50 protein-coding genes and 1 pseudogene (1 of these 51 running past the window's edge) are annotated in these 57671 nt (G+C 37.5%); 42 read left to right on the top strand and 9 right to left on the bottom strand.

The genetic code is table 11. The annotated features are described in order from the left end of the window. The 12 genes from JCM9140_RS08860 to JCM9140_RS08805 all read left to right on the top strand — a co-directional run. On the top strand, positions 1-1369 hold the 3' portion of the coding sequence (locus JCM9140_RS08860) for a PAS domain-containing protein (protein WP_034745095.1). It extends 98 nt beyond the left edge of the window; 1369 of the gene's 1467 nt are visible here — the last part of the coding sequence; the start codon falls outside the window, past its left edge; the stop codon is at positions 1367-1369. 231 nt (positions 1370-1600) lie between these two features. Next, positions 1601-2044: a chemotaxis protein CheW gene (locus tag JCM9140_RS08855; RefSeq protein ID WP_034745092.1), complete on the top strand. Its 444-nt coding sequence runs from the start codon at positions 1601-1603 to the stop codon at positions 2042-2044. 13 nt (positions 2045-2057) lie between these two features. Then, complete coding sequence (locus JCM9140_RS08850) at positions 2058-4640, top strand: chemotaxis protein CheW (protein ID WP_034745090.1); 2583 nt, start codon at positions 2058-2060, stop codon at positions 4638-4640. A 30-nt stretch (positions 4641-4670) separates the two neighbouring features. Next, positions 4671-8393: a methyl-accepting chemotaxis protein gene (locus JCM9140_RS08845; protein ID WP_052002157.1), complete on the top strand. Its 3723-nt coding sequence runs from the start codon at positions 4671-4673 to the stop codon at positions 8391-8393. A gap of 59 nt (positions 8394-8452) precedes the next feature. Beyond that, entirely contained in the window at positions 8453-9259 is an 807-nt protein-coding gene (locus JCM9140_RS08840; protein WP_034745088.1) for a CheR family methyltransferase, read from the top strand. A gap of 6 nt (positions 9260-9265) precedes the next feature. Continuing rightward, positions 9266-10309, top strand: coding sequence for a protein-glutamate methylesterase/protein-glutamine glutaminase (locus tag JCM9140_RS08835; RefSeq protein WP_034745086.1), 1044 nt, complete (start codon positions 9266-9268; stop codon positions 10307-10309). A gap of 22 nt (positions 10310-10331) precedes the next feature. Next, on the top strand, positions 10332-10712 hold the full coding sequence (locus JCM9140_RS08830; protein WP_034745084.1) for an ATP-binding protein: 381 nt from the start codon (positions 10332-10334) through the stop codon (positions 10710-10712). 3 nt (positions 10713-10715) lie between these two features. Continuing rightward, positions 10716-11057: an STAS domain-containing protein gene (locus tag JCM9140_RS08825; protein WP_156314839.1), complete on the top strand. Its 342-nt coding sequence runs from the start codon at positions 10716-10718 to the stop codon at positions 11055-11057. Between the two features lie 35 nt (positions 11058-11092). Continuing rightward, positions 11093-12949 carry a bifunctional diguanylate cyclase/phosphodiesterase gene (locus JCM9140_RS08820; RefSeq protein ID WP_052002156.1) on the top strand — a complete coding sequence of 619 codons (1857 nt, stop codon included), beginning with the start codon at positions 11093-11095 and terminating at the stop codon, positions 12947-12949. A gap of 110 nt (positions 12950-13059) precedes the next feature. Further along, positions 13060-15075, top strand: coding sequence for a response regulator transcription factor (locus JCM9140_RS24165; protein ID WP_201769717.1), 2016 nt, complete (start codon positions 13060-13062; stop codon positions 15073-15075). A gap of 105 nt (positions 15076-15180) precedes the next feature. Then, entirely contained in the window at positions 15181-16881 is a 1701-nt protein-coding gene (locus JCM9140_RS08810; RefSeq protein ID WP_235715311.1) for a SulP family inorganic anion transporter, read from the top strand. A 580-nt stretch (positions 16882-17461) separates the two neighbouring features. After that, positions 17462-18874: an LVIVD repeat-containing protein gene (locus JCM9140_RS08805; protein WP_034745082.1), complete on the top strand. Its 1413-nt coding sequence runs from the start codon at positions 17462-17464 to the stop codon at positions 18872-18874. Positions 18875-19012: 138 nt separating this feature from the next. Here JCM9140_RS08805 and JCM9140_RS25180 read toward each other — a convergent pair whose 3' ends face one another. Next, complete coding sequence (locus tag JCM9140_RS25180; RefSeq protein ID WP_369384411.1) at positions 19013-19273, bottom strand: PRC-barrel domain-containing protein; 261 nt, start codon at positions 19271-19273, stop codon at positions 19013-19015. Between the two features lie 527 nt (positions 19274-19800). After that, positions 19801-19983, bottom strand: a complete 183-nt coding sequence (locus JCM9140_RS08800) for a hypothetical protein (protein ID WP_034745080.1) — start codon at positions 19981-19983, stop codon at positions 19801-19803. 156 nt (positions 19984-20139) lie between these two features. Here JCM9140_RS08800 and JCM9140_RS08795 point away from each other — a divergent pair, with 156 nt between their 5' ends. The 13 genes and pseudogenes from JCM9140_RS08795 to JCM9140_RS08735 all read left to right on the top strand — a co-directional run bounded on the left by JCM9140_RS08795 (position 20140) and on the right by JCM9140_RS08735 (position 35460). After that, positions 20140-20634, top strand: coding sequence for a hypothetical protein (locus tag JCM9140_RS08795; protein WP_034745078.1), 495 nt, complete (start codon positions 20140-20142; stop codon positions 20632-20634). 76 nt (positions 20635-20710) lie between these two features. Continuing rightward, positions 20711-22126: a Na+/H+ antiporter NhaC family protein gene (locus tag JCM9140_RS08790; protein ID WP_034745076.1), complete on the top strand. Its 1416-nt coding sequence runs from the start codon at positions 20711-20713 to the stop codon at positions 22124-22126. A 240-nt stretch (positions 22127-22366) separates the two neighbouring features. Further along, the gene (locus JCM9140_RS08785) at positions 22367-23386 is read left to right on the top strand and encodes a LacI family DNA-binding transcriptional regulator (protein WP_034745074.1); all 1020 of its coding nucleotides are present in this window, start codon (positions 22367-22369) and stop codon (positions 23384-23386) included. Positions 23387-23574: 188 nt separating this feature from the next. Further along, positions 23575-24264 (top strand): RraA family protein, encoded by a 690-nt coding sequence (locus JCM9140_RS08780; RefSeq protein WP_034745072.1) that lies wholly within the window; start codon positions 23575-23577, stop codon positions 24262-24264. Next, positions 24248-25338 (top strand): annotated as a pseudogene (locus JCM9140_RS08775) (Ldh family oxidoreductase). Before JCM9140_RS08780 ends, JCM9140_RS08775 begins: the two are co-directional and overlap by 17 nt. Beyond that, positions 25335-26525 carry an iron-containing alcohol dehydrogenase gene (locus tag JCM9140_RS08770; protein ID WP_034745070.1) on the top strand — a complete coding sequence of 397 codons (1191 nt, stop codon included), beginning with the start codon at positions 25335-25337 and terminating at the stop codon, positions 26523-26525. Before JCM9140_RS08775 ends, JCM9140_RS08770 begins: the two are co-directional and overlap by 4 nt. A gap of 16 nt (positions 26526-26541) precedes the next feature. Beyond that, a complete protein-coding gene (locus JCM9140_RS08765) occupies positions 26542-27519 on the top strand; it encodes a 2-hydroxyacid dehydrogenase (protein ID WP_034745068.1) in 978 nt (325 codons plus the stop codon). Between the two features lie 17 nt (positions 27520-27536). Beyond that, on the top strand, positions 27537-29018 hold the full coding sequence (locus tag JCM9140_RS08760; RefSeq protein WP_034745066.1) for an aldehyde dehydrogenase family protein: 1482 nt from the start codon (positions 27537-27539) through the stop codon (positions 29016-29018). A 55-nt stretch (positions 29019-29073) separates the two neighbouring features. Further along, positions 29074-30096 carry a TRAP transporter substrate-binding protein gene (locus JCM9140_RS08755; protein WP_052002153.1) on the top strand — a complete coding sequence of 341 codons (1023 nt, stop codon included), beginning with the start codon at positions 29074-29076 and terminating at the stop codon, positions 30094-30096. Positions 30097-30218: 122 nt separating this feature from the next. Beyond that, entirely contained in the window at positions 30219-30728 is a 510-nt protein-coding gene (locus tag JCM9140_RS08750) for a TRAP transporter small permease (RefSeq protein WP_052002152.1), read from the top strand. Continuing rightward, complete coding sequence (locus JCM9140_RS08745; protein WP_034745064.1) at positions 30706-32007, top strand: TRAP transporter large permease; 1302 nt, start codon at positions 30706-30708, stop codon at positions 32005-32007. The genes JCM9140_RS08750 and JCM9140_RS08745 overlap by 23 nt, the downstream gene beginning before the upstream one ends. 22 nt (positions 32008-32029) lie before the next feature. Continuing rightward, complete coding sequence (locus JCM9140_RS08740) at positions 32030-33163, top strand: glycerate kinase (RefSeq protein ID WP_034745062.1); 1134 nt, start codon at positions 32030-32032, stop codon at positions 33161-33163. Between the two features lie 149 nt (positions 33164-33312). Continuing rightward, the gene (locus tag JCM9140_RS08735) at positions 33313-35460 is read left to right on the top strand and encodes an ATP-binding protein (RefSeq protein ID WP_034745060.1); all 2148 of its coding nucleotides are present in this window, start codon (positions 33313-33315) and stop codon (positions 35458-35460) included. A gap of 74 nt (positions 35461-35534) precedes the next feature. Here the strand turns inward: JCM9140_RS08735 and JCM9140_RS08730 are convergent, their stop codons facing one another. Both JCM9140_RS08730 and JCM9140_RS08725 read right to left on the bottom strand, forming a co-directional pair. Next, positions 35535-35714 (bottom strand): hypothetical protein, encoded by a 180-nt coding sequence (locus tag JCM9140_RS08730; RefSeq protein ID WP_034745057.1) that lies wholly within the window; start codon positions 35712-35714, stop codon positions 35535-35537. A gap of 98 nt (positions 35715-35812) precedes the next feature. Continuing rightward, positions 35813-36538 (bottom strand): EAL domain-containing protein, encoded by a 726-nt coding sequence (locus JCM9140_RS08725; protein WP_034745056.1) that lies wholly within the window; start codon positions 36536-36538, stop codon positions 35813-35815. A 258-nt stretch (positions 36539-36796) separates the two neighbouring features. Between JCM9140_RS08725 and JCM9140_RS22450 the strand changes: the two genes are divergently transcribed. From JCM9140_RS22450 to JCM9140_RS08675, 12 genes are all read left to right on the top strand, one after another. Beyond that, on the top strand, positions 36797-37636 hold the full coding sequence (locus JCM9140_RS22450; protein ID WP_052002151.1) for a diguanylate cyclase domain-containing protein: 840 nt from the start codon (positions 36797-36799) through the stop codon (positions 37634-37636). Next, positions 37624-37773, top strand: a complete 150-nt coding sequence (locus JCM9140_RS24875) for a diguanylate cyclase domain-containing protein (protein ID WP_162232189.1) — start codon at positions 37624-37626, stop codon at positions 37771-37773. The genes JCM9140_RS22450 and JCM9140_RS24875 overlap by 13 nt, the downstream gene beginning before the upstream one ends. Before the next feature lie 168 nt (positions 37774-37941). Further along, on the top strand, positions 37942-39372 hold the full coding sequence (locus JCM9140_RS08715; protein ID WP_034745054.1) for a hypothetical protein: 1431 nt from the start codon (positions 37942-37944) through the stop codon (positions 39370-39372). Positions 39373-39492: 120 nt separating this feature from the next. Next, positions 39493-39624 carry a YjcZ family sporulation protein gene (locus JCM9140_RS23110; protein ID WP_081727633.1) on the top strand — a complete coding sequence of 44 codons (132 nt, stop codon included), beginning with the start codon at positions 39493-39495 and terminating at the stop codon, positions 39622-39624. A gap of 407 nt (positions 39625-40031) precedes the next feature. Beyond that, positions 40032-40853: a pyruvate, water dikinase regulatory protein gene (locus JCM9140_RS08710; RefSeq protein ID WP_034745052.1), complete on the top strand. Its 822-nt coding sequence runs from the start codon at positions 40032-40034 to the stop codon at positions 40851-40853. After that, on the top strand, positions 40846-43524 hold the full coding sequence (ppdK, locus tag JCM9140_RS08705) for a pyruvate, phosphate dikinase (RefSeq protein WP_081727632.1): 2679 nt from the start codon (positions 40846-40848) through the stop codon (positions 43522-43524). The genes JCM9140_RS08710 and ppdK overlap by 8 nt, the downstream gene beginning before the upstream one ends. A 155-nt stretch (positions 43525-43679) precedes the next feature. Next, the gene (locus tag JCM9140_RS08700) at positions 43680-44657 is read left to right on the top strand and encodes an NAD(P)/FAD-dependent oxidoreductase (RefSeq protein WP_034745050.1); all 978 of its coding nucleotides are present in this window, start codon (positions 43680-43682) and stop codon (positions 44655-44657) included. A gap of 14 nt (positions 44658-44671) precedes the next feature. Further along, entirely contained in the window at positions 44672-46105 is a 1434-nt protein-coding gene (locus JCM9140_RS08695; RefSeq protein WP_034745049.1) for a cryptochrome/photolyase family protein, read from the top strand. 83 nt (positions 46106-46188) lie between these two features. Beyond that, positions 46189-46398: a hypothetical protein gene (locus tag JCM9140_RS08690; RefSeq protein WP_034745047.1), complete on the top strand. Its 210-nt coding sequence runs from the start codon at positions 46189-46191 to the stop codon at positions 46396-46398. Between the two features lie 152 nt (positions 46399-46550). Further along, positions 46551-47234 carry a helix-turn-helix domain-containing protein gene (locus JCM9140_RS08685; protein ID WP_034745045.1) on the top strand — a complete coding sequence of 228 codons (684 nt, stop codon included), beginning with the start codon at positions 46551-46553 and terminating at the stop codon, positions 47232-47234. 185 nt (positions 47235-47419) lie between these two features. Next, the gene (locus tag JCM9140_RS08680) at positions 47420-48148 is read left to right on the top strand and encodes an SIR2 family NAD-dependent protein deacylase (RefSeq protein ID WP_034745042.1); all 729 of its coding nucleotides are present in this window, start codon (positions 47420-47422) and stop codon (positions 48146-48148) included. 58 nt (positions 48149-48206) lie between these two features. Next, entirely contained in the window at positions 48207-49139 is a 933-nt protein-coding gene (locus tag JCM9140_RS08675) for a DMT family transporter (protein WP_439644283.1), read from the top strand. Positions 49140-49273: 134 nt separating this feature from the next. Here JCM9140_RS08675 and JCM9140_RS08670 read toward each other — a convergent pair whose 3' ends face one another. The 5 genes from JCM9140_RS08670 to JCM9140_RS22445 all read right to left on the bottom strand — a co-directional run bounded on the left by JCM9140_RS08670 (position 49274) and on the right by JCM9140_RS22445 (position 54180). Continuing rightward, positions 49274-50485, bottom strand: a complete 1212-nt coding sequence (locus JCM9140_RS08670; RefSeq protein WP_034745040.1) for an MFS transporter — start codon at positions 50483-50485, stop codon at positions 49274-49276. Next, positions 50475-50903 carry a MarR family winged helix-turn-helix transcriptional regulator gene (locus JCM9140_RS08665; protein WP_235715310.1) on the bottom strand — a complete coding sequence of 143 codons (429 nt, stop codon included), beginning with the start codon at positions 50901-50903 and terminating at the stop codon, positions 50475-50477. Before JCM9140_RS08665 ends, JCM9140_RS08670 begins: the two co-directional genes overlap by 11 nt. Before the next feature lie 220 nt (positions 50904-51123). After that, complete coding sequence (locus JCM9140_RS08660; protein ID WP_034745038.1) at positions 51124-52257, bottom strand: C4-dicarboxylate TRAP transporter substrate-binding protein; 1134 nt, start codon at positions 52255-52257, stop codon at positions 51124-51126. Between the two features lie 72 nt (positions 52258-52329). Further along, positions 52330-53655, bottom strand: a complete 1326-nt coding sequence (locus JCM9140_RS08655; protein ID WP_034745037.1) for a TRAP transporter large permease — start codon at positions 53653-53655, stop codon at positions 52330-52332. Between the two features lie 3 nt (positions 53656-53658). Then, entirely contained in the window at positions 53659-54180 is a 522-nt protein-coding gene (locus JCM9140_RS22445; protein ID WP_052002150.1) for a TRAP transporter small permease subunit, read from the bottom strand. 188 nt (positions 54181-54368) lie between these two features. On the opposite strand from JCM9140_RS22445, the gene JCM9140_RS08645 reads away from it, so the two are divergent. The 5 genes from JCM9140_RS08645 (at position 54369) to JCM9140_RS08630 (ending at position 57611) form a co-directional block, all read left to right on the top strand. Continuing rightward, positions 54369-54803 carry a DMT family transporter gene (locus JCM9140_RS08645; protein ID WP_034745035.1) on the top strand — a complete coding sequence of 145 codons (435 nt, stop codon included), beginning with the start codon at positions 54369-54371 and terminating at the stop codon, positions 54801-54803. Between the two features lie 92 nt (positions 54804-54895). Next, positions 54896-55777 carry a VOC family protein gene (locus JCM9140_RS08640; RefSeq protein ID WP_034745033.1) on the top strand — a complete coding sequence of 294 codons (882 nt, stop codon included), beginning with the start codon at positions 54896-54898 and terminating at the stop codon, positions 55775-55777. An 82-nt stretch (positions 55778-55859) separates the two neighbouring features. Continuing rightward, complete coding sequence (locus JCM9140_RS08635; protein WP_052002149.1) at positions 55860-56507, top strand: DMT family transporter; 648 nt, start codon at positions 55860-55862, stop codon at positions 56505-56507. Then, complete coding sequence (locus JCM9140_RS22440) at positions 56501-56794, top strand: EamA family transporter (RefSeq protein ID WP_052002148.1); 294 nt, start codon at positions 56501-56503, stop codon at positions 56792-56794. Before JCM9140_RS08635 ends, JCM9140_RS22440 begins: the two co-directional genes overlap by 7 nt. 91 nt (positions 56795-56885) lie before the next feature. Continuing rightward, the gene (locus JCM9140_RS08630) at positions 56886-57611 is read left to right on the top strand and encodes a FadR/GntR family transcriptional regulator (RefSeq protein WP_052002147.1); all 726 of its coding nucleotides are present in this window, start codon (positions 56886-56888) and stop codon (positions 57609-57611) included. Positions 57612-57671: the final 60 nt, after the last annotated feature.

Raw genomic sequence — 57671 nt, 5'->3', positions numbered from 1 at the left:
AACCTTTACAAAGGTTACCGGTCATAAAAAGAAAGTGGTAGTTGGAAAGCACTTATCTGAGGTACCCATTTTCACTAAAACATCAAAGAAGTACGTAGCTGATGTTTTTCCAACTCTTATTTCAGAGTCTATGAACACACCTTTTGAATTAACACTTGTTGATTCAATGAAGAAAAAGAGAGCGTATACAATTGTTCCTAGATTGTACCCTAAAGAGAAGCCTTTCTTGTTACTTGTGTTCAGAGATATGTATCAAGAATATCAGTTTGAAGAAAAAATGGAAACGCTACTTAAAAAGAATAAGCTTTATTTTGAGGCAATAGAAAATTCCCGCGTTGGCATTATCATAACAAATGCTATGAAAGAAGATAACCCTATCGTTTATGTGAACAAAGGATTTCGCGTGTTAACAGGTTATGTACCAATGGAAATTATAGGAAGGAATTGTCGATTTCTACAAGGGGAAAAATCCGATCCTAATACCATTAAGCTTATTCGTGAAGCAATTAAAAATGAGGTTCAGTTACAGACAGAAATTCTTAATTATAAAAAAGATGGAAGCCCATTTTGGAATGAGCTATCGATTAATCCTGTAAGAAATGATGAAGGGGAAGTGACTCACTTTATAGGGATTCAGCAGGATATAACAGATAGAAAAAGAAATGAGATTGAAATGAAACAAGATATCTTCGTGGCAAGACGACTACAGGAAGGTTTGTTTAGTAAACCTGTTACGGACGAGAAGATTTCAATTTGTGGTTATAATCATGCGTGCCGTCATTTAGGAGGAGATTTATATAAATGGACGAAGCTTGATGATCACCTTTATTCTGTATTTATAATGGATGTAATGGGACATGGCATAACAGCTTCCCTTCTGACGCTTGCATTTAATACAAAATATCTTTTTCTTATGGAAAGCAATGTGTATCATCCGAAAGACTTTCTCGATCGGTTGAATGATCACATGTTTACATTTTTAGATGAAACGTTTGAAGAATCAATTATGAAACCGTATTTTAGCTGTACTTACTTGTTAGTTGATACAAAGGCTAAAAAAGTCCACTATGTAAATGCGGGTCACCCGAGTTTTATTGTTAAAAACAAGGAACAAGTTGACTTTCATAGCTCCAACTCGATTCCAGTCGGTTTATTGAAAGATCACGTGTATGAAGAAGAAAGTTTTCACTTTGATAAGGATTCAGAAATCATTTTATATACCGATGGGGTATTAGAGAATTTGGCTGTTACGAAGGAGATGTTGGCTGAAATGGAGATAAATGAAAAGTCCATGAGAAAAGCAGAAACATTCTTTAGGTTAGACAAGCTAGAAGATGATATTACACTCATCCACATGAAATTGCATTGAGCTATTTAAAAGGTCAAATATGACCTTTTAAATAGCTTTTTTATAGGAATGCATTCCTATATTTCGAAGGCTAGGACTCAATGACTATCCTATTTCTAGAATCACAGGATTATCTTTGTCGAAAAGTAAAGTAAAAGCGCAAAAAATAGGAATCTGTTCCAATAGACGTAGGTATAATAACCTACGATAATGTGAGTATAGTAAACAACCCAAGAGTAAGGAGGGTTCAAGTTGACAGAGCATCGAAGAGGAGAACAGTTTGTTGTTTTTTCGGTAAATCAGCAGCTTTATTCATTATCTATTGAAGAAGTTGTAGAGATTTTAAGAGTTCCAACCATTACGAGTGTTCCTGGTATCAATGAAATGATTGAGGGAGTTATCAATCTTAGAGGGAGTATCATTCCAGTTATAAGCTTACATAAACGGTTTGATTTAAAAGTCCCAAAAAAACATAAAAAGAACCGAGTTGTTATCGTTCAGGGAGAAAGTGAAAACATTGGCTTAATCGTAGAAGAAGTACGAATGGTTACAAAGTTTGAAGAGGAGAATGTGGAACCAACTCCGGGACAAACGTTGAAAGAGGAGATCTTTAACGGTTTTGCCAAACTAGATGGACAAGTGATTGGTATTTTAGACCTTAAAAAAGTGTTATACGAATTTGAACAAGTAGGATAGGAGGTGTAGAGAGATGGATTTTGACTTGTCAGCCTATTTGGGGGTCTTTTTAGATGAGGTAGATGAACAATTACAAGTGTTAGATGATGAGATTCTTATTTTAGAAGGAAACCCTCAAAACAGCGAGACGATACAAAATATTTTCAGAGCAGCTCACACATTAAAGGGATCGTCTGCGTCGATGGGTTTTGAACAAATGAAGGAGTTTACTCATCATCTAGAAAATATTTTTGATCAAGTGAGACATGGAAATATAACAGTCACTTCTGAATTGATAAATATCATGTTTGAAAGCATTGATTTTATTAAAGTAATGAAAGGCGCTATTATCGATGGACAACTTGAGTCAGTAAAAATAGATGATCAAATAAATAAATTACAAAAAGTCTATGAAGGTACAAACCCATTGGTTCAGGTGGATGATATAAAAAAACAACGAGAAGAAAAGCCTATTGAGATGACGTATCCGCAGCTTGATGAGTTCCAACAAAATGCTCTGATAAAAGGAATAGAGTTAGGACATCATGTGTTTCTTATTTCTTTAAAGCTTTATGAAGAGTCATTAATGAAAAGTGTTAGGGCGTTTCTTATCTATAATAATTTAAAAGAAGTTGGTGAAATCATTGCAGCAACTCCTTCCATAGAAGAAATGGAAAACGAGGATATCTTAAATGGTAGACTAAGCTTCGTTTTATTAACACTGCATGCAAAGGAAGAAGTCTATGAGGTCATCCATCAAATCTCTGAGATTGCTAGTATCGAACTGAAAGCCATGACAGGTGAAGAGATCCAACAAGTAGGCGAAGAGGTAGGAGTAGAGTCTGATGTTGGACAAGAGCAGGAAATCACTTTAGATGAGCATGAGATGAAATCCCCAACAAAAGCAAAAGCGAAGATTAACCCAACTGTTCGTGTAGATGTAGATAAACTAGAGCATTTAATGAATCTTGTTGGAGAGCTAGTAATTGACCAAACGCGGTTAGTGGACGTTAGAGGTAGATTAAATGATGTGAATTCAAAGCAAGAAGATGACATCGAGATTTTAGACGAAGTGACTAACCATTTAAGTCGTGTTATCACAGAGCTGCAAGAAGGCATGATGAAAACGAGAATGCTGCCAATTGAGCAATTGTTTAATCGTTTTCCAAGAATGGTGAGAGATACCGCACAAAAAGCTAATAAAGAAATTGACTTCCATATGTATGGGAAAGAAACAGAGCTTGATCGTACATTAATTGAAGAAATTAGTGATCCAATTATTCACCTGTTAAGAAACTCGATTGATCATGGAATTGAAAGTCCAGAAGAACGAGCTCGGCTTGGAAAGCCAGAAAAAGGGTCGGTAGAATTACGAGCTACTCATGAAGAAAATCATGTTGTCATCTCAATTAAAGATGATGGCAAAGGAATCGATATTGAGAAAATAAAGCAGTCAGCGATTAAAAAAGGAATGATTTCAGAAGGTGAAGCGTCCAAATTAAATGATAAAGATGCCATGTTTCTTATCTTTAAATCTGGAGTTTCAACAGCAAAAGCAATCACGGACATATCAGGTCGTGGGGTTGGAATGGATATTGTCAGAGCGCATATTGAAAAGCTTAATGGCATTATTGATATTGATTCGACGCTAGGTATGGGAACGACATTTACCATTAAGCTTCCTCTTACACTTGCTATCATTCGGTCTTTGCTCGTTAAGTTTGGAAACAAAACATTTGCGATTCCACTTGTTAACGTATTAGAAATTATTCGACTTAATAATGAAGAGATCCAGATGATTAAAGGGAAAGAAGTTGGACTTGTAAGAGGACGAGTTCTTCCACTTGTCAGAATGAAAGAGAAATTAGGAATTCATGGTGACGACTCTACACAACTGCAGAAAAAACGTGAATTTGTCATTGTAGTAGGAATCGCTGATAAACGTATTGGAATTATTGCAGACCGGACGTTAGGAAATCAAGAAGTTGTAATCAAATCACTTGGTCCATACATAGGATCGCCTCCTTACATTTCGGGTGCAACCATTATGGGGGATGGAAGTGTAGCATTAATTCTCGATGTATCGTCTGTTGTAAGAGAGCAAGGAACACAAGACATAGAGAGTAATGAACATAATGCGAAGAAAGAGTTAGAGGATGAATGTCAGTTTGTTACATTTAAATTAGATACGGAGGAATATGCGATTGAGATACAAAGAGCCAAAGATATCGTCTCCGTTCCTCATATTACGAACGTTGTTCATAGCTCAGATGATTTATTAGGAATTATCAACTTAAGGGGGAATATGCTACCAGTCTATGATTTGCGAAAACGATTCAACCTTAAGTCTCAAGTGAGAACAAAGAAATCAAGAATTATCGTTGTTGAACATAAAGAGCAAGATATTGGGTTTTTAGTAGACGAAGTAACACAAGTGTTAAAAACAAGTATGAGTTCAATTGAAAAACCAAAAGCAGAAAATAGTTACAATCACTCTAACTTAATTAAAGGAATTAGCAAGGTTAATGAAAGAATTATATTGATACTCGAATTCAATGAGATTTTAAGAAAAATAGAATTACCAGAAACAAAAGATCAAATAGTTGTATCACAATAAAACCCTTTTATTTGAACGGAGGAAGAATACATGGGATTTTTTACTAAACCAAAATTACAAACAGATCAATTTTTACGTACGACAATGGAATTAGAACAGGAAATTATGCAATTAACGGAAGCGATGAAACAGATTTCTGAAGGGAAAAGTGTTCAAGCATCTTCATTAGATGACACGGGTTCGATGATGTCGAATTTATCAAATTCAATTTCAGGTGTTGTCAAAAATACAGAGAGTTTACGGGAAACGTCAAGTAAATCATTTCTCTTATTGGATGGAATATTAGATTCAATTAAAGGGGTAGATAGCAATGTTACAAGCAGTGCACATTCTATTGATGAAATAAGTGCTGCTATGGAAGAAATGGCTAGTCAAATTAAAGGGGTATCGGGAAAAGCGGAATTACTAACGTTAGTTGCAAAAGAAGCAACGAGTTCGATCCAAGAAATTGCAGCATCCGTTCAACAAGTATCTGCTAATGCAGTGAGCACCACAAGTTCAGTTGAAGGTATAACCGTCGCTATGGAACAAATGAGTAAATCGATTGTTGGAGTCGCGACAAATGCAGAAAGCTTGGCGGAATCAGCGAAAAGTTCAAGTGATGCTATTACTGAGTTAGCAACATCGATTCAACAAGTTTCAGGTAATTCACAAAAAACGGCCGCGTCAGTGGAACAAATTTCAGCTTCAATAGAAGAAATGGCCGTATCGATCAAAGGGATTTCACAAAATGCAGAAAGTTTAACGTCATCAGCTCAAAATACGAGTGCAGTGATTCAAGAGTTGGCTGCTTCAATTGAACAGGTTGCAGGAAATGCCAAAAGTACATCTGCTTCAGTGGAAGAAGTATCAGCAGCAATTGAAGAAATGGCCGTTTCGGTTGAACAAGTTGGGAAAAATACAGAAAGCCTAACAGACTCAGCGAAACAGACGAATGATGGTATGCAAGAAATGGCCGCATCTGTAGAACAAGTGGCTAAAAATGCAGCTAGTACTACCGGATCGGTAGAAGAAGTATCAGCAGCTATAGAAGAGATGGGTAGCCAAGTGAAAGGAGTAGCAGGAAATGCTGAAGTGTTGTCTGTATCGGTTGAATCAACAAGTGCATCCGTTGAAGAATTGGCAGCTTCAATTCAGCAAGTTGCTGGCAATGCTGGAAGTACAGCAAGCTCTGTCGAACAAATTTCAGCTTCGATTGAACAAATGGGCAGTTCCATTAAAAGAGTAGCGGCCAATGCAGAAAATTTAACAGATGCTGCTAAAAACACAAGTGAGGTTGTTCAGGAAATGGCGTCTTCTATTGAACAAGTAGCAGGAAATGCCAAAAGCACAGCAAGTTCGGTAGAGGAAGTATCAGCTGCCATTGAAGAAATGGGAAGCCAAGTGCGAGGTGTTTCCCAAAATGCCGACACTCTAAACCAATCAACAATAGAAGTATCCGCCTCTATTCAAGAAATGGCGGCATCGGTACAACAAGTAGCCGGTAATGCACAAAGTACAGCGAGCTCAGTTGAACAAGTATCCGCCTCTATTGAACAAATGGGGAAATCGATTAGAGGGGTGTCGGTTAATGCGGCTAGCTTAACTCAATCAGCTACAGACACAAATGATGCTATCCAAGAAATGGCCGCATCGATTCAACAAGTAGCAGGGAATGCGGAAAACGTAAATCAATTGACGATTTCAGTGACACAAGATGCCCAAAATGGTCGTGAAGCCGTACATGAATCAGTTGAAGGGATGAAGGAGATTGGGGAAGTTGTGCAAAGAGCTTCACAAGTGATGCAAAGCCTAGGAAAGAGCTCTGATGAAATTGGAAGCATCATTGAAGTAATTGATGATATTGCAGAACAAACGAATTTACTAGCCTTGAATGCAGCGATTGAAGCGGCTAGAGCAGGAGAACATGGTAAAGGATTTAGTGTCGTCGCTGATGAGGTTAGAAAGCTTGCAGAAAGAACAGCTTCAGCGACGAAGGAAATTGCAGGGTTGATTAAAGGGATTCAAGGAGAAACAACAGATGCCATTAAAGCAATTGAGGTTGGAGAAGAAAAAGTAGAACATGGAAATAAATTATCAACAAGAGCACGAGGTGCAATTGATCAAATTGTTTCCGGTGTAGAGAATATCACAAATGAAGTTTCTCAGATTACAACTGCGACCTCTGAACAAGCAAAGCAGTCTCAAGACATTGTCAAATCGATAGAAAATGTAACGGAGCAGGCCAAACAAGTCACGCAAGCGACAACTGAACAAACAGCTGGAGTAGAAGAAATCATAAAAGGTGCGAACAATGCTAAAGATCAAGTGAAGCAAATAACAGACGCAACACAAGAGCAGGCCATTCAAGCCCAACAAATTGAGCAGTCAGTAAGCAGTATGACTGTTCAAGTCGAACAAGTGACTCAAGCGGTTAAAGAACAGGTTGCAGGTGTAGATGAAATTATTCAAGGAGTAACTAATGCACGTGAACAAGTAAAGCAAATTACAACGGCAACAGAAGTGCAGGCAGAACAGGGGCGGAGTGTGGTCTCGTTAGTTCAAGGTGTAACGAATCAGGCTGAACTTGTTACAACTGCAACGAAAGAACAAACACTAGCAGTTGAAGAAATCATTTCAGGTGTAAGAAACGCAAGAGAACAAGTGAAACAAATTTCTGGTGCAGCTGAAGAACAAGCAAAACAAAGTCAATCGATTAGTACTGAAGTGACAAGCATGGTTAGTCAAACAAATCAAGTTAAGGAAGCTATGAAAGAGCAGGCAGCTGGAGTGGAAGAGATTATTAAAAGTGTTGTGAATGCAAGAGAGCAAGTGGTACAGGTAACATCAGCAACACAAGAGCAGACCAGACAAGCCGGTTTAATTGTTAAATTGATGCAAAATGTAACGAGTCAAGCAGAACAAGTGAAACAAGCAACTGATGAACAGCGTGCAAGCACGAAAGAAATTATTCGTGGGGTTGCCAACGCAAGGGAACAAGTAAAGCAAATTACAGTTGCGACAGAAGAACAAGCTAGACAAGCCCAAGAAGTTGTCAAAGCGGTTGAAAATGTTACCAATCAAGCAAGTCAAGTGACAACAGCTGTTATTGAACAAGCATCAAGTGTTGATGAGATCATTGCTGGGGTTTCAGAAGCTCGTGAGCAAGTGAAGCAAGTATCACAAGCAACAACGGAACAAGCAAAACAAGCAGATAGCATCGTTCAATCGATTCAGAATGTAACAGACCAAGCCGAATTAGTCACAAAGGCAACAGTGGAGCAAGCAGGTGGGGCTGAGGAAGTTGCTTCTGAAGTGAGAAACACGAAGGAGCAAATGTTGCAAATTACTCAAGCGATGGAACAGCAAGCAAGTGAATCAAGTGCAATTGTTTCCATCATTGAAAATATTACGAATCAAGCTGAGTTTGTAACGGATTCGACGAAAGAACAAGCAGTTGGAGTCGAGGAAGTCGTGAAAAGCTTAACAAATATCGGTACTCAAATGAGCAATGTATCCCAAGCTACTAAAGGGTTAACGAGTGATAGTGATAAAGTTGTAAAGATGATAGAAAATGTGAAAGAACAATCGGATGATGTGTTACAAGCAACGAAAGAACAAGAGGATGAAGTGAAAGAAATTACGAGAACGATAAAAGAGGTTAATGGATTATTTTCTAAAAGTGGAAACGACATGGATAATGTTCAAACCTTTGCAAAAAACATGAGAGAAAAGAAAACAGAATTGCATTCGCTCATTCAAGCAGTTAAGTAATTTTTGAGGAGACCGTTGAGTGGCGCTCAACGGTTTTTTCAACAAAAGGGAGAATTAGAATGGAACACTATGCGCTAAATCAGTTAGGGCAAATCGTCTATAACTATTGTGGATTAAACTACCTTGATAACTTGCCATCTCTTCAATCAAAGGTAACAAAGAGATTGCAAGACTTAGGTAATATATCTTTATATAATTATATAAAGTACATCGAGCAACATCCGACAGAATGGGAAGTACTAGTTGAAATCTTAACTGTCAATGAAACCTATTTTTTTAGAGAAGATAAGCAATTATCAGTCTATCAGGAAATTGTTTTACCTAGTTTACAAGAAAAGGATAGCCAACAACCGATTAAGGTATGGAGTGCGGCTTGTTCGACAGGAGAAGAACCATATTCTCTTGCTATGACAACACTTGATTCCCCCCACCAATTATCTCGAACTGTACAAATTGTTGGAACAGACATTAGTAAACGAGTTCTGCATACGGCCGAACAAGGTGTGTATAGTAAACATTCCTTGTCTTTTCGAAGAATGCCTGAACATTGGTTGAAACAATATTTCACTGAGCACCCTGACAAATATGCACTTAATCCTAAAGTAAAGAATATGGTTGAGTTTCAATATTTGAATTTATTAGATGAGACAAATATGGGAAGAAGGCAAGAGTACGATGTGATTTTTTGCCGTAATGTTTTGATCTATTTTAATACTGAGACTGTAAAAAAAGTAGCTAGTTCTTTCTATCATTCGTTAAAAAAGGGTGGTGTCTTGTTTTTAGGGCATGCTGAAACGATTTCAAACATGGGCATTGGATTTGAGACGATAAGTACAAACGGGACTTTCTATTATCGGAAGGAGTAGCAGATAATGACGAAACAATATGGTGTACTTGTCGTAGATGACTCTGCTTTTATGAGAAAAACGATCAGTGGTTTGATTGAAATGAGCCCTTATTTATTTGTAATAGGTAAGGCAAGAAATGGTATAGATGCCATAGAAAAAATAAAGCGTCTTAAACCAGCCATTGTTACACTGGATATTGAAATGCCAGAATTAAATGGATTGAGTGCTCTTGAAAAGATCATGGAAGAATGTCCAGTGCCAGTCGTCATGCTAAGCAATGGAGCTGACTCTACATTAGAAGCTTTTGAATTAGGGGCCGTTGACTTTCTAGTAAAGGAAACATTAATCAAAGACATTACAGAAAAGGCACTAGAAGAGGTTCATAATCGTTTAGTTACAGCAGCTAATGCTAAACTACCCAAAATAGTAGCTGTAAAGACAAAGCCGACAATCTTAAAAGAAGATTTGATATTAAAAGAACAAATGAATAAGAATTTACTGATCATTGGAAGCTCGACGGGAGGTCCTTCTGCTTTGCAGTCTATTTTAACTAGGTTTCCTAGTGATTTCTCGATTCCAATCGTTGTTATTCAACATATGCCCCCTGGATTTACGAAACCACTTGCCGAGAGGTTTGATGGACTGTGCTCTTTACAAGTTAAAGAAGCAGAACACCATGATATTTTAGAAGCAGGAACGATTTATATTGCTCCAGCTGGACTACAAACGACCATACAAAAAACCACTTCGAATCACTATCAAGTGAAATTAAAAATATCTGCTCCAATTGAGACTTTATATAAGCCATCTGTTGATGTTACGTTGCTCTCAGTTGCTGAATTAAGCAAAAATCAACTTCTCACAGTTATTTTAACTGGGATGGGAGATGACGGATTAAGGGGCGGTAGAAAAGTAAAGCAGTTTGGGGGGACTTTATTAGCAGAATCAGAAGAAACTTGTATCGTCTACGGAATGCCAAAAGTAGTTTTTGAAGCGGGGCTAGTGGACAAGCAAGTTCCATTACCTGAAATGTATGATGAGATTATGCACTTTCTTTATCTAGACTAACTTAAGAAAGCGAGAAAACAACATGTTAGAGAAAGAAATTGTAAACAAAGATGATATTTATGATGCCATGAAATATACAGAAAAATTAGCAGAGAAAGCTGGTTTTTCTTATGATGTAGTATTAAAGTTACAATTGGTAACAGAAGAGGCATGTATGAATGCCTTTGAATATTGTCAAAGCAGAAAAATTGCTTCTTTTCATTTGCTATGGAACATTCAAAAGGATTTTTTTGAGATGATTGTAAAGCAAAAAGGAGGATATTTCACGTTAGTAGAAAAAAGTGCCGTGAATAAGGAGTTAAGAGGAAGAGGGCTTACATTGATAATGAACTTATTAGATAGAGTCGAAGTAAAACAAGAATCTGAATATGTAACGTTATATATGAGAAAGGAAAAAAACTAAAAAATGATGCGATTAATTAAGAAAAACTTATTAAGTATTCTTCAGGTTGATAAAGAAATTACAATTAAAAATGCAGATGAATTTAAAGAAAACATGGAAGTTTTTTTAGACGAAGCAGAGAAATTCCTTATTTTAGATTTAACAAAAGTTTCTTATTTGAATAGTGCAGCACTAGGAATCATTGCTCATGCAGCGATGAATGCAAAGAAAAGCAATAAAGAGCTTGTTATTGCAGGAGTTAATCCTCCGATAAGTGAAATCTTTGAAATTGTTAAATTTTCAACATTTATGGAACTTTTTCAAACGGTGGAAGAGGCGGAGGAGTATTATTTAGAAGTGTTGTGAAGTTCAAAACCTACTAAGAGTAAAGGAGAAAACATATGGAGGAGAATAAACGGATATTCCCACTTTCTCCGTTACAAGACAGTAAAGATCTCAAAGAAAGCGCTGTATTACTAAAAGAGGAGCTTGATGCTTTTAAAGCACTAGCAAAAGGGTCATCCATGACGCGTGTTCTTGCAAAATTATGTAGCACGATAGAAAGCCAATTATTAGAGGCGTTTTGTTCAATTGTTTTGATTGATTCAGAAAGTGGCAAAGTAAACCTTGGAGCTAGTCCATCTCTACCTGTAACATTTACAATGAAATTAGTAGAAAAAGGATTACTCTTTGAAGTCATTGAATCAAAAAAATTGGTTGTTCTAAAGGATGTAGAAGAGAAAATAAAGAATAGGGACAAGCGAACGAATATAGAGATTAATACAATATGGTTGCTTCCAGTTGTTTCAGAAGATGAAATGGTTGGCGTGTTGTGTATTTCACAGCAAACTAGTAATCAGTTATCAAAAGCTTTGCTAGAAAGATTATCCTATTTTTCAAAGACTTTTGGATTAATTATTACGAAGTATAGACGTGATCAACAATCTAAAATGCTTGACCGATTAACGGGATTGCCAAATAGAGACTATTTGTATTCGAAAATAAACAGACACATTGAGCAAGTAATGACAGTAAATGAGTCATTTGCTTTTCTTTATATAGATTGTGATCGGTTTACAATGTTAAACGGTTCATTTGGTCAGCAAGTAGGAGACATGATCTTAAAAAAGCTCGCTCAAGAGCTACATCATTTTATAGGAGAAAATGGTATTTTAAGTAGAATTGATTCTGATGAGTTTGTTTTATTTTGCACGTACAAGGAAGCCGCTGATATAAAAAGGAAAGTGGAAGGGATTTTTTCTATTTTTAAAAAACCTTGGCATATCAATGATCATAAGTTTCCACTAACGGTTAGTATTGGCATTTCTGAATACCCGATTGATGGATTGAACGTTCATTCATTACTTGAAAAAGCGGAATTAGCTTTAAAACAAGCAAAAAAAGAAGGGCTAAATCAAGCTGTCTATTATCAAGAAAGTCAGCAACACATCAATTATTCAAGACAAATCGTGTTAGAAAATGATTTGCGTTCTGCGATTGAACGAGATGAATTTGCCTTGTATTATCAGCCGCAAGTCAATGTTCGGACAAAACAAATTGAAGGAGTGGAGGCGTTATTACGATGGGAGCATCCAGAATTTGGTGTGGTCTCGCCAGCTGAATTTATTCCGATACTTGAGGATACCGATTTGATCATTCCTTTAGGGGAAGTCATTTTAATAAAGGCTTGTATGCAACAAATGGAGTGGGTTAAAAAAGGGTTACCACCTGTAACTGTTTCTGTTAATATTTCACCTGTCCAATTTAAACCAGGGATTATTATTAATGCAGTGAAGAAAGCAATACGAAAGTCAGGAATAAAACCCCAATTCTTGAATTTAGAAATAACCGAAGGGATGCTCATTCATAATGTAAAAGAAACCCATTGTATTTTAACGACTTTAAATGAAATGGGGATTCGGGTTGCGATCGATGATTTTGGAACAGGTTATTCATCTTTATCCTATTTAAAGCAATTTCCTATTAAAACAATCAAAATTGACCGCTCGTTTGTAAAAGATATTGTTATGGATAACCAAGATCGTGCTATTGTTAAGGCCATTATTGAAATGGGCAAATCGTTGAACATGGACCTAGTTGCTGAAGGTGTCGAAAATGTCCAGCAAGTAAAGGTATTAAAGGATGAAGGGTGTCATTTTCTTCAAGGTTTTTACTTTAGTAAACCGATGTCAAACAGGGAAGTTGAGCAGCAACTGCAGCGGTGGATTGATTTAAAAGAATCGATTAAATGGGAATGAATTATGTACTTCAGGTTCTTCTTTTTTGAGGGTGGATTTTCCAGTGAACAAATGAGGAATTCACCCGATATATATTTAAGAAGACATATGAAGGGATGGAAAAGTTGCATATGGAAAAGATTCAACAATTTCTTATTAACTATTCCGTCAAAATAGGCTTACCTCTATTTTTGGTCAATACGAATGGGAGATTTATAAATAGAGGAAATGATGATTCTTTTTCAAAATACGAAGAGTTACATAATGAATCATCGTTATTTATTGAAGAAGTGTTAAAAACGGGACAGACAATTAAAAAGCCAACTGTTGTAACAGTTTATGATGGAAGTTGCTTTGAAAATAAGCGTTTTGGTGTTACACCACTGTTTTCTGCTAGCGAAGGTGAGTTTTGTATTGTAGCAGGACCCATTCAAACAAAGGATAACGGCTATGAATTGGCCGATTTACTAGAAAAGTTAGCTATGTTGTTTGAACTAGTTGGATTTGCTGCAGTTGGAGATAAAAAAGCCATGACAGCAAGCAAACTAATTCAGTCTCTAACTAATTTTCAAAAAGACTTATTGGAATATGATGATGTGTATCATATCGTTTCTACTTTTTTTGATCAAGTCATTGAGAATACTCACGTAGAATTTCTTGCTTACGCTTCTAAAAATGAGGATGAAAAATTTGTTATAGAAGTTGTTAGAGGCAAGGATTATCAAGAACTTAAACATAAATCCTTTTTTATTGGAGAAGGAATGTTAGGAAAAGTAGTTGTAACAGGTAAGAGGTTACATTGGAGAGAAAACGGTGATTTGTATCAAGCCAATTATTTTCACCAATTTAACCTCACACCTTCGGAAGTTTTTGTTTTTCCATTAATAGTGAAGGATGAAGTAGTGAGGCTTTATTTTGGTGGTGGGAAGAAGACGGATTTTTGTAGTACTGAAGTGATGAATGTGTTGAACATGGCTGCTAAAATTCTAATAGAAAAAGAACAGGTACGCCAACAAAATGAGAAACTATTAACTGTTCAAGGCACAACTAGTCGGTTAATGGAATTACTCACAATCACTTCGAAACCATATGAATACAAACATGTTGTCTATCTTATCTTAGATTTTTTTCTATCACTAAATTATGGTGAATTAGTATACTTTACATCTATAAATAAAGATCAACTTATTAGAGGACAGAAACAAGACGATCTACTGATGCGTTACGAAAAGGCATTGGAGAAATGGACAGATGTAAAGAAGCATGAGAGTATTGAGACCATTATAGACGGTCCATTGGTCCATCAACCTATTTTTAGAGACAATCAACTTTATGGTGTGTTGTCCGTTTCGTTTGCAGATCGTTCAAGTATTGAGCCAATGCTTGAATTCTTAAGTATTGTTCAAAGTATGATTCAGCAGTCAAGTCTAGTTCATATAAGCGAGGAATCCAAAATATCTTCTAATCTGTTTGATGTTCTACAAGAAAGCATGAAGGAATTTGATGAAACGTCCTATGCTTTAACGGTAAAAGCATTGAAATTCGTCAAAAGAATTGGTCCTGAGTTGGGTTTTGACTCATCTACCATGGAATGTTTAGTGAATGTATGTAAAGTGATGCCGTATCGCTTTGATTTCTTAAAGAAACTTTTACCTCCATCTAGAGAATTTGATCTATTGCATGTATTGCATCAAATGGAACAAAATAAAACCGATAAATGGAGCTATGACACAAAAGAGCAAATTATTTGGTATCTTTATAGCCATTTACTTAAAAAACAAGAGGGTCAAACATTAACAATCTTAGAACCTATTATATTAGAAAAGTGTGAAGCCACTTATTCATTCGTTTTTAGAAACTCACCAAAGAGTCAACGAAATCAAGAAAGCATTCAGTTAAACGTAGATGATATTGAAGCATTATCTAACTTGAAATCAGTTATTAAAAAATTGCCAATCACGCAACGAGAACAGGAAATCCTCAACCTTATATTAGAAGGCTTGAACAATCAGGAAATTGCTGATTTTCTAAGAATTAGTGTGCATACGGTAAAAAACCATGTTACAAGTATTTATAAAAAACTGAATGTTACAGACAGGATACAAGCAATGGCTAAGATTTATAGAATTAAATATGGTCAAGAATAAATGAAGAGCTCCTTATTTATATGGAGCTCTTCTTCTTGCGCTAAGTACTCACTTCGAACAGCTCAAAATATGATATGATAAGAAGGCGAAGAGAGGAGGGTGTGTGTGTTAAATAAACAAAACGTGTTGGCATATAACCGGACCCTTTTTACGAGAGATGTCATTGCTGGGATCACTCTATTTGTCATGCTTATTCCTCAGGGGATGGCTTATGCCATGTTAGCTGGGCTACCACCGGTGATGGGGTTATATGCAGCGACTATACCGTTATTCATTTATGCACTATTTGCTTCATCTAAACATTTATCGATTGGACCTGTTGCCATTACGTCATTGCTTGTGTTTTCAGGAGTATCCATGGTGGCTGAGCCAGGAACAGGAGATTACATTTCAATCGTCATTGTTCTTGCGCTTTTAGTTGGAGCGATTCAGTTTTTATTAGGTGTGACGAAGTTAGGATTTATCGTCAAATTTATTCCTCATTCGGTGATGAATGGTTACACATCGGCAGCAGCAATTGTCATTGGATTGAGTCAATTTAAGCATTTATTAGGAATCCAACTCGGTAATTATTTACAAGTGCAGTACTTATTCTTAGACATGTTTAGGAACGTTCAACAAATCAATTTCATAACGGTGTTCATTGGAATAGCAAGCATTTGTGCCCTTATTATCTTGAAAAAGATGGTTCCAAAGCTACCGGGAGCACTTTTTGTCGTCATTATATCGATCCTTTTTGTTTCTGCTTTTAATTTAGAACGAAACGGCGTACAAATTGTCGGTGATGTTCCACAAGGCTTTCCACAATTTGCGCTTCCCACTATGACGATGCAGACGGTGCAGGTGTTAGTGCCAATGGCCTTTATTATTGCTCTTCTTGGGTTCATGGAGTCGTTAGCGATCGGCAAAGCTGTTGCCAAAGAGGAACAATATAAAATTAACCCCAATCAAGAATTACGAGCATTAGGATTAGCCAATATGCTCGGATCGTTGTTTCAATCGTTTCCTGTTAATGGAAGTTTTTCACGAACAGCTGTTAATCACCAATCAGGTGGAGCGACGCAAATGACTTCTGTGATAACCGGTGTTTTTGTTATTATTACGTTATTCTTTTTTACTTCTTTGTTTTATTATTTACCGAATGCTGTTCTAGCAGCTATTATCATTGTAGCGGTATACAAATTGATTGATATCAAGGAGATGAAGCATCTTTTCACGGTCAATCGATTTGAGGGCTGGATTTGGGTAGCGACTTTTGTTGTAACGTTATTTGTCGGGATTCAATGGGGCATTATTATAGGTGCACTTTTTACATTGATCTTAATCGTGAAGAAAAGCGCTGAACCGTCCATTGTTGAGTTGGGCTATGTCAAACAAGAAAATACATTTCGAAACATTGATGTGTATACAAATGCTGTTACATCTGAAGAAGCAACCATTATTCGAATCGATGCAAACATTCATTTTGCTAACATTTCGGTTATTGAAGAAAAAGTAAAAAATCTTTTGAAAGATCGTGACAAAACCAAATGGCTTATCATTGATATGTCAGGAGTTAATGATGTCGACACGGTTTCGATTGATACTCTTGAGGCTATGATTCATTTTTACAAAAATCAAGGCATCACGATTTTGTTTGCGAGTATGAAGTTCTCGATTCGTGATATGGTCAACAAAGCAGATTGGGATGAGAAATTCCAAGAACAAGAGAACCATTTGCCATTAGATCAACTACTAAAAGAAAAAGGAATTCAAATAGAAAATCCGCAGTCAAATGATTCTGGTATGTGGGATTTTCAAATATAAGGTAATTATAATAACCTACTATGAGAAAGACTCATAGTAGGTTATTTATGTGAACGAAATAATGAATCCAGTGAAATTCGGTCATTCTTTACTGTTCCGGTATTAAATCGCGCTCTCTATATTTTTACCCATTCCAAATGAACGCTATACCCTTCATATTCATAGATTTTACTCTAAAACAATGCTTCTAAGGGTGCTAGTTCTGCATGAAATTAGTTGTGTTCAATAGTTTTTAGAAATAATAAAGGGTGGCTCTATTATTTCTAGTTCTATTTGACCGATTATCTTTTGTTAATATTCTAAAATATGGAACTTGGTGAAATATTCGTGTTTTTAGGTTGGGTGACCTATGAAAAATATAAAATTGCCTACGCAAATACTATTTTAACATGTAGAATTTCCAGTTCTTTCGTGACCCTAACTGATAGAAAAGATAACAAGAGTCAACTTTGATTTAAGACTTTTTACCTATACTAGATATTGCGGACTTTTTTACAGTATAACGACCAAGTAGTCAAGAGCGTCAGATTACGATTATAATTCGATTGTCAGTCTATTAACATAATTTGGAGGGATCTATTTGAAAAAGCGAAATCTACTAATTACAACAGCACTAGTCGGAACAATGACCATTGGAGGTATAGCACCAACGACATTAGCACATGATGCACTTGGTTCAGATGTGAATAAGGGAGAACGTTTCGTATTCGATCAAGATGCCATTGAGCAATTAAGTTTTTCTTTAACTGGTTCCAAGAATGTGTCGAACTTTAAAGAGGCGGCTGCCGTTCAAATTAGTTTGAAAGATGGCGTTCAAAACAATACGGCAGATGTCTATGCTCATAAAGGATTTGCTTATTTAGGAACCCATACGGCTAACGGAGGAAATGGTGGGGTTCGAGTATTTGATTTAAAAAACCCGAGTAACCCTGTTGAGGTAGCCGTTTTTGCGGATGAGATCCCAAATACCTGGCAAGAAAAAGTAATTGTAAAATCAGTAAATACTCCACATTTTAAAGGGGATTTAGCGGCAGTTAGTGTTCAACAAACATCACGTAATAACGTGAACCGACCGAATAGTAAAGGTGGGGTACTTTTATATGATGTAACAGATCCAACAGATCCAAAGAAACTAGGTTTCTATGAGTTAGATAGAAGAATTACAGGAACGCACGAACTTTATTTAACGACACAAGGAAATCGAGCGCTTGTTTTAACTTCAAGCCCATATGCAGACTACTATACTCATGGTGAGCAAGAAGACTTCCAAATTATTGATGTAACAGACCCAACAAACCCGGAAAAAATGTGGGGCTGGGATCCAAGAGAACTTGAGGAAATTCCAGAAGACTTCAATGGTTATCATTGGCATGCTCCAGATGGAAAAACAAGACCTGTCTTTAACCATAGTGTAATTACTGATAACAACGCACAATATGCTTATGTGTCTATGTGGGATTTAGGAACCGTTATCTTTGATATAAAAGATCCTGAAAACCCTGTTTTCCTCGGTAGAACCGATTACCGTGATGATCAAAAAGGAGCGGCGCATTCGGCTGCACTTGCTCGTGGAGGTACCATTTTAATTGAAACTCGTGAGGTATCCAATCCTGTGGGTGTAGGGTATGAAAGTGCTTATGGATACACGCGTATTTTTGATATAAAAGATAAAACAAATCCTATCTTATTAAGTGAGTTTACGACAGATTTAACGTATCAAGAACCATTTATTAATACGTTTGCGAAAACCGTCCACGATCCAAAAGTACATGGTAACACACTCTACTTATCGTACTACTCAGGTGGGGTCGTTATGGTTGATATTACGAACCCAAGCAATCCGGTCCAAATCGGACAGTATACGCCTGAAGATGCAGATGTATGGGGTGTATTTGTTGATCGGAATTATATTCTAGCGTCAGACATGGGACAAGGTTTGAAAGTGTTAACAAGAGGACAAGGTCAAGGCAATGGCAACGGTAATGGACGTTAGACAAGTATAAAGCTAGAGAGTAAACAAGTCTGTTCGGCTAGCAAAACGTTGAATAGCGCAAGTAATACACTCTGCAAGGATCATGACTAAAAGAAGGACCCAAATGAAATGGGTCCTTCTTTTTACTCTATCATCCTATTAAGAAGTTGATTCTGAAGGACTATTTTCGATTTGCTCTTTTGTTGCAAAGAGTGAGATTCGCTTGTTTAATAAGTCAACAGAATCAAACGAGATAGGTGATACAAGTACCTTTAATCCAGGTAACCATTTTAATGTGTCAATGGCTAAATAACGTATAGCCCATTTCTCGCTGTCAAAGTAGATATCTTTTACCTTCCCTAATTCGCCATCTGTAGCTTGTACAACACATGTTTGAACTGTACTAGCTTTGTAAAGAATAATGAATTCCTCCTTTTAAATGATCTACTTTTTAGATAACCGATTTAATAAAATTAAAACATATTCGACGAAATTTTTCTGTTGGAATGAATAGTGGGTTGTTTTTATTGTCAGCTATCACTTTAAAAAAAGGATTGTATGTAAATAAAAACAACCGAGACCTTTTTTAACAAAAAAGAAGACCACATAACAAGTGTTAAAGAAGATTCAATTACAGGTTTAAGCCCTGGATTGCCTTATTTCAACAATTCACCGACAATCGTAACGAACTTTCAAGAGGTAGGGTGAAGCAATGACACGAGGAGGCCGAGGAAACACCCCGTCATACTAAGACGCAAAAAGTACTAGTTCTACAAAAGGAAAAAAAGGAACATATCTTCACTCTTGAGTGGTGTTAAATAAATAAATTTAAGGATAAAAACCCTAGCAGGGGAATGACACCACGCGGAAAGCGGGGTGTCATTCCCCTACGGTCGGTTACCCACTAATATAAGTAAGGGAATTCCTGTTTCATACAGGCTAGTGTGCTATACACCCGTTCGTTTTCGTTGATTGTTTTGTTTTTTGGTTTGCTGGCTTTTCATTGATTTTGTAGATTCAAACGGGTTGTTTGCTGGTTTTTTTGTAGATGCTTGATTTTTCTTATTGGCAAGTTGTTGCTTTATTGCCTCTTGTAGACTAATTTTTTTCCTAGGATCATTAGCTGTCATGTAAGATTATCCCTTTCACGTTTCGTTTAATAAGTAGTATGTACAGTATAGCTTATTGAAATGTGATTAGGAAGCAAATCATTTTGGTATAGGACAGCCCTTAATAAACATACGGTTTCTTATGTAGACTGTTCGTGCGGAAGGGGAAGTTGTCAGTTGGAAAACTTCATTCATCAATTCAATGACAGTTTGATGAAAATTATTGATGTTGATATGAGTCTTTTAATAAACGTAAAAGAAGGAATAAACGGTCCTTATATTACGATCCCAATTAGTGAGCATATTTTAGAAAAGATTGTGAAGACCAAACAAATTAAGGGAGTAACGAATCTAAATGTTCAGTTAGTGGGCAATACAATTGTTGTACGTGGAGCCGTTCGGAAATTTCGAATGAAAATGCATTTCCAAATTCATCTTCAACCACTTGAAGCAAAAAACAGGCAATTGGCTTTTAAAATTGTACGTATGAAGCCAGTCAATCAGGACTGGATTACAAATCTAGTGCTAAGTAAATTCCAATTTCTTCGTTATTATAAGGGAATCATCTATCTAGACATGAACCAATTAGAAAAGGCAAAATCGATACGAGTAGGAAATGTCAAGCATGTGGAAGTGAAAAATGAAAAGCTTTGGGTTGGTGTAGGATTATAAGTTCGTATAAATTTCTCCATCTCCATCAAACTATAAAGAAGGATCTTTAGGAAAATAATCTAGATAGGTGATGGAGATGGAATCAAGCTGGCTTTCAATTATCCCTTTTTTAGTCGTCATACCAGTAGCTATTTATACAAAGCAAGTGCTTCCAGCCCTTTTTCTAGGGTTACTTGTAGGCTCATATTTAATGGATCCAACCATCCTGGGCGGGATCCAAACCATGTTTGTTTATGTTGTACAAGCCCTTATTGATACGAATAACATTAAAATTATTGTCTTTTTATATGCTTTTTCCGGTCTAGTTGGCATGATTAAGATGACAGGTGGAATTCGAGGGTTTGTGGAAAAAGCTGCTGAAAAAATTCAAACAAGAAAACAGGCTCTTATGTTAACCTATGTGTCGACAATCGGTACGTTCGCAGCTCCAACCTTTCGTTTTGTGACAATTGCTCCTATAATGAGAGCATTGTTGAAGAAAGTTAAAATGACAACCGCTGAATTAGGATTTGTTATTGAGACAACCGCAACTCCAGTCATTGTCTTAATTCCTGTTGCGACTGCATTTGTTGGTTACATGGTTTCCATTATTGATATTGCTACAGAAAATCAAGGTCTTGAAGTGGATCCATATGCACTTTTCATACAAAGCATTCCGTTTAACTTTTTTTCCATTGTGACGATCTTGTTAGGGGTGTACTTAAGCTTCTTTCATAAAGCAAAAAAGAAGCCAACTGCTCCAACACAAATTGATGAAGAAACAGTGGAAGAGGAAGATGATTGGCATGATTGTCACCCGGTAGTCTCAAAAGAACTTCCGATTAAACCGATGAATTTGTTATTACCGCTTGTATTCGTCATTGGTTTGACATTGTTTTTAACATGGTGGGATGGTCATGTTCAAGGTTTTGGCTTTTTTGAGGCTTTTATTGAAGCAGATGTACTTGATGCTATGGTTGTTGCGCTACTTATTACGGTGTTAGTGTCAATGGCTTTTTACTTGTTGCAACGTTTTAAGCTAGAACAATTAATTAGTGGTTTCATTGATGGCGGAAATGAACTAATGTCCGTTATTTTGCTTTTATCGGTCGTTTGGGGTCTTTCGTCTATAACAGATGACTTAGGATTTGCCGCATTTGTAACGGCACATACAGGTTGGATTCCCCAAATGTTTATCGCTCCTCTTATATTTATTTTCGGTGCAGCGGTATCCTACTTTATCGGATCTGCTTGGGGGACGTGGGGAATTTTGATGCCACTTGGGATTTCACTTGCACTAGTCGGCGATGTCTCACTGCCATTAGTTATAGGGGCTGTGTTTGCGAGTGGAGCATTTGGTGCATTTGCTTCTCCGTTAAGTGATGACACGAATACTATTGCAAAAATCCTGGGCTTATCTGTTATCGAGTATGCGAAGTACAAATTAAAGCCAGCGCTGATCGCAGCTGGGATTACGGCAGTGTTGTATTTATTGGTGACATTTGTAATGTGAGAGAAGGTAAGCAAAGTCTTACCTTCTTATTGTTGGAATTTACAATAAAGTTGTTTCTAAAGACTTTAAGAATAGAAATAAAAAAGCTAAATAAATAGTAAGCCAATATTCACAAAATTATTGCACGCATATGTTTACTTTGGTAAAATAGGATTATGAAAACGGTTTCCTTAATCGATTTCCTAAAACGATTTCCTGTTTTTTGAAAAGTGTAGATTAATTTAAAAGAGGATTGATAGTATGAAGGTAACCATTAGTGATGTTGCTAAAAAAGCAGGTGTTTCTAAAACGACTGTGTCAAGGATCTTGAATGGCAACTATTCACAAACAACTGATGAAACAAGAAAAAGAGTTCAAGAAGCAATTAAAAGTTTAGATTATAGTCCTAATGCTCTTGCAAAAGGATTAAAATCCACAAGGACAAATGTTCTTGGGATTGTACTAGCTAATTTAAAAAACCCTTTTTGGACAACGGTTTTGGAAGGGGTGGAAGATACTAGTAGAGAAATGGGATATAATCTAATGATCTGTAACTCAAATGAAGATGAAGAATATGAGTTGAAACATATAAAGGAACTCCGAATGAGGCAAGTGGATGGGATTGTGCTTCATCCGACAGTTAAAAATACAGAAATGTATAGAAAGTTATTAGAGGAAAATTATCCAGTAGTTTTTATAAATAGAAGGGTGCCTTATCTAAATGGTCATAGTGTTGTTATGGATAATATCAAAGGCGCAACAATTGCAGTTAACCATTTATTAAAAAATGGTCGAAAAAAAGTCGCTGCAATTCTCTATAAAAACCCTTATGTTAGTACATGGAGTGAAAGGATCGAAGGTTATAAAGGTGCATTAAGAGAAAAAGGGTATACGGATAATGATTTTTGTGTATTAGAGTTGGTAGAAGGAGAAAAAAACTGTGAAGTGATTACTCGTTTTTTTGAACAAAATAAAGATATAGATGCTATTTTTTCAACGAATAATATGCTTACATTAGAAGTTCAAGCTGTTTTGAAAGAGATGAAAATTAAAGTTCCCGAAGATGTTGCAATTGTTAGTTATGACGAAACAAAGTGGGCTAAATTTATCGAACCTCCACTAACGACCATAAGTCAGCCTGGCTATGAGATGGGTGAGTTAGCAACACAAATTCTTATTAAAGAGATTCAATCGGAGAAAAAGCCTATTCCATCTACGATTGTACTTAACCCGGAATTAATTGTTAGGCAATCTGCTGGAGAAGGCCTAAAAAATATCTAAGTTCGATAAGCTACTAATAGTTAGGCAGCTGGTTTGAGAAGAGTCCTGCAAGGGTCTCTTTTTTATAATAAAAAAATAAATCAAAAAAGATTGTTGAAAACGCTATCAACAAGTGTTAAACTTTAGTTAATCGATTTAGGAAACCGGTTTCCAAAACTGATTCTTTGAAAAGAGGAGGATTTTACTAAATGGAAAATTTAGGTTTTAGAATTTTACCAATGGTTAATAGACCAAACGATCAACTAGTGAATGAATATCGCTCTGTTGTAACACCTCATATAAGTGATAATTTAAACCGAATTTACGGTGCATCTGCAAATCTTAGACCTTATCATAAAGGTGGTAAGTTGATAGGAACAGCACTAACAGTGAAAACGAGACCAGGAGATAATTTAATGGTACATAAAGCCATTGATATCGCTGAACCTGGAGATATTATAGTAGTAGACGCAGGTGGTGATTTATCAAATGCAATTGTTGGTGAAATCATGCTTCGCCTAGCAAAGCGGAATAAAATTGCTGGTTTTGTTATTAATGGAGCTATTCGTGACACAGGGGCATTTGCTCAAGACGACTTCCCTGTATATGCTTGTGGTGTGACACATAAAGGTCCTTATAAAGATGGACCTGGTGAAATTAATGTTCCCATTTCACTAGGGGGTATGACCATTAACGCAGGGGATATCATAGTTGGAGATGAAGATGGGTTAGTTGCAGTCCCTCTTGAAAAGGCAGAAGAAATTCTTACATTAGTTAAGAAGCAACAAAAGGCAGAAGAAGAAATAATGAATTCAATTGAAGTTGGAACAGTTGATCGAAGTTGGGTTGATAAAACGTTAGAGAAAAAGGGTGTGTTTCTAAATGTCAATACCAACTAAATACGATTGGAAAAAACTCGAAGACTTCTGTTCTACTGTCTTAGAAAACGCTGGTGTCTCCAAGGAAAATGCTAGGATTGTTGCAACTTCACTTATAGAAGCAGATTTAAGGGGTGTAGACTCTCACGGTGTAGTTAGAACAGCGATTTATCTAGAACGTATTGAAAGAGGTATGATTAATCCAAATGCTACTGTTACAATCACATCTGATAGCGACTCCGCTGTTCTAGTAGATGGAAATAATAATTTTGGATCCGTTGTCGGAACAAAAGCTTTAGAAATTGCGTTAGAGAAAGCGAAGCGTAGCGGTGTGGCTCTAATCGGTGTCAAACATTCTAACCATTTTGGTACAGGAGCTTATTATGCTAAAAAGGCAATTGAAAAAGACATCATCTTACTTGTTCTTTCGAATGCTTCACAAACGATGCCTCCTACAGGTGGTGTTAGGCCGTTTATTGGAACAAACCCGTTAGCGTAGGGGTTCCTTCAGGTGAACAAAGCCCTTTTATTCTTGATATGGCTACAAGTGTTGTAGCTAGAGGGAAAATTATTGTCGAAGCTCAAAAAGGAAATTCGATTCCAATTGGTTGGGCAATTGATAAAAATGGTAACCCAACAACGGATGCTGAGGCAGCGCTTGACGGTTCAGTTTTACCATTGGGAGGACCGAAAGGATACGGAATATCGATGTTTATTGATATTCTTGCTGGAGTTTTAACCGGAGCTGGATTTGGAAAGTACGTTAATAATATGTATAACAACTGGGAAGAACCGCAAAACGTGGGGCACATATTTCTAGCGATTGATATTAATAGGTTTATGCCAATTGAATTTTTTAAAGCTAGAATGGATCAGTACATCACTGAAATTAAGGAAGAGCCCAAAGCCCCAGGTGTAGATGAAATATATATTCCAGGTGAAATTGAAACTCGTAGGTCAGAAGAAAGAAAAGAAAAAGGCATTGATTTGCCATTAAAAGTAGCACAAGAGCTTGATGAAATAGGAAAGCGCTATGGTGTTAGTTTGTCAGAGGCTGCTTTGGATATTAATTCAATAGGGGAGGTACAAAAATGATTTTTGATAAATCTTTCAGATATGAAATTCCAACTGCGATTGAATTTGGAAGCGGATCCATTAAAACCTTACCTCAGCATGTTAGGGGATTTGGAGGTACAAAGGTATTAATAGTTTGTGATCCTGGAGTCTTGCATGCTGGGGTGGTGGCTAAGCTTGAAGAGCCGTTAAAAGCTGCTGGTATACCATATGAAGTTTTTTCAGAAATTGAAGCAGATCCGGCAATTCAATCTGTTGACAAAGGTTTACATCTTGGTAAAGAAAATAATTGTGATGTTGTTGTTGGCGTTGGTGGTGGAAGTTCGTTAGATACTGCTAAGGCCATTGGGCTTATGCTCAACAATCCAGGGCATATTCGGGACTACGTTGGTCTCAACTTAGTACCAAATCCAAGTGTTCCAGTCATTGCGGTGCCAACTACAGCTGGTACTGGAAGTGAAATTACAATTTGGTCAGTACTGTCAGATAAGCAGGCTAAAGTCAAGTTAAGTGTCGGTAGTGTGTACAATTGTCCCAATTTAGCAATTGCTGATCCGGAATTGACAGTTTCGCTCCCGCCGCATATTACAGCTGCAACAGGTATGGATGCGTTAACTCATGCAATGGAGTCTTATGTCAATAAGGCAACTCAACCAATATCAGAAGGGCTGTCAGTCCAATCAATGAAAATGATCTCAGAGAATCTACGTCTAGCCGTTGTACAAGGCGAGAATTTGGAAGCGCGCTCAAATATGCTACTAGCTAGCTTAATTGCTGCAATGGCATTTAACTCAACGCGTCTTGGATTGGCTCATGCATTAGCCATCCCATTAGGAGCCCATTTTAAAATCCCTCATGGAACTGTAAATGCAATCCTATTGCCTGAAGTAATGAAATTTAATGTGATTGGAAACCCAAAAAAGTTTGCTGAAATCGCAGCTATTTTCGGGGTTAACACTTACAATTTAACGGAAAGAGAAGCGGCTGAAAAATCAGTCGAGGCGATTCGTCAATTGAACCATGATGTTGGTATTACCCAAACACTTTCAGATTTCGGTGTAAAAGAAGAGCACCTTGATCAAATTGTTGAAGAAGCTATGTTGTCTGGCAACGTTCCTGTAAATCCTAGAAAACCAACGTTAGAAGATTTAAAGAACATTTGTCGTGCAGTTATGAAAGAAGAGAAAAAGGAGTTCGTTACGTTATAGTATTGGAGGGAATCAAGTGAAACCAAAAGTTCTTGTAACAAGTGAACTACCGGGAGACGCAATTAGCAGGTTAGAAGCAATTGCCGACGTGAAAGTTCACATCGGAGAGCACGACTTGACGAAGTCTCAATTAATTGAGCAAATACAAGATAAGGATGCGGTAATTTCCTTATTAGTAAACGAAATTGATAAAAGTGTCTTACAATCTGCTCCAAACTTAAAAGTAGTCGCTAATTATGCTGTAGGCTTTAATAACATCGATGTTGATGCTGCCACAGAACGAAACGTTGTTGTAACCAACACTCCAGATGTATTAACCGAAGCAACGGCTGACCTTGCATGGGCACTACTTTTAGGTATTGCTCGCCGTGTTCCTGAGAGTGATCAGTTTGTCAGAGATGGTAAGTTTGAAGGGTGGAAGCCTAATCTATTATTAGGTAGAAGTGTACATGGAAAAACACTTGGAGTTATCGGAATGGGACGTATTGGTGAAGCTGTTGCCAAAAGAGCTAAAGGTTTTGATATGGAAGTCCTCTACTATAATCGAAGACAATTATCTGTTAAGAAAGAAAATGAATTAAATGCTAGATATGTAGGTTTTGAGGAACTCCTACGATCATCTGATTTTATTTCATTACATGCTCCGTTAACTGATGAGAGTTATCATATAATCGGGAAAGAAGAATTAACAATGATGAAGTCTAGTGCGTATATCATTAATACTTCACGTGGTCCTCTTATTGATGAAGGTGCGTTAGTAAAAGCATTGGTAGATAATGTTATTGCGGGGGCAGGGTTAGATGTTTTTGAAAGGGAACCAGTATTAGAGCCAGTGCTTGATCAACTACCAAATGTAGTGTTAGCCCCACATGTTGGAAGTGCAACTATTGAAACAAGGGTTGAAATGGCCAATTTGGCTGTGGATAATGTCATAAATGTTTTAAAAGGGTTAAAGGCTATAACTCCGGTAAACCCGGAGATCGTTAAGAAGTAAATGAAGGAGTGAACCAAATGACAACATTGAATGAATGGCTTGAAGGTCATACTGGTCAAACGCATAAAAATTTCATAAATGGTGAATGGGTAAAAAGTTTATCTCAAGAAACATTCGAAATTTATAATCCTGCACAAAAAAATCAAGTTTTAGGGTTTTTCCAGGCATCAGTTGAAGAAGACGTAAACGCAGCTGTAGAATCAGCTCATGAAGCATTTAAAAGTTGGTCGCAAATTCCCGGTCCTGATCGTGGCGCTATATTAATGAGATTTGCAGATTTGTTAGAAAAGCATAGTGATGAGGTGGCTTTCATCTTATCAGCAGAACAAGGAAAAGTGTTAGCCGAGTCTAAAGGCGAAGTAGGTCGTGCTGTAAAAGAAACTCGTTTTATAGCAGGAGAAGCACTTCGCATCGAGGGATCTACGTTACCAAGTGAGAAAAGCAATATTTCCACTTCCGTGTTACATACACCTCTTGGAGTAGTTGCTGCGATTGCACCATGGAACTTTCCTGTAGTTACACCTGTAAGAAAAATCGCTCCAGCACTAGCATACGGTTGCACGGTTGTATATAAACCTGCGTCAGAAACACCTTGGTCTTCGGTTCGTCTAATGGAACTCTTTAAAGAAGCTGGTGTTCCAAATGGCGTTGTAAACCTTGTAACTGGTGGAGGTTCAAAAGTTGGAAATCCACTTATTACACATCCGCTAGTAAAAGGAATTAGTTTCACTGGATCTACTGAAATTGGGTTAGGGATTAATGAGAAGGCTACAAGGCTTCTAAAGAAAACCCAGTTAGAATTAGGTGGTAAAAATCCCGCTGTTGTTGTTGATTATAGCGATGTTGATTACGTAGCGAAGCAGATTGTCAGTGCTGCCTTTGCGTGTAGTGGACAACGTTGTACATCCATCAGTAGAGTTGTTGTCCTCAAGGAGAAAGCAGAGGAAGTAACTCAAGCAATTCGTAAAGAACTAGAACATATTAAAGTAGGGCCAGCATCAGATAACTCAGCAACAATTGGGCCACTTGTTAGTCAAGACCAACTGGATACGACCACTGAATACATTAAGGTTGGAAAAGAAGAGGGAGCTACTCTTGCTTACGGTGGAGATATATTGGCTGAAGGTTATTATGCCGATGGGCATTATATTGTTCCTAGTTTATTTACGGGTGTAAAACCTGAAATGCGCATTGCAACTGAGGAAATTTTTGGACCGGTTTTATCAATCATTGAAGTTGAGAATGTTGATGAGGCTATATCCGTTGCTAATAACGTTAAGTACGGTTTAGCTGCTTCTATCTTTACTAATGATTTATCACTCGCTTATCGATTTGTAAATGAAGTGGAAAGCGGAATGGTTCATGTCAATCACGGAACTGCAAGCCAAGCTCATGCACCGTTTGGGGGAGTAAAGGAATCAGGTTATGGAGCATTTTCTATTGGGAAAACAAACAAAGACTTCTTTACAGAAATGAAAGTTGCTTATTTTCAATATTAAACAACCACTTTACTTGGTTGTTTAATATAAATAAAAATTCAAGGGGGATCCTTCGATGAAAAAATGGCTTCTTAATGTATCGGTTTTACTTGTATCAATGCTCTTTGTAGTTGGATGTTCATCTGATGAAAGTACAGGTGATGGTGGAGAAAATGCTTCAAACGGTTCAACTGAACAACAAGTGTTAAAACTAGGACATGTTTGGCCAAGTTCAGAGATCCATGCACAGGCTGTACAAAAATTTAAAGAAGAGGTTGAAGACTTAACAGATGGAGCATTAAAAATAGAAATATATGAGAACGGTTCCTTAGGTGACGATGGTGAGTTATTAGAAGGATTGAAGATCGGTACTGCAGATATTTGGGTTGGAGGTGCTGGGGTATTGTCAGGTTCTTCAACAACGGCTCAAATCTTCACAGTTCCATTTATGTTTGATAGTCAAGATCATTTTGATAACGTTTACAACGGTGAGGTTGGAGAAGAAATCTCAGAAAGAATTGCAGAGGAATCAGGGAATCGTATTCTTTCTTACTTAGCACGTGGTGCACGAATGTTGACTGTGGATAGAGAAGTAAATACACCTGAAGATTTGTCTGGTTTAAAAATTCGTGTACCTGACAGTCCTGTATTTGTTAGATCATGGGAAACGTTAGGTGCTGCACCGACTCCAATGGCGTTTGGTGAAGTATTCACAGCGTTACAGCAAGGAGTAATTGATGGACAGGAAAATCCACTTTCTTTAATTTATAACTCAAAATTTAATGAAGTTGTAGATTATTTAGTTAAGACTGAACATGTACGTGAACCTATTACGATTGTAATCAGTGATTCAACATTCCAAGCATTAAGTGGAGAACTGCAAGACGCACTAATTCAAGCAGCAAATGGTGAAGCCAAATCTTTCGCTTCTGAAGAAGTGAATTCTGGAGAAGAAGGATACTTAGCAAGTTTAGAAGAAGCCGGAATGACAATAATTGAGCCAGATCTTTCATTATTCCAAGATAAACTTGATGGTTTTGTAGAATCTCAATTCCCTGATGTACTAGACATTCATGAGAAAATAATTAATGCAAATTAAGAAGCTTTTGGGAGGATTATATTCCTCCCAACCCTTTCTATAGGTACTTCATGTATATCAACACAATTTAGGTATACATGAAGTACTTACAGAATTTACAACAAAGCAAAGAGGTGTATGAGGTGAAAAGAATCGTTAGTGCAATAGACCAATTAAACTCTTGGGTTTTTCATTTAATAGCAGTCATTTTTGGTTTGGTCGCACTTCTTACCATTTATCAAGTATTTGCTAGATATGTGTTGAGTAGTCCGCTTATTTGGTCCGAGGCTATTGTTCGGTACTCTATGATATGGATTGTATTATTAGGGACTGCTATAGCTTTAAGAAAAGGATTATTAATTTCAGTGGAAGCAGTTCTATATTTAGTCCCGAAAAAAATAAAGAGAGTAATGGAAATGGTTATTGTTGTAATTAACATAATTTTTTTGGTTTTACTAATTAAATTTGGGTTTGACATTATGGGTAACTTAGCAAATCAAACGACAGGTTCTCTTGATATTCCTGTTACGTGGATTTATGCCGCAATTCCTGCAGGTAGCATATTAGCAATTCTAAATTGTATTGCAGTTTTTTATGAATTACTAACGAAGAAGGAAGCGGGGGAACAAGATGGCACTACTTTTATTCATTAGTCTATTTGTAATGTTTATCATTGGTGTTCCCGTAGCGTTTTCTATGGGATTAGCTTCAATGATTGCAATGTGGCAGGATGGTACATCACTTCAGGTAGCCATTCAACGTATCTTTTCATCCTTAAACTCATTTCCATTAATGGCAATTCCATTCTTTATTTTGGCTGGAAGTTTGATGGAATATAGTGGAATATCACAACGTCTAATAAATCTTGCAAACTCATTAGTTGGTAAAATTACTGGTGGATTAGGAATGGTTACGGTTTTAACGGCGATGTTTTTTGCATCAATTTCCGGATCAAGTGCGGCTACAGTGGCTGCAATTGGAAGTATACTAATTCCAGCAATGGTTAGGAGAGGTTTCCCTAAAAGTTTTTCAACTTCAGTGCAAGCTGTTTCTGGTGAATTAGGTGTAATTATACCTCCATCAATTCCGCTGATCATATTTGCACTAAGTGCTGGAATGTCTATTTCTATTGGTGATCTATTTATGGCTGGGGTTATTCCAGGGCTATTGATTGCCATGTCTTTAATGCTGACCATCTTCATAATTAGTAAAATCAAAGGCTATGGAAAAGACATTGTTTTAACAGATGAAGAAAAAGAGCTTATGACAGCTAAAGGCCGACTAAAGGCCTTTAAGGAAGCACTTCTTCCACTTTTGATGCCGGTTATCATTTTAGGTGGGATTTATGGGGGAGTTTTTACACCGACTGAGGCAGCCGCAGTAGCTGTAGGTTATGCGTTAATATTAGGAATGTTTGTTTATCGAACATTTACTTATTCAAAAATTATGGAAGTACTTAAAAATTCAGTTTTATCAACATCAATCATTATGTTCATTATCGGAAACGCAGGTTTATTTGGCTGGGTCTTAACATCCCAAAGAGTACCTTATATGGTGGCTGATTGGTTTGTTTCCATTTCCGATAGCCCTGTTGTCTTCCTCCTATTAGTAAACTTAATTTTATTAGTAGTAGGAATGTTTTTAGAAACAGGTGCGGCTATAGTTATTATGGCCCCAATATTAGCACCAGTTGCAGTGATGTTTGGAATTGATCCGGTGCATTTCGGGATTATAATGATTGTAAATCTAGCCGTAGGTATGTTAACGCCACCGATTGGAGTAAATTTATTTGTGGCATCGCAAATAGCAGGATTGAGAATTGAACATATATTAAAGCCATTAATTCCTTTTTATATTGTTTTGCTTTTAAATATAGCAATTATCACATATGTTCCACAAATCTCTCTGTGGCTACCTAATCTGCTAAAATAAAAAAGACTCGAGAGGAGAAGTTATGAAAATCTTATTAGCACCGGATTCATTTAAAGGTTCCATCTCGGCTAAATCATTATGCGGAGCGATGAGGGAAGGGATTGAAAGAGTCGTGCATGATGCTGTTATTTTAGAACGACCTTTGGCTGATGGTGGAGAAGGGACAATGGAGAATTTGGTTCATGCGACGAACGGGACGATTATTACTGTCACTGTTCTCGATCCATTAAAAAGAGAAATCACTGCAAGCTACGGGGTGTTAGGTGATCAAAAAACCGTTGTAATTGAAATGGCTCAAGCATCAGGGTTACCTCTGCTAAGTAATGAAGAAAGGGATCCGCTGAATGCAACGAGCTTTGGAACAGGGCAATTAATAAAAGAGGCATTAGAGCAAGGGTATCGAAACTTCATCATTGGCTTAGGTGGAAGCGCAACGAATGATGGTGGAATAGGGATGTTAAAGGCGCTAGGAGTACAATTCTTAGATTCTAGTGGAACCCCTCTAAGAGAAAATATGGAAGCGGTTCAGTATTTATCATCTATAAATACATCAGGTTTAGATGCTAGAATTAAGGATTCAACGTTTACGATTGCAAGTGATGTGCAAAGCCCACTCTGTGGATCAAATGGTGCCTCGGCTGTTTTTGGACCGCAAAAAGGTGCTACAGAGGAAATGATCGTTCAATTAGATAAGGCATTGGCTCAATTTGCAAAGGTAATTTTTGATCAAGGTGGAATGGATGTAGTGAACATTCCAGGTGCTGGAGCAGCTGGTGGAATGGGGGCTGCATTACTAGCTTTTCTATCCGCAAAAGTAGAATCAGGTATTGGTATTTCAATGGATGTGATTCGATTTGACGAGGATATAAAAGAGGCAGATTTAATTATTACTGGTGAAGGGAAGCTTGATAGTCAAACATTATCTGGTAAAGTCATTGCAGGTGTTTGTAAGAGGGCAGCTGCTTACGGTGTTCCTGTTGTAGCCTTATGTGGAAAGAACGAACTAAGCAGCAATGAGTTAAACGAATTAGGTTTACTCGCTGGCCTCTCCGTTGTTCCAGGACCATGTACATTAGAAGAAGCATTTATTCATATTGAGGAATGGTCAAAGGATCGGACTGAGCAAATCTTAAGATTAGTTACCGCTAGAAAGTAATTTTATATGAAAAAGGGATGTGGTAGGATTTTGCCACATCCCTTTTTTAAGAGAAGACAGCAAGTGACAAATTTCGACAGGTGACAGATGGTCGATAAATCTCTATTATTAAAGTATATATGCTTTTTTAGTGATAGGGGTTGTTTGGCTTGAAGACGCTAAAGTCATTCATGTTTTGGAAGATATTCTTAATTAATTTCATTATCATGCTAGCGTTATTAGGATTAATCTTGTATATGTCTAAAATTGTTTTGCCGGAGATCGCGGAGGAAAGTTATAAAGAAATAACGGATGAGACCGTTACACGTCTGCATGAGCAAATCTCTAATATCACTTCAGAGTTGGAAAAAATCGGATATGATGTACAACAAAACTATGTAGAGGGAGATGTTGAAGAGCTAAAAAGGCAACTTGAATCTGTTGTTTCGTATTCTTCCTTTGTTGACAGTGGGACAATTGTAGAGTTAGACGGGGAAATCACAGGTTTTTACCCAGCTGAGTTAAAAGAGGCACTGAGAGGGCAAAATTTTTCGGATCGTGAGTATGTTCAAAAAGCCATTAAGACAAAAAATGTGTATATTAGTAATGTTGTTTCGGCTGTAACTGGGCGTTTTGTTGTTGTTGTGGCAATACCCATTTTAGATCAAGGTGGAGAAGTCACTCGAGTTGTCAATTTTGTTATTCGAATAAGTGAAAACCCTGTCTTTAACTCTATTATCCAAAACATCGAAATTGGCGACGGGTATGCCTATATTGTGGACAGATATGGGCGATTACTTTCTCATCCAGAGCAAGAACGTATTGGTGAAGATGTAAGCTCTAATGAAGTCGTCCAAGCTGTCTTGAACCAGCAATCAGGGTATCAGCAAGTATTAAATTCAAAAGAATTCTCAATGCTGGCTTCGTATGAATATATCCCTGTTCTTGAATGGGGAGTTATTGCCCAAGTACCTGAATCGTATATTCATGTTTATTTTAAGGAATTTCAAGATAAGCTGATTATTTTTTCAATTATCTTATTTTTGTTTTTATCTTTCTTTGTTGCTCTTTATACACGGAAAATTATTAAACCCATTCAACAATTAGAGTTTGCTGTAGGTGAACTGGCTCAAGGAAAGTTCAGTGAACGTATTAGTGATAAATATATTGACCAGTCAGAGATTGGACGATTGGCCAAACGCTTTAATGAAATGACTGAGTACATGGCAGAAGCAAATGAGAACATTGAAACAAAAGAGCAACTTCTTCTTCAACAGAAAGAGTTTTTGCGTAAAGTAATTGACTCAAGTCCGAATTTTATTTATGCCAAAAATAAAGATGGATTTTACACTTTAGCCAATCAGTCATTAGCTGATTTTTATGGTACAACGGTAGAGGAAATGCTTTTTCGAACAGAGCAGGATTTTAATCAAGATGTAGTTCAAGTGCAAAGGCATGAGGAAGAAGAGCAAGAAGTGATCAAGACGCTACAAGAGCGTTATGTAGAAGAAGAGGAGATTATTGATGAAAACAAGCAGATCAAATGGCTGCAAACAACGAAAATTCCTCTTCAACTAACCGGAGAAAAAGACGTTCATGTACTTTGTATTTCCAATGACATAACGGACCGGAAATTAGCTGAGGAGATCATTCGAAAATCGGATAAACTATCAGCAGTAGGGGAGCTAGCTGCAGGGGTCGCGCATGAAATTCGCAATCCACTTACGAGCATTCAAGGCTTCTTGCAATTTATTAAGCCGAATTACAAAGAAGAGCGTTATTTTGATATTATGTTGTCTGAAATTGAACGAATAAAATTAATTATAAGTGAAATGCTCGTGCTATCAAAGCCACAAGTTGAAAAACGTGAAATGAAAGACGTAACTGACATGTGTCAACGAATCATTGATTTGTTTGAATCACAAGCAAATTTAAACAACATTCAAATTCAAACAAACTTCGAACAACAGTTACCTGAAATTTGGTGTGAAGAAAATCAACTGAAACAAGTCTTTGTCAATATTTTAAAAAATGCAATGGAATCGATGACAAATGGAGGAGAGATTTTCGTAGAAATGAAGCGGCAAGATGAAAATATGATTCTTATTCGTTTTATTGACCAAGGGATTGGCATTGAAAAAGAGCGCTTAAAGCGGATTGGTGAGCCATTTTATTCCACAAAAGAAAAAGGAACGGGATTAGGCTTAATGGTTAGTTACCGGATTATTGAAAGCCATCATGGCAAAATTAAGATTGATAGTAAATTGAACAAAGGGACCACAATCGACTTACTTTTACCAATTCAACCAACTATATGAGAATCAGGTCGCTTGCCGTGAGAAAAACTAAAATTTGATCTCACGGCTTTTTTTACGAAATGGAATAAATCTTTTCAATGATAACGATTTTTGGCTTTCTCTATAATGCTTAGCGCCATCGAATAGTAATAATCCACTTCTGCTTTTGTCCGTGCCTCCATCATTTTCTCCTTATATTCAAGAAATTGCTTGTATTCTCCCTCAGATAATCTTACTTTTTTCTTTGGGAAAGGAATAACATTATCTTCTTTCATGGAAGTCCCCTCTTTGTATCGATTTTGATAAGACCAATGTATGCTGTGTATGCTCATGTGTGTGTATGAAACGGAAAGAAAGTCTTTGGACTAAAATCCTAAGTTTGTTCAGTAGGCCTTCCTAAAAGAAACCCTTGCCCTAGTTCAATACCTATGCTTTTCGCTACCTCTAAATCTTTTGCCGTTTCAATGCCTTCTAAAATGATTCGTTTCTCGTCATTAAAAAAGTGGAATAACAAAGAAATCACTTTTTGTTTGTTAACTGATTGAGCTAAGTCTGTAGAAAAGTAACGATCTAATTTTACATAATCGACATCTAATTCAATGATTCGCTGAAGCGAACCACCTCTTGTACCGGTATCATCACTAGCAACAAGAAAGCCTTTCTTTTTGAGTACTGAGATGATTTTCTTTGTTTCAGAAAAGTTGTGAATGTCCTCATTTTCATTAATCTCAAATACGACCTGTTCTGGATTCAAAAAGAGTAGGGGATCATCTAACAACTCATCTAAGGCCTGTTTGAATAATGTTGACAACAACGTGGATGGATAGATGTTAATAAATAGGATAAGAGGTTTACAAAATTGTCCCATCATAGAAAAATGACGGATTGCATTTGAAAATGAATATATATCTAATACTGTCAATTGATCTGTTTGTTTTGCCCGCTTAAATAAAGTAACAGGTGTATCATTTGTTTTACTTCTGAGTAAGGCTTCATACCCTATTATGTTGTTGGATTTCAAAGCGTAGATTGGTTGCAAAACATGGTAGAGCATGTTCTTGTTTATAAGCGTCGTTAAATAAGGATCAATTTGTCCCATATGCAACCTCCTTTTGCTAATTATTTCCATAATGATAAGTAATGTAATTAAAAGAAAAGTGTGTGTACGTTAACCCTAATTCAGTAGACTTACCGTTTTTTTGAGAGAAGGTCGTCAATTTAACCTTTTGTTAAAAGCAACGTTACACACCATTTTTTTAGGGTATTAGTATGATAGCTATAAAGTTAATAAAGAAGGAAGGTTCTCTCAAAACGGATCAAAATGAGTGAATCATAGAATATAAGGAAGGTGATCCATATGAGAGTGTGTTCAAAAGGGGAAGAAAGTCCTTTAATTATTTCACAAGAAGATACAAAGTCTATCTCGACTAGAGACTTTTATTATTATATAGAAAAACTTTGTAAAGAGTATGACAAGCTTAATTACATCATCAAGCAATTTGATGAGGGGATGATCATTGTAGATCCTCATCAGAAGAGCTATCCAATCACCTTCTGCAATCCCGGTTTTACAAGACTTACGCAATATACTGAGGAAGAAGTACTTGGTCAGAACTGTAGAATCTTACAAGGTAATAAAACAGACCGCGATACCGTTGCGGAAATAAGAATGGCTATCAAGGAAAAAAGGCCTATCACGAAGGAAATTTTAAATTACCGGAAAGATGGAACGATTTTTTGGAATGAATTAAAAATCCGTCCGATCTTTGATCATTTAGGTAAACTTCTCTATTTTATTGGTATTCAAACGGATGTGACGATAAGACGAAATGCTCAAGAAATGGCTTATTATGATTCACTTACATCAAGTCCAAACCGTCGCTTTTTCGAGGAAACATTGCGTGAAAAATTAGAACAAGATGAAAGAGTAACACTCCTATTATTTGATATTGATCGTTTTAAACAGATTAATGACACATATGGTCATATAGAAGGAGACAAACTATTAATCGAAATTTCAAAACGATTGAAAAATTTATTTCATGAGTACTTCTTTGCTAGACTAGGCGGCGATGAATTCATTATTTTGCTACCAGAAGCAAAAGATGAAGCCGAGTTAATGGACTGGATACAATGGGCTTTTTCTGTGTTCTCAAAACATTTATCTTTAATGATACAAAAGAAATGGTTGAATTAAGTCTAGGAGTTGCAACTTCAAAGGGAGAAAAAAACACGATCTCATCTCTTGTAGATGCAGCCGATCATGCGATGTATAAAGCGAAAGAGAAATCGGGTAACTCATATGTGATTCAGTCTAATGAGGCTAGTGAATAGCAGTTCGCTGGAAAAAACCTTCTAAGTAGGAGGTTTTTTCATTTTTTTCGGAAAGAGAGTGTGGGTGTTGCAGGCGAACATAGCAACAACCCATAGGCACACTCCCTTCCTGATCACATACAATACCATATGCTCGATCCATTATTAGAACGATGAAAGGAGATATGCATGGAACCCGTAACGATTACTTTTGCTCATTGGGTGTTCCTTCTTGTAATTATCACGATCTTCACGTTCATGATGCTAAGGCGAGATGTGGTACTCCCCTCAATTGTTGGGACGTTTATCCTTGGGCTCGTTTATCATATTGATAAAGGATTTTTAGATGGCTTCATTGCATCTACTCAAGTTGTGTTTAATGCATTTTTGAATGCTGGAATTGCATTGTTTGATATTATGCTTGTCATTGCGTTAATGGTTGCGATGTTAAAAGCGATGCAAGCATCTGGTGCAGATGTGTTAATGATTTCACCGATGAAAAAGTTGATGGTCAATCCAACAACAGCGTTTTTTGTTCTTGGTGGAACGATGTATTTGGCGGCGACCTTCTTTTGGCCAACACCAGCTGTTGCGTTAGTAGGGACCGTGTTAATCCCAGTGGCAATCAAAACAGGCTTACCCGCAATGGGGGCCGCAATTGCGATTAACTTATTTGGTCATGGAATGGCTCTGTCTGGGGACTTAGTTATTCAAGGTGCAACTAGGTTAACTTCGTCAGCAGCTGGGCTTGAGTCATTTGAGATTTTACCATATACAGCGTTATTTTCGTTTATTGTCGGTTTTATCGCGATTGGTATTGCCTTTTTAAGAATTCGTCGTGGTATGAATGATGGTCGTTTCAAACAAACAGAAACCGAAGAGGGGCTAGAACTAGGAAAAAGTGAAGCTCCGATTAACCCAACGAAACAGGCTAAGTTTCTCGCGATTCTTGTGCCGGTCGTGTTGTTTAGTATTGTTTGTTTGATGATGTACCGTGCTTTTTTTCATCCTGATGAAGCAATACGTGGTGATGGGGCAACCGGCTTGCTTGGTGGTACGGCCGTCATTCTTTTGCTGATATCAGCCTTTTTAACACAAGGATCAAAAGCAATTGAAGGGATTGTTTCCTATATTCGCGAAGGGTTCTTTTTTGCGATCAAGATCTTTGCACCCGTTATCCCGATTGCGGCTTTCTTCTTGCTTGGTCATCCGGATCATGCAGAAACTGTATTAGGGGATGGAGCTCCTGGATTTTTATTTGATCTCGGTTCGCAGTTAGCCCAATATATAGAAGGTAGTAAAGTTACTGTTGTATTTGGAATGTTAATCATTGCAATTTTATCGGGAATGGATGGCTCTGGATTCTCTGGATTACCGCTCGTTGGTGCACTAGCTTCTGGTTTAGGAAGTGGGTCTGGATTAGATATTGCCGTTCTTGCTTCGATTGGGCAAGTTGCAGCCATTTTTGCAGGGGGTGGAACACTTGCAGCCTGGGCATTTGGCGTTGCTGCAGATTCAGGAATTGCCGGTGTGAAACCGATGGATCTTGTTCGGCAGAACTTCTTGCCTGTTATGTGCGGTTTATTTGTTGCTGCCATTGTCGCGATTTTAATTATTTAAAGTAAAAGGGTTCCTGACTCAACCGAGTCAGGAATTTTTTCTTTTTTTGGGCTTGAGCCTAACCAAAATCTGTGCGGTTACATAGAGTGTAGTATCTACACAATGGAAGGAGGGTCACAAATGGGTTACGGATACGGATATGGTTATGGTTGTGCTCCAGTTGCTGCACCAGCAACAGGACTTGGATTTTCTTTAATCCTTGTTTTATTCATTTTATTACTAATTGTCGGAGCGGCTTTCATTCCTTGCTAAGGTATGATCCTCCTAATGGGCGCCAGGTATCTGGTGCCCATTTTTAATGATGCAGGTAACATTCTATGAGTATGGCAGTATTTGGCTGGTTATCTACTAACTTATGTAAGAAAACATTCACATGATTAACAATACTAACTTATGAAAACAAAACACCTAACTTTTGAAGAAAGTTATTAATTAATTGTTTTATCTGAAAAAAAGGGGGTTGTAAGGAAAGACAATCAATGATAATATACTACTTAACTTTAGTGTATAACACATTTAAGTTAAATCAATAAAAAGTATAACACATTAAAGAAATTAGCTCAGAAGGTACATACTCAGTACCATTGAAAAATGACAGAAGGACAATTTTCAAGTACGTCGCTTCAGAAACAGAGAGTTATAAAAAAGGGGAATCGGATGTGAAAGAAAAGGAAGTTGTCTATGTCGTTTCAGACTCGGTTGGGGACACAGCTGAGTTAATGGTCAAAGCAGTGGCCTCGCAATTTAATGGTGGAGAAGTTGAGATTGAACATATTTCCTATGTGGGTGATAAATCGGACCTAGATAATGTTCTTGATTCAGCTAAGGAAAGCCGATCGATCATTGCCTATACGCTCGTTATTCCTGATTTAAAACAGTATTTGGATGAACGGGCAAAAGTGGAAGGGATCACAGCAGTTGATCTAATGAATCCATTAATGGAAGCTTTTTCAAAGCAATTCAACAAAGATCCTAAGCGAGAGCCAAGGCTAATGCGGAAGTTAGATGATAATTATTTTAAACGTGTAGCGGCAGTTGAATTTGCGGTCAAATATGATGATGGGCAAGATGTACGTGGTATCCAAAAAGCAGATATTGTTTTAATTGGGGTTTCGCGAACATCAAAGACACCATTATCGATGTATTTAGCACACAAACGATACAAAGTTGCCAATGTTCCACTTGTTCCTGAAGTCCGACCACCAGAAGAACTTTTTCAAATTTCAAAAAATAAGTGTGTTGGCCTTGTTATTACACCAGATAAGCTGAATGAGATACGAAAAGAAAGATTAAAAAACTTAGGATTAAAAGTCGCAAATTACGCTGAATTGGACCGCATTTTAATTGAGTTAGAGTACGCTGAAAAAATTATGAAGCGAATCGGATGTCCGATTATTAACGTTTCAAATAAAGCGGTTGAAGAGACGGCAGATTTGTTATTAGCGATGTTAAAAAAGAGAGGAGTGGGGTTTCGTGAATAAGAAATATGTTTACATGTTTGATCAAGGCAGAGGGGATAAAAGAGAATTATTAGGGGGGAAAGGAGCCAATTTGGCGGAGATGACGCGGATTGGGTTACCTGTTCCGTATGGTTTTACGATTTCTACAGAGGCCTGTAATGCTTACTATGATGCGGGAAAAACAATCTCTGAAAACATTCGACAACAAATACTAGAATCATTGCAAAATCTTGAACAACAAACAGGAAAAACACTTGGTGACCCAGAAAATCCTTTGCTTGTCTCCGTTCGTTCTGGTGCTGTTCACTCTATGCCTGGAATGATGGATACGGTATTAAACCTTGGGATGAATGATGAAACGGTTGAAGGGATGGCGAAGCTGACAAATAACCCGAGGTTTGCTTATGATTCCTACCGTCGATTCATCCAAATGTTCAGTGATGTTGTCCTCAAAGTTGATGGATTTTACTTTGAACAATTGTTAGAAGAGGTTCGTGAAGAAAAAGGCTACGAGACAGATCCAGAAATGACAGCTGCTGACTGGCAAGAAGTGATTCAAGGATATAAAGAATTGGTTAAAAAACATACGAAAAGTTCTTTCCCGCAAGATCCAAAAGAGCAAATGTTTCTCTCAGTGGAGGCTGTATTTGATTCTTGGAACAATCAGCGTGCCATTGTGTATCGCAGACTACAAAAGATCCCAGGTCATCTTGGAACCGCTGTCAACATTCAAAGCATGGTGTTTGGTAACATGGGAGATGATTCAGGAACAGGAGTAGCATTTACACGAAATCCGTCAACAGGTGAAGCGAAGCTCTACGGGGAGTATCTAATTAACGCACAAGGGGAGGATGTTGTGGCGGGTATTCGCACGCCACAGCCGATTGTGACACTGCAAAATGAAATGCCTGAAGTGTACGAACAATTTGTTGATACGTGCAACCTTCTTGAGAAGCACTACCAAGATATGCAAGATATTGAGTTTACCGTTGAACGCGGACAGCTCTTCATTTTACAAACGAGAAACGGGAAACGAACGGCTCAAGCTGCGATTAAAGTGGCAGTTGATCTAGTAGAAGAAAACATACTTAGTAAAAGAGAAGCGTTATTGCGCGTTGACCCAGATCAATTAAACCAACTGCTCCATAGTCGAATAGATGATGCATTTGTTCGAAACCCACTAACCAAAGGACTTCCCGCTTCACCGGGGGCAGCAACAGGGAAAGTGGTTTTCGATGCAGATGAGGCTGATCGTCTAGCAAAAGAGGAGAAAAAAGTCATACTGGTTCGTCCGGAAACGACACCAGATGATATTCATGGTATTGTCGCAGCACAAGCAACAGTGACGAGTCGTGGTGGAATGACAAGTCATGCAGCTGTTGTTGCAAGGGGAATGGGAAAAGCGTGCATTTGTGGATGCGAATCTGTTTCAATTGATTTAAAAGAAAAGAGATTTAAAGTTGGGGAAACGATTGTGAAAGAGGGAGATGTCATTACCATTGATGGTTCAACGGGAGAGATCTTTCTTGGAGAAATCCCAATGATTGATCCACAGCTTTCAGAAGAATTTCAATTACTGTTAACATGGGCTGATCAAGAAAGAACATTAGGCGTACGAGCAAATGCTGATAACCCAGAAGATGCAAAAAAAGCAGTTGAATTCGGGGCGGGCGGAATAGGTTTGTGCCGGACAGAGCATATGTTTATGGATGTAGCACGAATTCCAATTGTGCAGCAAATGATTCTTGCCGATACGTATGAAGAGCGTGAAGTTGCGTTAAGTAAGTTACTTCCAATGCAACAAGAAGATTTTGAAGGGATTTTTGAAGCGATGCAAGGGCGTCCTGTGACAATTCGCTTACTCGATCCACCTTTGCACGAATTTTTACCAGATAAAGAAGAACTGCTTGTTGACGTAACAAAATTGCAAATGACTTCTCCTGAATCTGAAGAATTAAAACAGAAGGAATACTTGTTACGAAAAGTCCGTCAGATAGATGAGTTTAACCCTATGCTTGGACATCGTGGTTGTCGACTTGGAATGACGTTCCCTGAAATATATGAAATGCAAGCAAAGGCGATTTTTTATGCAATATCAAAAATGCGCACAAAAGGAATAGATGTGAAGCCAGAAATCATGATTCCACTTGTTGGCCATGTAAATGAATTAAAGGAAATGCGTCGACTCGTGATAAATGCAGGAGTTCAAATTGAACAAGAAACAGGCGAAGATTTTGATTACCTTGTGGGAACGATGATTGAAGTTCCACGCGCTGCGTTAACCGCAGATCAAATTGCCGAGGAGGCTGACTTTTTCTCATTTGGCACAAATGATTTAACTCAATCAACATTTGGTTATAGCCGTGATGATGCTGAAGGGAAGTTCCTTCAATCCTACATCGAAAGCAAAGTACTTCCTGAGAATCCATTTGCTGTTTTAGATCAAGATGGGGTTGGAAAACTTGTTGAAACAGGTGTTAAGCTTGGGAGAGGTACAAAGCCTGAGCTAAAAACAGGAATTTGCGGTGAACATGGTGGGGAAAAGACTTCCATTGAGTTTTGCCACGAAGTAGGATTGGACTATGTAAGTTGCTCCCCTTACCGCGTTCCATTAGCGAGATTAGCGGCTGCACAAGCAACGATAAAGCATGAATTAAGACAATCTGTAGCTGAGTTTCAAGCTCAAAAATAGTGGAGAAGCTGCCTGTGAGCAGCTTCTCTTTTTTTTGGGAGAGCATGAAAGATATTGCTTCAGAACATGTTGCTTATTTTATTTTTAAGTGTTTGTTATAGTAGATGGAAACAGGGAGTTGTGTGTTGGTTGAATATTGAAAGGGGAGGAGAAGTATGGTACAACCTGTCGTCATTATTGGTGGAGGACTAACAGGAATTATAGCTGCACGTACGTTACATACTCATGGAATTAACGGATTAATTGTAGAGAAAGGCAGAAGTGTAGGTGGCCGAATGGCAACTAGGCGTGTTGATGGTGGAAAGGTTGATCACGGGGCTCAATTTTTTACGGTTCGAACTGCCCTTTTTCAGCAAGCTGTCAATCAGTGGGAAGAAGCGGGAGTCGTACAATCGTGGTTTGGAGAACGCCATATCCGTTATAAAAGCAATGAAGGAATGAATCATTTAGCAAAATATTTGGCTCAAGATGTAAATGTTCGTCTCAATACAAAGATAACTGAACTAAGGCAATTAGAAAAGAATGCGTTTTCCCTAATAACAGAAGAAAACGAACTAATAAAGGCAAAAGCACTGATCGTGACAGCACCAGTCCCACAATCGGTCGCTCTTTTAAGAGGTTTGTATGCAGACGATGATGACGTTAAACAATTGGAAAAGGTTCAATATAATCCTTGTTTTGTACTAATTCTCTCTTTCTCACAAGCGACTGAGGTGGAAGAGTCTGGTTATGTGGCTTCAAACTTGCCTGATGGGATCGAGCGATTGGTGGATCATAGCAGAAAAAGTGTATCGGATGTGGTAACAGTTAGTGTTTATTCAACAGGTCAGTGGGCAACGGAACATTGGGTACAAGGTGATGACACCATCAAAAGGCAATTGCTTCAAAAAGTTGCATTAATTCTTCCAACAGACCATTTGAAAAGCGTTCAGCTGAAAAGATGGAAATATTCAGAAGCGGTGACACCTGTTCCTACTCCATATATAAGAGTAGGTCACGAGAGTCCTTTACTTGTGGCAGGAGATGCTTTTTTACAAGAGACTGACAATACAAGGAGAACCAGACTAGAATCGGCCTTTCTATCAGGGGTATCAGTAGGAAACGAGATGGCAAGATTATTGCAGACTTACTAGTATAGGAGATTAAGATGAAGAAAAAAGTGATAATTGTCTGGTTCCGTAAAGATTTACGAGTTCACGACCACCTCGCATTGTATCAAGCTGCAAAAGAAGGAGTTGTCGTTCCGCTTTATATATGGGACCAGGACGTGGAAAATAAGGGCTGGGACGATGCATCGTTATGGTGGCTCCATCATTCTCTTTTAGCATTACAAACGAATTTATCCTCATTAGGAGCAAACCTAATTATTCGAAAAGGAGATAGCTTGGAAATTTTGCAAAATGTGATCAGAGAAACAACTGCAAAAGCGGTTTATTTTCATGAACGTTATGAGCCAAGTGCACTAGTTTGTAGTACAAAAGTCAAACAGGTATTACATCAACAAGGGATTGAAGTCCGGTCCTTTCATGGTAACGTGCTGTTTGAGCCTGGAAAAATTGTAAACGGAAAAAACGAGCCGTACAAGGTGTTCACATCCTTTTGGAAAAAAAGCAGACATACGTATATCAGGAAGCCAGAAAAAGTCCCAGCAGACATTTCAGGTTATGAACATAAGATCGGTAGCTTAAAAGTAGATGAATTGTTTCTTTTACCGAGAGTTCATTGGCATAATAAATTTATGTCTTATTGGACTCCTGGAGAAAGAGGAGCCTTATTTGCCTGGGAAGATTTTTTGGGAAAATCATTGGGTCACTATAAGGAAAATAGGGATTTCCCATTTACTCATTCAACGGCCAAAATCTCTCCACATCTATCGTGGGGAGAGATAAGTCCAACATTTATTTGGCACTCTTTATTAGAAAAACTTGAAATAGACAATCAAGTAGAAGATGTCCAGATTGAAGCTTTTTTAAGGCAACTCGTTTGGCGAGATTTTGCGTATCATCAATTAGTCGCTTTTCCGATGCTTGTGAAGAATCCGTTACGTTTGGAATTTTCACAGTTTCCGTGGGAAGAAGATTTAGACGCATTTTCTAAATGGAAAAAGGGTGAGACGGGTTACCCTTTAATTGATGCGGGGATGAGGGAATTATGGGAAACGGGATGGATGCATAATCGCGTCCGAATGGTGGTTGCTTCTTTTTTAGTTAAACATTTATTGTTGCCGTGGACGTGGGGGGCAAATTGGTTTCGAGAAACATTAGTTGACTTAGATGTAGCCAACAATTATATGGGCTGGCAATGGGTGACAGGATCCGGTTTTGACGCCGCTCCTTATTTCCGTATTTTTAACCCGAATACCCAAGCTGAAAAGTTTGACGGAAATGGAGACTATATTCGTAAATGGATCCCTGAATTAGCGCAGTTACCTACAAAATACCTTTTCAAACCGTGGGATGCGCCAAACACGGTGTTAGAGAAAGCTGGAATTAAACTTGGTGTGACATACCCGCTACCAATCATTGAGCACTCCTATGCCAGAAAGCGGGCATTGGCTGCTTTTGAGTTCATTAAAAAGTAAAATGTTCACAGTTCTTTTTTATAGAAAAAAGTTGTATAAACTTTCACCTCTAAGGACATATTACCTTCGAGGTGAGGAAAAAGATGGGATTATTAAATGTAATTGGCAATTGGTTTGACCAAAGATATGAGAAACGTGTTGAATACTCAAAAGAGCAAGGTGTCTGTCCAGAGTGTCAAGGGAAAGGGTTTTCCATGCATGGTTCTGAAATGTATATGCTGAATTCATATCTCGATTGCGGTGGCTGCAGTGGTAGTGGTTTGTATACCGATTGGGTAGAGACAAACTATTAAGATATGCTCGAAAATGCGGAGAATTGACCGCATTTTTTCACTTTTTAAGCCGAATGACCACTAGTTTTTAGAAGTTTTGTCAAGCGGAAGGAAAATGGACGTTGCTTCATCTAATATGTAGGTACAGATAATTATTATGATGGGGTGAGAAGATGGAAAACGTTCAAAAGTTAACGATTAAGGAAGTGTCAAAACAGCTAAAAATACCAGTGGGAAAGTTACGTGAGTGGGAGGAATTATTTCCATACGCTCTTCAAGTGGAGCGAACAAAAACGGGTGCGCGACTTTACGATGACCAAGATCTTGAAATGTTAAAAAAAATAAAAATTTTGAAGGATAATAACATTAACGAGGACAATGTTAACTTCATTTTGAATACGGTGAAGACTCAAGAAGTGGAAGAACGAGAAGAAGAAGTTGACGAGCAGGAATTTGCCAAAATCATTTCTCTTCAGCATGACACAAACGAAAGCATTCGCGAATTGACTGATTCAATTGATATGATGAAAGATGATATTATCCATGATGTAAAAGCAGAAATTAAAAGCGAAATGAAGATTGGTCAAAGCAAAACAAAATCCATCATCCAATCGTATTCACATTTAGTCGCTGAAACAGCCGAGGTTACAAAAGAAGAAGTGTTACGTCTTCGTGAAGATATTTACCGAGAGGAAGAAGAAAAGTTGTTTATTCAACAAAAATTAGAAGAAAGAGAAGCGCAGTTTCAAGAATTTGTCCAAGTATATCGTGAGACCGCTGCAGCCAAACAAAGGTTTCCTGGTTGGTTGGTTCAATTATTTAAGCCGAAAAAAGAAGGGTCTGTTGATTATTCGTGATGGTTTTGTTTAAAGAGCCTGTTCCTCCTAATCACTAAGAGGGATAGGCTCTTTCATTATACTCTTTAGGATTTGCGTAAAATATTTATTTATATACAAACCACACAAATTCAAAAACCAAAAAGGAAAATGAACACGCTTAAAGAACCTACTTGGTAACAACAATTAGAAAAGAGGATGAATGGATGACAAAACCATCTGAAAGTGGAAAAATAAAGGAACTGTCTCAACTACTCAAAGAGTCTAAGAATACGTTCGTCTTAACGGGAGCCGGAATGAGTACGGAAAGTGGAATTCCAGATTTCCGTTCTCCGTCGGGGTGGTGGAAAAACATAGATCCGTTAACCGTTGCGACCGTTGAAGCTTTGGAAAACCAGTATGAGTTATTTCATGAATTTTATTGTTGTCGAGTGAAAGCATTAGCCTCATGTAAACCGCATGAAGGACATTTTGTTCTTGCCCATTGGCAAGAGAAAGGACTGTTGCAACGTGTTGCGACACAAAATGTTGATGGTTTTCATGCTGAAGCTGGAAATATGAATGTGGATGAGTTACATGGTTCAATACGGACATATCGTTGTCATAGCTGTGCAACTGAGGCTACGAAGGACCAATTTTTTGCAAAAGAAAGTTGTGAGTTTTGTGGTGGGAACTTCCGACCTAATGTTGTGCTTTTTGGTGAAATGTTGCCAGAATCCGCATGGAATCACGCACTTTCAAATATTAAACGAGCTGATCTTGTTATTGTCATTGGGACAAGTTTGCAAGTGTATCCAGTGAGTCAGCTCCCAACGATGACTCATGGTAAGACCGTATATATTAACCAAGATGTAAGTGAGCACCAGTTGTTCTTTGATCTTAGTATTGAGGGGAGTGCGAAAGAAACATTAGTGGGAGTAAATAAATTGGTGTAGGAGACCAATCATTTCGTGGTACGATAGAATGATCAGAAAAGTAGTGAGGGAAATGAACATGAATCAATCACGAATGAAAGGCATCTTTTTAGTTCTTCTCGGGGCAATCCTGTGGGGAGTATCGGGAACGGTTGCTCAATATTTATTTGAACAACAAGCATTTAATGCGGAATGGCTCACGGTAATTCGGTTATTAAGTGCTGGAGTTTTGCTTTTGTTGTTTGCACGCAGGAGACAAAATATATGGGCCATATGGCAAAGACGAGGCAATCGAATAAGTGTGGTTTTATTTGGAATTTTTGGAATGCTTGCCGTACAGTATACGTATTTTGCCGCAATTGCTGCTAGCAATGCAGCAACGGCTACATTGCTTCAGTATACGGGGCCTGTCATGATTGCTCTTTATTTACTGATTCGCTTTAAGACATGGCCATCTATGCAACAAGTAGTAGCCATTATTTTAGCCTTGCTTGGAACATTTTTATTGGTGACGCATGGTCAATTCACATCGTTATCGATTTCTGGATGGGCTTTGTTTTGGGGACTTGCATCAGCAGTCGCATTAGCTTTTTATACATTACAGCCGATCAAGTTATTAAACGAATTTGGGTCAGCGGTTGTGGTGGGGTGGGGGATGGTCATTGGCGGAATTGGTATGAGTGTTGTTCATCAACCGTGGAATGTTGTTGGCAATCTGAATCCGCTCTCGATTGCAGCCTTGTTGTTTGTCGTTCTTTTTGGAACGTTGATTGCGTTTTACAGCTATCTGGAAAGTTTAAAGTATCTGAAACCAACTGAAACAAGTTTGCTAGCTTGTGCTGAGCCTCTTTCAGCAGCCGTACTCGCTGTTGTTTGGTTAAATGTTTCATTTGGTGGTGCTGAATGGCTAGGGGCAAGCTGTATTATTGCAACGATTGTGATTCTATCACGGGTAAAAGAAAAGAAAAGTCATGGCCTTGGAGAGAGCCAAGTAAAAGAGGAAGTTGGATAAGAATGAAAGAGGGGCCTTTTTTAAAGGGCCCTCTTTCATTCATACAGATAATTTTTACTAGATTGATTTCTAAAGGCATTGAAAAAGGTGAAAATCGACAGTGGCCTCTTGATTTCTAGCACAATAGCCATTTCTTATAAATCGTTCATTTTATAAGTAGTCTTTTTTTTAATAGACACATGCATCCGTTGATGTAAATAATAAAAGATCGCGAAAATCAGTAAGACAAAGATTGCTAAAGCATGAAACATGTTTGAAAATCCAATCATAGGTACAAGTAAGCCCAACCAAAATGCCCCAACAGCGACACCGATATCATACAACGTGAAAAACGTCGCAGTTGCATGACCAGTTCGACTTGAGTCAACTCGTTCCGTTGCTAGAGATAACAATAACGGCATAAGTGATCCGTAACCGACTCCAATCACACCAGCGGCTAATAAAAATAACCAAGCTGACTGAGAAACCGCAAGTAATGTAAAGCCGCTCGCAAAAACAAGCAAACTAGGTAGAATCACTATTTTGGGTCCGCGCTGATCAAACAAACGGCTTAAATAAGGTCTAGAAACAAGCATCGTGATGGCTAGAACAATAAAGAAATAACCAGACAGTTGTTCGAGGTGAATTTCAATGGCATAAACAGAGATAAAGGAAAGAATGGCAGCATAAGCAAAGGATACGAGACTAATAATGAAGGCAAAAGGTAAGGCTTTCGTTTCAAATAGTTGGTGAATGGAAAGTCTTCTTTTTACAGTGTTCTTTATTGGTTTTGGGATACCTTTAGTAGATAAGAGCATGGAACAAATGATACTCATGATGACAAAACAGCTAAGGAATAAAAAGAATTGTTGAAACGAAATGTGTTGAATGAGCATAAGTCCGGCAAAAGGACCAACCACGATCGCTACGTTCAAAAACATAGTAAAATAACCGAGCCCTTCACCGCGTCTTTCTGAAGGAACGATATCTGTAGCAAGAGTTGAGGTTGCTGTTGTTAAAATAGCAAAGGAAAAGCCATGTAGAAACCGTAAGATGAGTAATGGAAGAAATTGATCAACCCATGTATATAGAAAGGAAGTAACAGTGAAAAAAATAGTACTTACAATTAGAACGTTCCGTTTACCGAATCGCTGTAGCAGATTTCCAGAGAATGGCCTTATCAGAATAGCAGCAACGAGCATGACCGTTACGACCAAGCCAGCTTGAGCTTCCGTTCCGCCCAATTGATAAACAACATAAATCGGTAATGTTGTGAGTAATGCATAAAAGGCAATAAAGATGATCAAATTAACGAACGCAACGCAAAGAAAGTCTTTTGTCCAGATTGGTTGTTTACTAGCTTTCATCTAAATCATCCTTTTTCGTTCCTAGTTTCTCAAGCAAGTGAAGAAGCTGAAGACGTTCTTGTTCAGATAAGGGAGCAAGGTACTCTTGATCAAGGGTTTCGATTTTACCTTTAATAGTTGGAAAGAATTGCTTTGCATGACTTGATAACTCTATGATTCGCTCGCGCTTATCTTTTCCTTGTCTTCGATTAATCCATCCACTTGACTCCATACGAGTTAGGGTACGTGTGACTGTTGGCGCTTCTACTTTTAAATATTGCCAAATATCTGTTTGAGACATCGGGCCCTTCTGACTAAGAACATAAAGAATAGTCCATTGAGCAGAGTACAACCCAAACTGTTGCAATTGTTCATTTAAGTTTTTTGAATGCAATCGAACTTTCTGATTTAGCATATGAAGCAGGTTACTTGTATCCAAAATAAATCCCCCAATAATAGTTACCTAGGTAAGTAATTCCTTTACTCATTATAAAACATTATGAGTTAGAATATAAGCCTAAAATTTATAATAATTACCAGATAGTGTTGTTGACTAGTAATACGGTTTGTAGTTGAAGAATGAATGTTAATACTTCTAGCTCCTACATTAAAAAAAGTGACTTAAAAGAAGGCTCTTTTAAGTCACTTGCTAGTTAAACTTACTGAATCTCATAAGGCGATGGGAATTCATGACCAGCGTCTTTTTGGAACTGAATATAGGACTGCATGATTTCTGTTCCAGGTAAACCAGAAGAATTTAACTCTTCCGCATATTCAATCGGCATAAACTCTAAACGTGATGCCCATTCAGCCTCATCTTCAGGAGATAGGGTGGTAATTGTTACACCTGCTTCCTCCATCTCTTTAAAGTCAGCAATTGTTGATTCTTTAGAGTATTTCGCGATCTCATAAGTGTATTGCTTTCCGACTTCTTCAAAAACAGTTTGCACTTCTTCAGGTAAACCTGCCCAAACGTCATTATTCACAACAAGTCCACCAAGAATCATCGAGCCAAAAGGAACATTTGTAATGTACTTAGCTTGCTCATACATTTTGAAACCAATTAATGAACTTGGGAAAATAACCCAACCTTCGTACACCCCTGATTGCAAGCTTTGGTATGCTTCAGTTAATGCACTTTGAACAGGAACGGCTCCAGATGCTTGTAACCACTTTTGGTTCGCTGAGGCACCTGCAATCCTCTTACCTTGTAAATCTTCTAATGAGTTTACAGGAAACGTTGTTGTAAGAACATAGTTCTCAGAAACGGCTAACCCTAATAACTTTGCATTCACTTTGTCATATTCTCCAGCGAATTCTTCAAATGTTTCTTCCATTTGGATGGCCACTTCAGCAATGATTTCTGGGTCGCTGCTTGAAAATGGTGTGTTAAAGCCCATGCTAGACATTTTTAAATGGGTAGGTTGAAAGGCAGCAGTACTAAAACCAACGTCTAACAAACCTGCTTCAATTGTTTCTAACTCACCAGGCATATCGGTAATGGTACCCCAATTTTCAACCCAATCTATTTCATAGTTTTCTAAGGACTCATTTACTTCCTTCATAAAATAATCTCGAATTGGCTGAAGCCAAATGGAGCTTTCAATCGGTGCACCTGCTCCAATTCTAAGCGTGATTGTTTCTTTCTCACCGTTTTCAGCAGGTGTAACCTCATCATTCGTATTGGTCTCTGAGTTGCTTGTGGTCGTATTGGTTTCAGACCCACAAGCTGCAAGAATTAGGGTAAATAAGAAGATCGAAAAGAAGACTAACCATGTTCTACTGTTTTTCATTATCTAAATCCCCCTTAACTAATTTGTATTAATAAAAGCCAAACTGGCTATTATTACAGCGCTTACATTTGTTTATGTTGCAGATAAGCTAGGCAACCAAGTGACTAAGAATGGGAAACAAAGTAGGAGAATGATAACAATCAGCATCATAATAATAAATGGAAATGCTCCTATAAATATTTCTTCTATTGTTGCTTTATCTCCTAGGGAGGATTTCATAGAGTAAACGACTAATCCAAATGGAGGAGTCAATAACCCAATTTCAGCTGCTATGACAACGAGAACACCGAATAATATTGGATCAAATCCAATCGCAAAAATAAATGGTAGCATCATAGGCATTGTAATTAATAACATTGAGATCGCATCAAGAATTGTTCCAAGAGCAATCATGATTAATAGGAAAATAATGACTAGGACAATTGGAGAAACATTCAATGACTGAATAGAGCGTTCTAAAGCAGCAATGACACCAGTAACCCCTAACATACGCGAGTACATAGTAGCTCCTATTAACAACAATAGAACACTAGCAGAAGTATAGCCTGTTTCTAATAATGTTTTCCAAAAGCCTTTTAACGTTAGTTTTCTTTTCAAAATAACGAGCAGTAATGCCCCAAATGCCCCTACAGCACCTGCTTCTGTTGGGGTAAACCAACCTCCATATAATCCCCCTAGCATAACGAATACTAACACCCCGACAGCAGCTGGTTTAAGTAAAGTTTTCGTATCTTCTTTAGACCATTTTATTTTCTCTGTTTTTTCTATTTTTCCTCCAACGAGAGAAGGTTTTAACGTTGCCATTGTATAAATACCTATACAGTACACAACAGCAAGGAGAATCCCTGGAATAACACCTGCAATAAATAAGGCACCAACGGATTGTTGTGATAGCATTCCGTACACAATAAACATTAAACTTGGTGGTATAAGCATTCCAAGGACAGAACTCCCTGCAACAGCACCAAGTGCTAGTTTCTTGTCATAGTTTAGTCGAGTCATTGGATCAATAGCGACTTTACTGAAGACTGCAGCTGAAGCTACACTTACTCCGGTAATAGTTGCAAAAACCGCATTTGCTCCAACCGTTGCCATCCCTAGACCGCCCCTGATCCTACGCAGGAGAACATGGAACGCATTATAAATTTCTGTACTAGCACCTGATAGATTCGTAAACATGCCCATTAATACAAATAATGGGACAACCGCATACGTATAATCGTTAATTGCGTTATAGGAAGTACTACTTAAGATTTTTATACTTTGAGAGAAATCTCCTAATGTTAACCAAACCCCTAGTAAGCTCGTGACAGCAAGAGCAACAGCAACGTGCATTCCTAAAAGAACAATGACAACTAATAAAACGAATGTAAGTAAACCTATGAAAATCGGATCCATTTTCTAATTCTCCTCCTTTTCAATAGGCTCTGTCGATGACTTTTTCGTAAATAGATCAATCGTTAGAATTAGAAACTGTAGAAACATAAATAAGCTACCTATCAAAATGAGTAAATACGTTGGAAAAGTTGGAATTCTAACAATATTACCTTCAAACGTTCCAAGCTCGTAAGCTTGAATAGCAGGACGGATAGTCGCATAGAAGATGAGGGAAAAGATGATCATACCTGCAATGTTAGCTGAGAAATCAAGTACCTTTTTAAATCGATCATTAACGCGGTCATACAATACAGTCGTACGAATGTGCCTGCCTTCCCTTAATACATGGGCAAGTTGCAGGAAGGTCAGACCTACAATTGAATTCTTAACAATTTCGGGTACACCTTGTATGGGTGAATTAAATAAGCCTCTGCCAATGACGTCTGAAACGATAATAATCATTAGAATAGCAATCCATACGGTGCCGGTAAAACTAAGGCTTGATACGGTTACATCAAACCAGCGTCGAAACTTACTAAGTACCATACAATCCCTCCTATAAAATTTAGAAAGCGCTTGCAAAATAAAAGAAATAAAAAGTTGATTAATTAATAATATTATATTATCAATGAGTGGTAAGATGTCAAGATATTATTTTTAATAATTTGACAATTAGTTTTTACTTGAATTTAAATAGATGAGAGTTTATTAAAATAAAAGAAAGGAGGAACATTATGCAATGGCTAATGGTTATCATTTCTTTACTAGCAGGGGTGGCTTTAGCATTTCAAGCAGGAATAAATGGAGATTTAGGAAAGAAGATTGGATTAGTGGAAGCCGCGTTTGTTTCTTTTTCAATTGGAGCAATTGTTTTATTTTTAGCTATGATTTTTATGGGAAAAGGAAATATTCTTCAGTTAATGTCAGTTCCTAAATGGCAGTTGACAGGGGGGATTCTTGGTGCATTTATCGTTCTTTCTATGGTCCTTTCAGTACCAAAAATAGGAGTAGCGATTACAATTGTTTCTATTATTGCAGGACAATTAATTACAAGTATGATTTTGGATTCAACAGGTATGTTTAGTGGAAGACAGATTCAATTTGATTTGAATCGGATGCTGGCAGTTTTTCTAATTGGAATTGCGTTATATCTTATCTACAAAAACTAACAGTTGAATAAATTTTCAAAATATTATTGACGGTTATAAAATAATATAATATTATTAATTAAAATCCAATACCACATTGAGGAGTGAGTTAGATGATCAACATTTTTAAGTTAGGTTATGTAGAATTTAACGCTAAGAATTTAGAGGAAATGAAAAACTATTACTCAGAAATTGTTGGTTTCACCGAAAGTGATCAGGATGAAAATGGAAGCGTTTACTTCACTAGTTCAACGGATCACCATAACATCGTGCTTTCCCCTTCCAATCAAACTGGAATTAAAAAAGTTGGATTTCAATATGAATCAGATCTATCAATCAATGAAGTTGCAGATTATTTAAAAAGATTCGATATAAAGACTACGATTCAATTTGATGCAAAGCCTGGTGTTCCAGAACTCATACAATTTGAGGACCCTGAAGGTTATCAAATTGAGTTATATCAAAGTATGTCTATGACGAAGAAACCTGGATATAAAAGCAAAGGAATTGTACCAAACAAGATTGGACATCTATCATTAAGGGTTAAGGACGCCAAAAAGCAAGTAGCTTTCTATGAAAAGATTGGCTTTGTCAATACCGATTGGATTGAGGATTATTTTGGTTTTATGACATGTAATAGAGATCATCATGTTCTTAATTTCTTTACATCTGAGAAAAAAGGTATGCACCATATTGCATTTGAAATGAGAAATTATGCACATTTAGTAGATACATTAGATTTTTTAAGATTAAATGGAAAACATTTAGAGTGGGGTCCTTCTCGTCATGGAGCAGGACATAACATTGCTTGCTATCACTATGATCCAGAAGGTAACTTAATTGAGTTATTTACAGATGCAGATGTCTTCATTAAAGAACTCGGCATTTTTGACCCTAGACCATGGCACCAGGACTTTCCACAAAAGCCGAAAGTTTGGAGTACAGACGAGTGTTTGTCATTATGGGGTGTAGATTTCGAAAAAGCACTAGTTTAATCGGATAAAGTAACGAACGTAACACCTTACATTTACTCGATGTAAGGTGTTACGTATATCTAAAAGAGGGGGCCTTCTTTTTGTGAAGAAACGATTTAATCCTCAAAGAAAGTACCCGCCTTTTCTAGGAGTCTTTTTTGCTATAAGTGCTACTTTATTTCTTTCAATTAAGCCCATTATCATAAAAGTAATATACGAACATGGGGTAACGCCTGAAGACGCATTGTATATTAGGCAAGTTATTGCTGCAGTAGTATTAAGTTTGCTCTTTTTGTGTTCGCCTAAGAACCGATTACTAGTAAAGAGTAGAAAAATGGGGATATATTTACTACTTATTGGTTTTTTTGGATTCTTTCTCTCACCTCTTCTAGATTTTTGGGGACTTGTTTATGTATCAGCTGTACTAGAAAGAATGCTATTGTTTACGTATCCAGTTTTTGTTATTTTAATTACAGCGCTACTGAATAAGTGGAAAATCAGAGTCTGGACATGCGTTTTCTTTTTTATTATTTACATTGGGTTGTTCTTTGCACTGAGCGGAGGTAACCTTTCTATTCTTAAAATGAACATGTTTGGTGGAACTTTAATCCTTCTTTCAGCTTTCACATATGCAATTTATTTAGTACTTGCAAGCAAGGTTCTTACTAAAACGGGTGTGATCAATGTAAATGCAATTGGAATGGTTGTTTCTGTCCTATTTTTATCAATCTATCTAGGGGCCATGTGTTAAGGGGGGGGACTTCTGCCATTTTTTCGCTGTCACCGACCGTTTCTATATACTTGTTTTTCTTATCTTTATTTACAACTGTCTTCCCTTTACTTTTTACAATGGAAAGCATCAAACGTATTGGTGTAGAAAGAACGTCAGTCATCTCGATGGCTGGGCCAATTGTGACGATTGTGCTCAGTTATCTTTTTTTACAAGAAACATTAAATTGGATACAATGGGTTGGTTGTTTGCTTGTATTTTTAGCAATCATGGTATTACAGTTTAAAAAAACAGTGTATGTGACATAAATTTAGTGGAAAAACAAGCAACTTAATATTATTATATGATTTATATAGTTTTGATGAAATAGGAAGTTGTTTGTTTTTTAAGGAGGAAGGCATGGGTCCAAAAAATTTAAGTGAACAATTATTACACGATATAGGGTTGGAAATTGTGCAAGGAAATCTCTCACCTGGTGAAATTCTGCCTAAAGTAGAAACGTTAAGTGAAATGAAGGGTGTCAGTAGAACCGTCGTAAGGGAAGCGTTAAAAGGCTTAACGGCAAGAAGGCTCGTTGAATCATCAACACGAGTAGGAACGGTTGTTAGGGAGAAGAATGAATGGTTATGGTGGGATCCAGATATTATATCATGGGCATCACGATCCAATGATAGTAGGAATTTTTTATTGCAGTTATCGGAAGTGCGCTTAGCTATTGAGCCAGCTGCTGTTCGCCTTGCTGCAAGAAATGCGACAGATGAAGACATTCTCTTAATTAAGAAAAGCTATGAGAGATTAGAAAATTCACTAGGTGATGAAGAAGAGTGGGCTCGAGCTGATTTTGAATTTCATGATAGCATTTTGTTAGCTTCTCGTAACGTTTTAATGATTAGCTTGGTTAAAACGTTGCATAATGGTCTTGTACAAAGTCGACAAACAACAATTAAGGTTTTAAAAAAATATCAAGAAAAAAACAATCACGGCAAAACGGAAGATGCTTTGTTAATGCATAAGGCTGTTATGGAAGCAATCTGCTCTCGAGACGAAGCGCTTGCTTACGAGAAGATGTTACATCTTTTGCTTTCTGTAGTGCAGCTAATTGAAGACCTTGAGGCAAGTAAATAGATAGCGTATAAAGTCTAATTGGGCAAACCACCAATTAGGCTTTTTTTATTAATATTATTT

Origin of the sequence: Halalkalibacter wakoensis JCM 9140 (assembly GCF_000513095.1) — a bacterium.
GTDB lineage: Bacteria > Bacillota > Bacilli > Bacillales > Bacillaceae_D > Halalkalibacter > Halalkalibacter wakoensis.
This window is presented reverse-complemented; position numbering and strand designations above follow the sequence as displayed.

What these genes read in the sequence shown, in the direction of transcription:
- JCM9140_RS08850 (WP_034745090.1), top strand. Translation starts at nt 2,058, where the DNA reads ATGGATTTTGACTTGTCAGCCTATTTGGGGGTCTTTTTAGATGAGGTA.
- JCM9140_RS08845 (WP_052002157.1), top strand. Translation starts at nt 4,671, where the DNA reads ATGGGATTTTTTACTAAACCAAAATTACAAACAGATCAATTTTTACGT.
- JCM9140_RS08840 (WP_034745088.1), top strand. Translation starts at nt 8,453, where the DNA reads ATGGAACACTATGCGCTAAATCAGTTAGGGCAAATCGTCTATAACTAT.
- JCM9140_RS08835 (WP_034745086.1), top strand. Translation starts at nt 9,266, where the DNA reads ATGACGAAACAATATGGTGTACTTGTCGTAGATGACTCTGCTTTTATG.
- JCM9140_RS08830 (WP_034745084.1), top strand. Translation starts at nt 10,332, where the DNA reads ATGTTAGAGAAAGAAATTGTAAACAAAGATGATATTTATGATGCCATG.
- JCM9140_RS08825 (WP_156314839.1), top strand. Translation starts at nt 10,716, where the DNA reads ATGATGCGATTAATTAAGAAAAACTTATTAAGTATTCTTCAGGTTGAT.
- JCM9140_RS08820 (WP_052002156.1), top strand. Translation starts at nt 11,093, where the DNA reads ATGGAGGAGAATAAACGGATATTCCCACTTTCTCCGTTACAAGACAGT.
- JCM9140_RS24165 (WP_201769717.1), top strand. Translation starts at nt 13,060, where the DNA reads ATGGAAAAGATTCAACAATTTCTTATTAACTATTCCGTCAAAATAGGC.
- JCM9140_RS08800 (WP_034745080.1), bottom strand. Translation starts at nt 19,983, where the DNA reads ATGACAGCTAATGATCCTAGGAAAAAAATTAGTCTACAAGAGGCAATA.
- JCM9140_RS08790 (WP_034745076.1), top strand. Translation starts at nt 20,711, where the DNA reads ATGGAATCAAGCTGGCTTTCAATTATCCCTTTTTTAGTCGTCATACCA.
- JCM9140_RS08785 (WP_034745074.1), top strand. Translation starts at nt 22,367, where the DNA reads ATGAAGGTAACCATTAGTGATGTTGCTAAAAAAGCAGGTGTTTCTAAA.
- JCM9140_RS08780 (WP_034745072.1), top strand. Translation starts at nt 23,575, where the DNA reads ATGGAAAATTTAGGTTTTAGAATTTTACCAATGGTTAATAGACCAAAC.
- JCM9140_RS08770 (WP_034745070.1), top strand. Translation starts at nt 25,335, where the DNA reads ATGATTTTTGATAAATCTTTCAGATATGAAATTCCAACTGCGATTGAA.
- JCM9140_RS08760 (WP_034745066.1), top strand. Translation starts at nt 27,537, where the DNA reads ATGACAACATTGAATGAATGGCTTGAAGGTCATACTGGTCAAACGCAT.
- JCM9140_RS08755 (WP_052002153.1), top strand. Translation starts at nt 29,074, where the DNA reads ATGAAAAAATGGCTTCTTAATGTATCGGTTTTACTTGTATCAATGCTC.
- JCM9140_RS08745 (WP_034745064.1), top strand. Translation starts at nt 30,706, where the DNA reads ATGGCACTACTTTTATTCATTAGTCTATTTGTAATGTTTATCATTGGT.
- JCM9140_RS08740 (WP_034745062.1), top strand. Translation starts at nt 32,030, where the DNA reads ATGAAAATCTTATTAGCACCGGATTCATTTAAAGGTTCCATCTCGGCT.
- JCM9140_RS08730 (WP_034745057.1), bottom strand. Translation starts at nt 35,714, where the DNA reads ATGAAAGAAGATAATGTTATTCCTTTCCCAAAGAAAAAAGTAAGATTA.
- JCM9140_RS08725 (WP_034745056.1), bottom strand. Translation starts at nt 36,538, where the DNA reads ATGGGACAAATTGATCCTTATTTAACGACGCTTATAAACAAGAACATG.
- JCM9140_RS22450 (WP_052002151.1), top strand. Translation starts at nt 36,797, where the DNA reads ATGAGAGTGTGTTCAAAAGGGGAAGAAAGTCCTTTAATTATTTCACAA.
- JCM9140_RS24875 (WP_162232189.1), top strand. Translation starts at nt 37,624, where the DNA reads ATGGTTGAATTAAGTCTAGGAGTTGCAACTTCAAAGGGAGAAAAAAAC.
- JCM9140_RS08715 (WP_034745054.1), top strand. Translation starts at nt 37,942, where the DNA reads ATGGAACCCGTAACGATTACTTTTGCTCATTGGGTGTTCCTTCTTGTA.
- JCM9140_RS23110 (WP_081727633.1), top strand. Translation starts at nt 39,493, where the DNA reads ATGGGTTACGGATACGGATATGGTTATGGTTGTGCTCCAGTTGCTGCA.
- JCM9140_RS08700 (WP_034745050.1), top strand. Translation starts at nt 43,680, where the DNA reads ATGGTACAACCTGTCGTCATTATTGGTGGAGGACTAACAGGAATTATA.
- JCM9140_RS08695 (WP_034745049.1), top strand. Translation starts at nt 44,672, where the DNA reads ATGAAGAAAAAAGTGATAATTGTCTGGTTCCGTAAAGATTTACGAGTT.
- JCM9140_RS08690 (WP_034745047.1), top strand. Translation starts at nt 46,189, where the DNA reads ATGGGATTATTAAATGTAATTGGCAATTGGTTTGACCAAAGATATGAG.
- JCM9140_RS08685 (WP_034745045.1), top strand. Translation starts at nt 46,551, where the DNA reads ATGGAAAACGTTCAAAAGTTAACGATTAAGGAAGTGTCAAAACAGCTA.
- JCM9140_RS08680 (WP_034745042.1), top strand. Translation starts at nt 47,420, where the DNA reads ATGACAAAACCATCTGAAAGTGGAAAAATAAAGGAACTGTCTCAACTA.
- JCM9140_RS08675 (WP_439644283.1), top strand. Translation starts at nt 48,207, where the DNA reads ATGAATCAATCACGAATGAAAGGCATCTTTTTAGTTCTTCTCGGGGCA.
- JCM9140_RS08670 (WP_034745040.1), bottom strand. Translation starts at nt 50,485, where the DNA reads ATGAAAGCTAGTAAACAACCAATCTGGACAAAAGACTTTCTTTGCGTT.
- JCM9140_RS08660 (WP_034745038.1), bottom strand. Translation starts at nt 52,257, where the DNA reads ATGAAAAACAGTAGAACATGGTTAGTCTTCTTTTCGATCTTCTTATTT.
- JCM9140_RS08655 (WP_034745037.1), bottom strand. Translation starts at nt 53,655, where the DNA reads ATGGATCCGATTTTCATAGGTTTACTTACATTCGTTTTATTAGTTGTC.
- JCM9140_RS22445 (WP_052002150.1), bottom strand. Translation starts at nt 54,180, where the DNA reads ATGGTACTTAGTAAGTTTCGACGCTGGTTTGATGTAACCGTATCAAGC.
- JCM9140_RS08645 (WP_034745035.1), top strand. Translation starts at nt 54,369, where the DNA reads ATGCAATGGCTAATGGTTATCATTTCTTTACTAGCAGGGGTGGCTTTA.
- JCM9140_RS08640 (WP_034745033.1), top strand. Translation starts at nt 54,896, where the DNA reads ATGATCAACATTTTTAAGTTAGGTTATGTAGAATTTAACGCTAAGAAT.
- JCM9140_RS08630 (WP_052002147.1), top strand. Translation starts at nt 56,886, where the DNA reads ATGGGTCCAAAAAATTTAAGTGAACAATTATTACACGATATAGGGTTG.